Annotated in this window: 56 protein-coding genes, 2 tRNA genes and 1 riboswitch (2 of these 59 running past the window's edge); of the genes, 26 read left to right on the top strand and 32 right to left on the bottom strand. The window is 55.7% G+C overall.

What is annotated here, in order from left to right:
- Together GQF03_RS18540 and GQF03_RS18535 are read right to left on the bottom strand one after the other, a co-directional pair.
- Window positions 1-296 carry the 5' portion of a DUF5681 domain-containing protein gene (locus GQF03_RS18540; RefSeq protein WP_161340780.1) on the bottom strand. The gene continues 271 nt to the left of window position 1, outside the view, so only the first 296 of its 567 coding nucleotides appear in the window; its start codon is at window positions 294-296; the stop codon falls past the left edge of the window.
- Entirely contained in the window at window positions 293-2137 is a 1845-nt protein-coding gene (locus tag GQF03_RS18535; protein ID WP_161340779.1) for a DNA methyltransferase, read from the bottom strand. The genes GQF03_RS18540 and GQF03_RS18535 overlap by 4 nt, the downstream gene beginning before the upstream one ends.
- A gap of 198 nt (window positions 2138-2335) precedes the next feature.
- Here GQF03_RS18535 and GQF03_RS18530 point away from each other — a divergent pair, with 198 nt between their 5' ends.
- From GQF03_RS18530 to GQF03_RS18515, 4 genes are all read left to right on the top strand, one after another.
- Window positions 2336-2617 carry a DUF3489 domain-containing protein gene (locus tag GQF03_RS18530; RefSeq protein WP_161340778.1) on the top strand — a complete coding sequence of 94 codons (282 nt, stop codon included), beginning with the start codon at window positions 2336-2338 and terminating at the stop codon, window positions 2615-2617.
- On the top strand, window positions 2614-3030 hold the full coding sequence (locus tag GQF03_RS18525; RefSeq protein ID WP_161340777.1) for a DUF2924 domain-containing protein: 417 nt from the start codon (window positions 2614-2616) through the stop codon (window positions 3028-3030). The genes GQF03_RS18530 and GQF03_RS18525 overlap by 4 nt, the downstream gene beginning before the upstream one ends.
- Complete coding sequence (locus GQF03_RS18520; protein ID WP_161340776.1) at window positions 3027-4292, top strand: recombinase family protein; 1266 nt, start codon at window positions 3027-3029, stop codon at window positions 4290-4292. Before GQF03_RS18525 ends, GQF03_RS18520 begins: the two co-directional genes overlap by 4 nt.
- Before the next feature lie 72 nt (window positions 4293-4364).
- The gene (locus GQF03_RS18515) at window positions 4365-4619 is read left to right on the top strand and encodes a hypothetical protein (protein ID WP_161340775.1); all 255 of its coding nucleotides are present in this window, start codon (window positions 4365-4367) and stop codon (window positions 4617-4619) included.
- Window positions 4620-5499: 880 nt separating this feature from the next.
- Here GQF03_RS18515 and GQF03_RS18510 read toward each other — a convergent pair.
- The 3 genes from GQF03_RS18510 to GQF03_RS18500 form a co-directional block, all read right to left on the bottom strand.
- Window positions 5500-7251 (bottom strand): cold-shock protein, encoded by a 1752-nt coding sequence (locus GQF03_RS18510; protein WP_161340774.1) that lies wholly within the window; start codon window positions 7249-7251, stop codon window positions 5500-5502.
- Window positions 7252-7477: 226 nt separating this feature from the next.
- Window positions 7478-8185, bottom strand: coding sequence for an IS6 family transposase (locus tag GQF03_RS18505; RefSeq protein ID WP_161340773.1), 708 nt, complete (start codon window positions 8183-8185; stop codon window positions 7478-7480).
- A gap of 68 nt (window positions 8186-8253) precedes the next feature.
- Window positions 8254-8344: transfer RNA gene (locus tag GQF03_RS18500), tRNA-Ser, on the bottom strand.
- Window positions 8345-8544: 200 nt separating this feature from the next.
- Here GQF03_RS18500 and GQF03_RS18495 point away from each other — a divergent pair.
- The gene (locus GQF03_RS18495; RefSeq protein WP_161340772.1) at window positions 8545-8862 is read left to right on the top strand and encodes a hypothetical protein; all 318 of its coding nucleotides are present in this window, start codon (window positions 8545-8547) and stop codon (window positions 8860-8862) included.
- Here GQF03_RS18495 and lepA read toward each other — a convergent pair.
- From lepA to GQF03_RS18445, 10 genes are all read right to left on the bottom strand, one after another.
- Window positions 8859-10661: a translation elongation factor 4 gene (lepA, locus tag GQF03_RS18490; protein WP_161340771.1), complete on the bottom strand. Its 1803-nt coding sequence runs from the start codon at window positions 10659-10661 to the stop codon at window positions 8859-8861. The genes GQF03_RS18495 and lepA overlap by 4 nt on opposite strands.
- A 62-nt stretch (window positions 10662-10723) precedes the next feature.
- Entirely contained in the window at window positions 10724-11173 is a 450-nt protein-coding gene (locus GQF03_RS18485) for a PaaI family thioesterase (protein ID WP_161340770.1), read from the bottom strand.
- Between the two features lie 69 nt (window positions 11174-11242).
- On the bottom strand, window positions 11243-13645 hold the full coding sequence (pheT, locus tag GQF03_RS18480) for a phenylalanine--tRNA ligase subunit beta (protein WP_161340769.1): 2403 nt from the start codon (window positions 13643-13645) through the stop codon (window positions 11243-11245).
- Window positions 13642-14718: a phenylalanine--tRNA ligase subunit alpha gene (pheS, locus tag GQF03_RS18475; protein ID WP_161340881.1), complete on the bottom strand. Its 1077-nt coding sequence runs from the start codon at window positions 14716-14718 to the stop codon at window positions 13642-13644. The genes pheT and pheS overlap by 4 nt, the downstream gene beginning before the upstream one ends.
- Before the next feature lie 91 nt (window positions 14719-14809).
- Complete coding sequence (gene rplT, locus GQF03_RS18470) at window positions 14810-15172, bottom strand: 50S ribosomal protein L20 (RefSeq protein WP_161340768.1); 363 nt, start codon at window positions 15170-15172, stop codon at window positions 14810-14812.
- A 12-nt stretch (window positions 15173-15184) separates the two neighbouring features.
- Entirely contained in the window at window positions 15185-15382 is a 198-nt protein-coding gene (gene rpmI / locus GQF03_RS18465; RefSeq protein WP_161340767.1) for a 50S ribosomal protein L35, read from the bottom strand.
- A gap of 304 nt (window positions 15383-15686) precedes the next feature.
- Window positions 15687-16115 (bottom strand): Hsp20/alpha crystallin family protein, encoded by a 429-nt coding sequence (locus GQF03_RS18460; RefSeq protein WP_161340766.1) that lies wholly within the window; start codon window positions 16113-16115, stop codon window positions 15687-15689.
- Window positions 16116-16280: 165 nt separating this feature from the next.
- Window positions 16281-16817 (bottom strand): translation initiation factor IF-3, encoded by a 537-nt coding sequence (infC, locus tag GQF03_RS18455; protein ID WP_161340880.1) that lies wholly within the window; start codon window positions 16815-16817, stop codon window positions 16281-16283.
- 115 nt (window positions 16818-16932) lie between these two features.
- The gene (gene thrS / locus GQF03_RS18450) at window positions 16933-18864 is read right to left on the bottom strand and encodes a threonine--tRNA ligase (RefSeq protein ID WP_161340765.1); all 1932 of its coding nucleotides are present in this window, start codon (window positions 18862-18864) and stop codon (window positions 16933-16935) included.
- A 151-nt stretch (window positions 18865-19015) separates the two neighbouring features.
- Window positions 19016-20197 (bottom strand): glycosyltransferase family 4 protein, encoded by a 1182-nt coding sequence (locus tag GQF03_RS18445; protein ID WP_161340764.1) that lies wholly within the window; start codon window positions 20195-20197, stop codon window positions 19016-19018.
- Between the two features lie 22 nt (window positions 20198-20219).
- Here GQF03_RS18445 and GQF03_RS18440 point away from each other — a divergent pair, with 22 nt between their 5' ends.
- The gene (locus tag GQF03_RS18440; RefSeq protein ID WP_161340763.1) at window positions 20220-20978 is read left to right on the top strand and encodes an alpha/beta fold hydrolase; all 759 of its coding nucleotides are present in this window, start codon (window positions 20220-20222) and stop codon (window positions 20976-20978) included.
- A gap of 329 nt (window positions 20979-21307) precedes the next feature.
- On the opposite strand, the gene GQF03_RS18435 is transcribed toward GQF03_RS18440, so the two are convergent.
- Window positions 21308-21511 carry a DUF2842 domain-containing protein gene (locus tag GQF03_RS18435; protein ID WP_161340762.1) on the bottom strand — a complete coding sequence of 68 codons (204 nt, stop codon included), beginning with the start codon at window positions 21509-21511 and terminating at the stop codon, window positions 21308-21310.
- A 197-nt stretch (window positions 21512-21708) separates the two neighbouring features.
- Here GQF03_RS18435 and GQF03_RS18430 point away from each other — a divergent pair, with 197 nt between their 5' ends.
- The 5 genes from GQF03_RS18430 to GQF03_RS18410 all read left to right on the top strand — a co-directional run bounded on the left by GQF03_RS18430 (window position 21709) and on the right by GQF03_RS18410 (window position 24514).
- The gene (locus GQF03_RS18430; protein ID WP_161340761.1) at window positions 21709-22281 is read left to right on the top strand and encodes a bactofilin family protein; all 573 of its coding nucleotides are present in this window, start codon (window positions 21709-21711) and stop codon (window positions 22279-22281) included.
- Window positions 22282-22370: 89 nt separating this feature from the next.
- Window positions 22371-22982, top strand: a complete 612-nt coding sequence (locus GQF03_RS18425) for an RNA polymerase sigma factor (RefSeq protein WP_161340760.1) — start codon at window positions 22371-22373, stop codon at window positions 22980-22982.
- A complete protein-coding gene (locus GQF03_RS18420) occupies window positions 22979-23431 on the top strand; it encodes a hypothetical protein (RefSeq protein ID WP_161340759.1) in 453 nt (150 codons plus the stop codon). The genes GQF03_RS18425 and GQF03_RS18420 overlap by 4 nt, the downstream gene beginning before the upstream one ends.
- A complete protein-coding gene (locus tag GQF03_RS18415) occupies window positions 23418-23894 on the top strand; it encodes a periplasmic heavy metal sensor (protein ID WP_161340758.1) in 477 nt (158 codons plus the stop codon). The genes GQF03_RS18420 and GQF03_RS18415 overlap by 14 nt, the downstream gene beginning before the upstream one ends.
- Window positions 23891-24514 (top strand): DUF938 domain-containing protein, encoded by a 624-nt coding sequence (locus GQF03_RS18410; RefSeq protein ID WP_161340757.1) that lies wholly within the window; start codon window positions 23891-23893, stop codon window positions 24512-24514. Before GQF03_RS18415 ends, GQF03_RS18410 begins: the two co-directional genes overlap by 4 nt.
- Before the next feature lie 65 nt (window positions 24515-24579).
- Here GQF03_RS18410 and groL read toward each other — a convergent pair whose 3' ends face one another.
- Together groL and groES are read right to left on the bottom strand one after the other, a co-directional pair.
- On the bottom strand, window positions 24580-26226 hold the full coding sequence (groL, locus tag GQF03_RS18405; RefSeq protein ID WP_161340756.1) for a chaperonin GroEL: 1647 nt from the start codon (window positions 26224-26226) through the stop codon (window positions 24580-24582).
- Window positions 26227-26257: 31 nt separating this feature from the next.
- Window positions 26258-26545, bottom strand: coding sequence for a co-chaperone GroES (gene groES / locus GQF03_RS18400; protein WP_161340755.1), 288 nt, complete (start codon window positions 26543-26545; stop codon window positions 26258-26260).
- A 300-nt stretch (window positions 26546-26845) separates the two neighbouring features.
- Between groES and argS the strand changes: the two genes are divergently transcribed.
- The 4 genes from argS (at window position 26846) to GQF03_RS18380 (ending at window position 32039) form a co-directional block, all read left to right on the top strand.
- Window positions 26846-28615 carry an arginine--tRNA ligase gene (gene argS / locus GQF03_RS18395; protein WP_161340754.1) on the top strand — a complete coding sequence of 590 codons (1770 nt, stop codon included), beginning with the start codon at window positions 26846-26848 and terminating at the stop codon, window positions 28613-28615.
- A gap of 81 nt (window positions 28616-28696) precedes the next feature.
- On the top strand, window positions 28697-29767 hold the full coding sequence (gene fbaA, locus GQF03_RS18390; protein ID WP_161340879.1) for a class II fructose-bisphosphate aldolase: 1071 nt from the start codon (window positions 28697-28699) through the stop codon (window positions 29765-29767).
- A gap of 94 nt (window positions 29768-29861) precedes the next feature.
- On the top strand, window positions 29862-30305 hold the full coding sequence (locus GQF03_RS18385) for a MarR family winged helix-turn-helix transcriptional regulator (protein ID WP_161340753.1): 444 nt from the start codon (window positions 29862-29864) through the stop codon (window positions 30303-30305).
- Between the two features lie 9 nt (window positions 30306-30314).
- On the top strand, window positions 30315-32039 hold the full coding sequence (locus tag GQF03_RS18380; protein WP_161340752.1) for a SulP family inorganic anion transporter: 1725 nt from the start codon (window positions 30315-30317) through the stop codon (window positions 32037-32039).
- 20 nt (window positions 32040-32059) lie between these two features.
- On the opposite strand, the gene ggt is transcribed toward GQF03_RS18380, so the two are convergent.
- The 3 genes from ggt to GQF03_RS18365 all read right to left on the bottom strand — a co-directional run bounded on the left by ggt (window position 32060) and on the right by GQF03_RS18365 (window position 34692).
- Window positions 32060-33649: a gamma-glutamyltransferase gene (gene ggt / locus GQF03_RS18375; protein ID WP_161340751.1), complete on the bottom strand. Its 1590-nt coding sequence runs from the start codon at window positions 33647-33649 to the stop codon at window positions 32060-32062.
- Window positions 33650-33763: 114 nt separating this feature from the next.
- Window positions 33764-33979: a DUF4170 domain-containing protein gene (locus tag GQF03_RS18370; protein ID WP_161340750.1), complete on the bottom strand. Its 216-nt coding sequence runs from the start codon at window positions 33977-33979 to the stop codon at window positions 33764-33766.
- A gap of 125 nt (window positions 33980-34104) precedes the next feature.
- Window positions 34105-34692 (bottom strand): hypothetical protein, encoded by a 588-nt coding sequence (locus GQF03_RS18365; protein ID WP_161340749.1) that lies wholly within the window; start codon window positions 34690-34692, stop codon window positions 34105-34107.
- Window positions 34693-34828: 136 nt separating this feature from the next.
- Between GQF03_RS18365 and GQF03_RS18360 the strand changes: the two genes are divergently transcribed.
- Window positions 34829-36607 (top strand): adenylate/guanylate cyclase domain-containing protein, encoded by a 1779-nt coding sequence (locus GQF03_RS18360; protein WP_161340748.1) that lies wholly within the window; start codon window positions 34829-34831, stop codon window positions 36605-36607.
- Between the two features lie 9 nt (window positions 36608-36616).
- Here the strand turns inward: GQF03_RS18360 and GQF03_RS18355 are convergent, their stop codons facing one another.
- The gene (locus GQF03_RS18355) at window positions 36617-37432 is read right to left on the bottom strand and encodes a NifU family protein (protein ID WP_161340747.1); all 816 of its coding nucleotides are present in this window, start codon (window positions 37430-37432) and stop codon (window positions 36617-36619) included.
- 103 nt (window positions 37433-37535) lie between these two features.
- On the opposite strand from GQF03_RS18355, the gene GQF03_RS18350 reads away from it, so the two are divergent.
- The 4 genes from GQF03_RS18350 (at window position 37536) to fumC (ending at window position 41213) form a co-directional block, all read left to right on the top strand.
- The gene (locus GQF03_RS18350; RefSeq protein WP_161340746.1) at window positions 37536-38306 is read left to right on the top strand and encodes an enoyl-CoA hydratase; all 771 of its coding nucleotides are present in this window, start codon (window positions 37536-37538) and stop codon (window positions 38304-38306) included.
- A 101-nt stretch (window positions 38307-38407) separates the two neighbouring features.
- On the top strand, window positions 38408-39610 hold the full coding sequence (locus GQF03_RS18345; protein ID WP_161340745.1) for a diguanylate cyclase: 1203 nt from the start codon (window positions 38408-38410) through the stop codon (window positions 39608-39610).
- Window positions 39607-39780 (top strand): hypothetical protein, encoded by a 174-nt coding sequence (locus GQF03_RS18340; RefSeq protein WP_161340744.1) that lies wholly within the window; start codon window positions 39607-39609, stop codon window positions 39778-39780. Before GQF03_RS18345 ends, GQF03_RS18340 begins: the two co-directional genes overlap by 4 nt.
- A gap of 44 nt (window positions 39781-39824) precedes the next feature.
- Window positions 39825-41213, top strand: a complete 1389-nt coding sequence (fumC, locus tag GQF03_RS18335; RefSeq protein WP_161340743.1) for a class II fumarate hydratase — start codon at window positions 39825-39827, stop codon at window positions 41211-41213.
- 12 nt (window positions 41214-41225) lie between these two features.
- Here the strand turns inward: fumC and GQF03_RS18330 are convergent.
- A tRNA-Gly gene (locus GQF03_RS18330) sits at window positions 41226-41299 on the bottom strand.
- A 75-nt stretch (window positions 41300-41374) separates the two neighbouring features.
- Window positions 41375-41453, top strand: a riboswitch (SAM riboswitch).
- 42 nt (window positions 41454-41495) lie between these two features.
- Between GQF03_RS18330 and metZ the strand changes: the two genes are divergently transcribed.
- From metZ to GQF03_RS18310, 4 genes are all read left to right on the top strand, one after another.
- On the top strand, window positions 41496-42713 hold the full coding sequence (gene metZ, locus GQF03_RS18325; RefSeq protein ID WP_161340742.1) for an O-succinylhomoserine sulfhydrylase: 1218 nt from the start codon (window positions 41496-41498) through the stop codon (window positions 42711-42713).
- 130 nt (window positions 42714-42843) lie between these two features.
- Window positions 42844-43251, top strand: a complete 408-nt coding sequence (apaG, locus tag GQF03_RS18320; protein ID WP_161340741.1) for a Co2+/Mg2+ efflux protein ApaG — start codon at window positions 42844-42846, stop codon at window positions 43249-43251.
- Window positions 43252-43289: 38 nt separating this feature from the next.
- On the top strand, window positions 43290-43895 hold the full coding sequence (folE, locus tag GQF03_RS18315; RefSeq protein WP_161340740.1) for a GTP cyclohydrolase I FolE: 606 nt from the start codon (window positions 43290-43292) through the stop codon (window positions 43893-43895).
- A 13-nt stretch (window positions 43896-43908) separates the two neighbouring features.
- Complete coding sequence (locus tag GQF03_RS18310) at window positions 43909-45360, top strand: potassium transporter TrkG (RefSeq protein WP_161340739.1); 1452 nt, start codon at window positions 43909-43911, stop codon at window positions 45358-45360.
- A gap of 6 nt (window positions 45361-45366) precedes the next feature.
- Here GQF03_RS18310 and GQF03_RS18305 read toward each other — a convergent pair whose 3' ends face one another.
- The 8 genes from GQF03_RS18305 to GQF03_RS18270 all read right to left on the bottom strand — a co-directional run bounded on the left by GQF03_RS18305 (window position 45367) and on the right by GQF03_RS18270 (window position 55218).
- Window positions 45367-48498, bottom strand: coding sequence for an efflux RND transporter permease subunit (locus GQF03_RS18305; protein ID WP_161340738.1), 3132 nt, complete (start codon window positions 48496-48498; stop codon window positions 45367-45369).
- Entirely contained in the window at window positions 48498-49739 is a 1242-nt protein-coding gene (locus GQF03_RS18300; protein ID WP_161340737.1) for an efflux RND transporter periplasmic adaptor subunit, read from the bottom strand. Before GQF03_RS18300 ends, GQF03_RS18305 begins: the two co-directional genes overlap by 1 nt.
- Before the next feature lies 1 nt (window position 49740).
- A complete protein-coding gene (locus tag GQF03_RS18295) occupies window positions 49741-50415 on the bottom strand; it encodes a CerR family C-terminal domain-containing protein (protein ID WP_161340736.1) in 675 nt (224 codons plus the stop codon).
- Window positions 50416-50539: 124 nt separating this feature from the next.
- Window positions 50540-51133 carry a hypothetical protein gene (locus tag GQF03_RS18290; protein WP_161340735.1) on the bottom strand — a complete coding sequence of 198 codons (594 nt, stop codon included), beginning with the start codon at window positions 51131-51133 and terminating at the stop codon, window positions 50540-50542.
- A 97-nt stretch (window positions 51134-51230) separates the two neighbouring features.
- Window positions 51231-52136, bottom strand: coding sequence for an Hsp33 family molecular chaperone HslO (gene hslO / locus GQF03_RS18285; RefSeq protein WP_161340734.1), 906 nt, complete (start codon window positions 52134-52136; stop codon window positions 51231-51233).
- Between the two features lie 32 nt (window positions 52137-52168).
- Entirely contained in the window at window positions 52169-53095 is a 927-nt protein-coding gene (gene argF, locus GQF03_RS18280; RefSeq protein ID WP_161340733.1) for an ornithine carbamoyltransferase, read from the bottom strand.
- Complete coding sequence (locus tag GQF03_RS18275; protein ID WP_161340732.1) at window positions 53088-54263, bottom strand: aspartate aminotransferase family protein; 1176 nt, start codon at window positions 54261-54263, stop codon at window positions 53088-53090. The genes argF and GQF03_RS18275 overlap by 8 nt, the downstream gene beginning before the upstream one ends.
- Window positions 54264-54378: 115 nt before the next feature.
- Window positions 54379-55218, bottom strand: coding sequence for an ABC transporter permease (locus GQF03_RS18270; protein ID WP_206375873.1), 840 nt, complete (start codon window positions 55216-55218; stop codon window positions 54379-54381).
- 154 nt (window positions 55219-55372) lie between these two features.
- Between GQF03_RS18270 and arsC the strand changes: the two genes are divergently transcribed.
- The gene (arsC, locus tag GQF03_RS18265; protein WP_161340731.1) at window positions 55373-55720 is read left to right on the top strand and encodes an arsenate reductase (glutaredoxin); all 348 of its coding nucleotides are present in this window, start codon (window positions 55373-55375) and stop codon (window positions 55718-55720) included.
- A gap of 158 nt (window positions 55721-55878) precedes the next feature.
- Window positions 55879-57063, top strand: a complete 1185-nt coding sequence (locus tag GQF03_RS18260) for an acetyl-CoA C-acyltransferase (protein WP_161340730.1) — start codon at window positions 55879-55881, stop codon at window positions 57061-57063.
- A gap of 86 nt (window positions 57064-57149) precedes the next feature.
- On the opposite strand, the gene GQF03_RS18255 is transcribed toward GQF03_RS18260, so the two are convergent.
- Window positions 57150-57388: the final stretch of a 3-hydroxybutyryl-CoA dehydrogenase gene (locus GQF03_RS18255; protein ID WP_161340729.1), read on the bottom strand. It continues 634 nt past the right edge of the window; only the last 239 of its 873 coding nucleotides appear in the window; its start codon lies beyond the right edge, outside the window; it ends in the stop codon at window positions 57150-57152.

The raw sequence follows: 57388 nt of genomic DNA, 5'->3' as shown, positions 1-57388 counted from the left end.
CGCAGCGCTTTCCCTTCCGCGATAATAGTCATGGTATACCGGGCAGCCGAGATATCCCCTTCCAGCCCGCGCTTGGTAATCCGCAGTATGAAAGCTTCCTCCGCTGTGACTTTGCGCTCAACGCCTTCCTCCCGGATCGTCACCAGCTGGCCCAGTACCGCCTCATAGGGCGCTTCGCTGTAGCGTCCCCTCGGACGACCCTTTGGATTGCCGCTCTGGCCCTTCTTAAATCGCGTCGCGACAGGCGGCTTTTTATACCCCGCCTCCCTGTCGCCTCCGCTTCCATCATCCATCATACGTCCGTCCCTCTCGGCCAGTTCAGACTATCCGGATCCCGTGTACAGCGACGAATATCCGCGACTTCCGTTTCGATCAGCTTCTGGCCCCCGCGACGCCGGCTCAACGCCGCCTGCACCGCCCAGGGCTCGAGCAACATTTGTGGCCGATCTGCCTTAATGTCCTGACGCCTGGGGTCAAGAGCTGTAATTTCAAGCAGCAACAGGGCGTCATCCGCATTGGCGGGATCTGTCGTTATCCTGGACGTCACCACTTGCGGAGATTTCCGTTGGTTTTCTGCTGCAAAGTATTTGTCTCTTTTTGCAATCCATTTCAGCACCTCACGCTGCGCCGAACGGTTCCCCTCCAAGGCCTGTTGAAGCGTGTGTTGCTGCAAAGCTTCTTCCATGGTGATCTCACGCGGAACTCCACCGCGCATAACCGTGAGGGTCTTGTCCAGGATCACTTCGACGGCAGACGTTTTGGAAGTCTCAACTTTCGATTTCGGGCGACCCTTGAGGTTTCCGCTCTGGCCCTTCTTGAACCGCCCCGAGACGGGAGGATTGCCTCGTGTTGGTTTGTCCGTCATTTCCTCTCTCTCCTCAAGGCGTGGCTCCTTGCCCGACAGCGCAGACCATCGCTCAAGGGCGACATCGACATAGGCCGGATCAATCTCCACACCGCGGAAGCGGCGCCCTGCCCGTTCGGCCGCAATCAGGGTCGTGCCCGAGCCCAGAAAGATATCGAGGACGAGGTCCCCATGCCGGGTTATATCCTTGATCGCATCCGTCACCAGTCCCGTCGGCTTGACCGTGGGATGCAGCACAAGATCCTCGCGGCGGCTCCCACGGAAGGAATTGACCGACGCATAATCCCAGACATTGGTCCGGTTGCGGCCATGCTTGCCAAGTTCCACCATATTGAGATGCGCCGCCTCCCCGACCCGATAGACAAATATCAGTTCATGCTTCGAGCGATAGAGCGAACCCATGCCGGCATTGGACTTGTTCCAGATGCAAAGATTAAGAAAGGCCCCATAGATATCATGGGCAACAGCGGTTACATCCTCCATATGCCGCCAGTCCATACAGACAAAGTGAACGGCGCCATCGCGGGAGACAGTGGCGCAGGCGCCGAGTGTCTCTTTGAGGAAGGTGCGGAACTCTGTCTCACTCATCTCGCCCGAGGCCATGGCGAACTCCCGATGCCGGTCGCCGGTATTGGCATGACCACTGATCCGGACATTATAGGGTGGATCGAGGAAGGCCGCATCGACCTGTGCATCTGTACCAACCACTCTTTTTAAGAAGGCAGGTTCCCGGCCATCGCCGCAACCGATACGGTGATCGCCCAGTATCCAGATATCCCGCGCTTTGGTTCTGGGCGTTTCCGGAACGGCGGGAATAACCTCATCATCGGGATCATCCTGCCCGTCCAGGATTACATCGATCTCTCCTGTCGAGAACCCGGTGAGCGTCACATCCATATCGACATCAAGCGTGGCGAGTTCAGAAAGCTCCAGCTTCAGCACCTCGAGATCCCAGCCGGCATTAAGCGCTATCTTGTTATCCGCCAGGCGAAGGGCGCGCTTTTGCGTTTCTGTGAGTCCCGTGAGGGTAATAACCGGCACTTCATTCAGGCCCATCGCCTTAGCTGCAAGCAAGCGTCCGTGTCCGGCAATCAGATTGCCTTGAGGATCAGCCAGGATCGGGTTGGTAAAACCGAACTCCTCGATCGACGCTCTGATCTGCTCGATCTGCTTTTTCGAATGGGTGCGCGCATTTCTCGGATCCGGCACCAGATCGCTTAACCGAAGATAGGTCACGCTCAACTGGTTTTTAATGTCTGGCCCTTCATTCATCTCGTATATCCAATGACATAATTACACCATATGTAGTATTTTATAGAAGAATCCAATAGCCGCCAACCTTTATAGCCCTCAACGGGGGAGAAAGACTGGACTTCGGCGCACAAAGGAGCGTCACTGTTGCTATGCCCGTCTGCCGGGCTGTTGTCGGTAGGGACGGAAGGGTTCCGCCCGATAACAGGAGGACAAACTATGGCATCCCAAACTCCCAAATCATCCAACCACAAGAAGAGCAAAGCAAACACTGCAGCGGTTAGCAAAGCCGCAACAGCCAAACCTTCCAAACTCGACCGGGTGGTCACTCTTCTTCGTCAGAAGAAGGGCGCGTCTCTTGAGGAGCTTTGCACTATTACCGGATGGCAGATCCATTCGGTGCGGGGCGCGATTGCCGGCTCATTAAAGAAGAAAGGCCATGTGATAACATCAGAGAAGATCGACGGCATCCGTCGATACCGGATCGGAGAGACGGAATGACGGGTGGTTCAGATCTTGAGAAAGAGATCAAATCACTGGAGGTGCTTGGACTGGGTGATCTGCGATCAATCTGGGCCGTGCACGTCGGGCCACCGCCCAAACTGCGCTCCGAGGAGCTGCTCCGTCTGCTGCTGGCCTGGCGTCTGCAGGCGGAAGCTTTGGGCGGACTCACGCCCGAGACACGCCGTTTGCTGCGCCGGCGCGGGGCCATAGCTCCCGAAGGCCGTGCTCTGGGGGATGGGGCCATCCTGCGGCGCGACTGGCAGGGTCGGCAGATCGAGGTTGTGGTCAGGGCGGATGGCTTTCTCTGGGAGGGAGAGACTTACCCCAGCCTCTCGGCCATTGCACGCGCCGCGACCGGCACCCGCTGGAACGGACCGCGCTTCTTCGGACTGCGGGAGGATGCTCCATGAAGCCCCCTCCCCGACGCTGCGCCCTCTATACCCGCAAGAGCTCCGAGGAAGGGCTCGATCAAAGCTTCAACAGCCTTGATGCCCAGCATGAAGCCTGTGAGGCTTACATTAAGAGCCAGGCCAGCGAAGGCTGGCGGGCCCTCCCCGCCCGCTATGACGATGGCGACTATTCCGGTGGCAGTATGGAGCGGCCCGGCCTAAAACAACTGCTTGCCGATATCTCATTGGGAAAGATCGACATTGTCGTCGTCTACAAGATAGACCGGTTGACGCGTTCACTTGCGGATTTTGCCCGCATGGTGGAGTTGTTCGAGCAGCACGACGTTAGTTTCGTAAGTGTCACGCAATCCTTCAACACCACCTCCAGCATGGGACGGCTGACCCTCAATGTACTGCTCTCCTTTGCCCAGTTCGAACGGGAAGTCACCGGAGAGCGGATCCGCGACAAGATCGCTGCCTCCAAGAAGAAGGGCATGTGGATGGGCGGCAGTCCGCCGCTCGGCTATGATCTGCCGGAGGCCGGTTCTTATGCTTTGCGGATAAATAAAGCGGAGGCGGAGACAGTCCGCAGGATCTTTGAGAGATATCTTGAACTCAAATCCGTTCATGCTCTGGTAAGAGACCTAAAAGAAAAGGGTATTCGATCAAAGGTCCGGACAACGCTGAAAGGAAGAACCATCGGAGGCCAGCCCTTCAGCCGCGGGGCGCTGTATCATCTGCTGCGCAGCCGTGTCTATCTCGGCGAGGTTCCCCACAAGGATCAGTCTCATCCCGGCCTGCACGAGGCCATTATCGACGAGGAACTCTTTGTCGCGGTGCAGGCACAGCTGGACGAGAACAGCCGGCGTCGCAAGGCGACCGGAAAGAGTGTTGCAGGGTCGCCGCTCGCGGGGCGCCTCTTCGATACGGACGGGCAACCGATGTCCCCAACCTTCGCCCATGGGCGCAGCGGTAAGCTGTATCGCTATTATGTGTCCGCCTCTTTGCAGTGGGGGGCAAAACGGGACCAGCAGGACAACGCACCACGACGTGTCTCTGCGGCAACGCTTGAAAGTCGGATGATCAAGACACTGACCCGTCTTCTGCCCAAACAGCAGGAGGACCCGCTCAAATTTATAAGTCGCATCGAGATTCATGCAAGGTATGTCGAGCTTCTTCTGCCGAACAAGTTTATCGGAAAGATCAGGGAAAAGCTTCATACTGGAGAACAGGTTGTGCCCGATCTGATGCACCCGGATCAGCTACGGTTGACCCTGCCCTGACGGATGCAGACGCGGGGCGGAAAGACCGACATCCTTGCCGGCGACAGAAACACGCCGCAGCCGGACGCATCTTTGATCAGAGCCCTGCGCAGTGCGCATTCGATGCTGGATCGGGATTCAGGAAAAGGGCCCGTCCTGCAGGCAGCCCCCACCTCCCCCTGGAAACGCAATCTGGTGCGTCTTGCGTTTCTCGCACCCGATATCCAGAAAATCATTCTCGACGGGCGGCAGCCCGACCATCTGACACTGGCCCTTCTGATGAAGGAAAATATCCCGCTCCTCTGGTCCGATCAGCGGCGCAAGTTCGGGATTGAAAGCACGGATTGAGGGCAGATCAAGCGCCTGACGGAAAATTCCTTAATTCACCTGTTAACAGGCTTAAAACGCCCTGTTAATCGCAATAACAGGGCCTGTTATGGCCTAAAATCACCCTGTTATGGCCAATAACAGGAAAGTGGCGGAAATGATCTCTAAACTACTGTTTTTACGCCATAAAATATTTTCTTTTACGCGAAGGAACTCTGATTTTACCCTGTTAACGGCCGTTTTTATCAAAAATTCCCTGTTAACGGCCTGTTCTTATAAAACTCACCCTACCATCAGGCGGCCAGAGACCAGCGGGCAGATGGGCACCACAAAACCGGTATCTGACGGTTCGGAGACGATGCCTGGAAAGGGAATGGCGGCGAAATATCGCCCTGTTATGGGCGGTTACGACGCCAGGCAAGAACAGAGACGAATTATCAGGGGTGGGTGGCGGAGGGAGGGGGAGAAACCGCCGCGTTTTTCCGATGTAATTATATCAAGGGGTTAGAGCTACACTGCCTCCTTGCATCACTTGATCCTGTACCAGTTTTCTGTACCAGTCCCGTGAAATTGCAATTGATTGCAAATGGCTATGGTTTACCTATACTACTTACTTAAACACTAGGTTTATCCCCGCACTTGTCACTTCATTATCTTTGAAGCCGGTTTCCCGCCACAGCTCTGGCAGCGCATTTCGTGGAAAGGGAAGTTCAGGAGTAAGAGCGTTCGTGGCACCGTTTAGTTTAACAACTGACCTATCCTTAACAAACCAGATAAACCGTCGTTGGACCCCACCTTATCGGGTGTTTGGGGCGTAAACAAAAAAGCCTTTTCCTCTTGGGTTCTCGTTTTAATTAGGTGGGGGGGGGATCTTCATATTTTTTTACTATCTGCAATAGCATCATATTATTTGAAGTGATTTCATCAGCCCTCTATGTATCACAATATTCTCATGGAAATTCAGTACAGCTTCTGAATGTTCGTGCCGGAATATATGATAATTTCGCTGTCTCGATACGTTTCCAATGACTGAAAAATAGAACAGAGTTTGTAAAACAAAATCTGGATCCTTAGTTTCTATTATTTGCCGGTCCACATAGTCCCTATATATTCTTCGAAATTCATCAATCGTAAGAATCCATTTCCGTATTTGAGTGAATATTCTTAGTATTGTGTTGATATCTGGAATTACTCCATGGATTTCATCAATCAATTCACTTTTTAGATAGTTCGAATAAGCTTTGTCCGCGCTCAATATAGTTTTTGCGCTAATTTTACCGCCGCCGTTCTCAAGTTGGCTTTCCGCACAAACTTGGAGGTAGTGAATGAAGTCTCTAGGTCTACCTTGAGTGCTCCGTGTAATGTAGTCAAAAGAATGCAGGCTTTTTTTCCTATTTGCGTAGGGTACAGATTTAACATCAAAGATAGAATGCCATACTGGATTGAAACCTAAGCCTTGCGTATTCGCTGCTTTTTCTATTCTGTATTTTAATAGTTTCTGTATTTCTGGAATTGTCCAATCCAAACGAGTTGTTAAATCCAGCCATTTGGTTTTATCAGCGTCCGTTATTAAGTCATAAATATCGTCTCTAAGAAAAATTACTGGGTAAATATTTTTTGAGTATTTTCCCATAACACTTCTGATGTCTTGAACAGCCTTGAATAAACTTGTTAGTAGATGAATATATCCACCGTTAATAAATTGAGTCATCATTTCCTTATAATCTTCATCTAGTTCGTCAAAGAGAACTAAATAAGTGGCTTCGTCACAGTTTTCTGCGACAAACCCTTCCAAACGATCAACTCTTTCCATCCAAGAACTTTCAACTTTTTTGGAAAACCAATTCGCGAATGAAAAACCATGCCCCAAAACACTTATCGAAAAATCTCCGGATGTCCATTTTCTCAATAAACCTTTCAGATCAGACACGTCTCGTTCCGGATATACCTTGTGTATTTTTTTTCTAATTTTTTTGTCAATTCCCTTCGAAGTGCCCATCATCTGAACAATTGAAGAATAAATTATATATTTCCATAGAGTGATGTACTGATTAGGTTTCGTAAAATGGGAGTCGTTTAAATCATATAAATCGTTGAAAGGAAAATTCTTGAAGCTAAGCTTTTCTGTATAAATTTCCTTATCAGAGATATCATACAAATGAGAAACAATTGCAGATTTTCCAGTCCCCTTCCGTCCGATTACATAGGAACGTCTGCCTCGCAGTATTTCCCCAACTTCTGGCATTGGAAGAAAATATCTTATTGTATCCTCTAATTTAGCTTCCAACTTCCAGTTCGATATTTCTATGAGGGTTTGGTCAATTTCATTACTTGATAACACTAAGAATTCGCCCGCGTAATCTGCTGTTTTAAAAAATTTCTTTGAGCCATCAGTTGAGCTTCGTTGTTTAGAAGTAGAGGGTAGAATCTTTACTCGGGTTGCTCTTTTTCTTCCCGAAAAAATTCTCTCATCAAATTCGACTAAAGAACCAACCGCAATCTTCTCTTCATTATTTTCCACAGATTCAATATGAAAATAGCAATCTTGCTCATGGTTTGTTTTAATAAACCCAAAACCTCTTTCGTCATTGTAAAAGCATATTTGACCCTGCATAATACCCCCACCAATCAATTTTAGATTTTCATTATACAACCATCCCTTCACCAAGTTGTAAACTACTAAGCAACTTTAAAGAGCGTAGAGCCACATATATGAATGCAATCGAGCTAGAAAAAAATGCGTGCGATCCACAAGCTGTAAACATTAAGCACTTCAACCCACACGCAAAGATTCCACATGGAGTAACAATCGAACAGGTGCTGTCAGACGAATGCGACGTCGTCTCCGTTTGGCGTAAATTGACGATAAGGTGCCACTACTATGCCGCACTAAGTTGCTGCCACTCGACCAGTGCGGCATTTCGTTGAAGCTTGAACGTTTCTCTGTTGTTTAGGTGGCGCTCATGGTTGAAGTGGTTGTGGACGGATGCATGGATTGAGACGAATTTCTGCAAACTTCGCCGGCGCCTGAATTTCAGCATCGCCTGCTCTCGTCGTCGAAATGGGAGGTGGGAATTTTCGCAGCGATTGTTCTTCCATCGGCCAGCCTCTTGAACCTCAGCATTTCCGATGGTCTTCATTGCGGCACGATATGACCGTAATCTATCCGTTACTATTTCATTTGGTTTTCCATGCCGCTTCATAAGTTTTTTAAGGAACACCAAGGCTGCCTTGCGATCGCGGCGTTTAGAAACATAGACTTCCAGGACTTCTCCTTCATGATCAACCGCACGCCACAGGTAATGTGTTTCACCATTGATCTTCACAAATATTTCGTCCAAATGCCATCGCCAGTTGGAATAATACTGGGAAGGAAAATTACGTTTCTTCCGGATCTCGCGCGCAAACAGTGGACCAAACCGGTTCCACCAATAGCGTACAGTCTCATGGCAAATGTCGATACCGCGCTCATGAAGAAGGTCTTCAACATTGCGAAGTGAAAGCGGAAATCGGACATACATCATCACCGCCAGCCGGATGATCTCAGGTGACGTCTTGAAATAACGAAATGAGTTCTGTTTTGTCATGCTCGGAAGCTAGTCGACGAGCAAATGACCATCAAGCAATTTTCTTCTGACAGTGCCTCAGGGGTGGGTGGCGGAGGGAGGGGGATTCGAACCCCCGATACGGTTTCGCCGTATACACACTTTCCAGGCGTGCGCCTTCAGCCACTCGGCCACCCCTCCGCAGGGTGCGTCCCCCGCATTTCCGGGGGGACGCGCGGGGAATATACTTGAGGGGCGCGAGAATGCAAGGGTTCAAAGCCAACTTCGGTAAATTTAGTCACCTGGCAATGACAATGCGGTGAGATGCCGACAGAAACTTTGAACTCGATGCTGTTTCAACGTACCATGCGCCGGTTCTTCAACAAGCGGGAAGCAAGAATGTGATTATCGGCCGTCTCATTTCCTGGGCCCTGATTGGCGCCGCCTTTGTGGTGCTGGGACATGACCTTTTGCAGTATCTGAACAGTGAAACCTGGCATTCGATCCTTGCCGGAGAATTGTGGTTCCGCCTGAACCCGGAGGGGCTCAATCTTGTGCAGGCCGTAATCCAGCGCTACGTCTGGCCGGCACTCTGGGATCCCGTAATCGTTACCCTGTTGCTGTGGCCGGCCTGGCTGGTCTTTCTGGTGCCGGGAATTGTCCTGCTTCTTCTCTTTCGAAAAAGACGAAAAGCCGAGAGACGCGGCTACTCCGCCTAGTCATCCCCCATCTTGAGAGCCGCAAGGAAGGCCTCCTGCGGGATGTCGACATTGCCGACGGAGCGCATCCGCTTCTTGCCTTTCTTCTGTTTCTCGAGAAGCTTTTTCTTGCGGGTAATGTCGCCGCCATAACATTTCGCCGTCACGTCCTTGCGAAGGGCCGAGATCGTCTCGCGCGCCACCACCTTGCCGCCGATCGCCGCCTGCAGCGCGATCTTGAACAGCTGGCGGGGGATGAGATCCTTGAGCCGTTCGCAGAGCTGGCGCCCGCGCGCTTCGGCCTGGTCCCTGTGGACGATCATGGCAAGCGCATCGACGGGATCGCCGTTTACAAGAATGGAAAGTTTGACCAGATCGCTTTCCTGATAGCTGTCGAGTTCATAGTCGAAGCTTGCATATCCGCGGGTTACCGATTTCAGACGGTCATAGAAATCGAACACGACCTCGTTGAGCGGCAATCGGTAGACGACCATCGCGCGATTGCCGGCATAGGTGAGGTCCGCCTGTACACCGCGCTTGTCCTCGCAAAGCTTCAGAACCTGACCGAGATATTCGTCCGGCACCATGATCGTTGCCTTGATCCAGGGCTCCTCAATCCGGTCGATCTGCATGACATCGGGCATATCGGCCGGATTATGCATCTCTATCATCGTGCCGTTGCGCATGAAAAGATGATAGACGACCGATGGCGCGGTGGTGATCAGATCAAGATCGAATTCCCGCTCCAGCCGCTCCTGAATGATCTCAAGATGCAGCAGGCCAAGAAATCCGCAGCGAAAACCGAAGCCGAGCGCGGCGGAGGTTTCTGCCTCGAACGAAAAGCTCGCGTCGTTGAGGCGAAGCTTGCCGAGGCTCGATTTCAACTCCGTAAAATCCGCGCTATCAACAGGGAAAAGACCGCAAAAAACCACCGGCTGGTTGGGCTTGAAGCCAGGCAGCGGGGTGGCCGCTGGTCTTCTGTCATCAGTAATGGTGTCGCCGACCTTGGTATCCGCAACCTGCTTGATGGCCGCCGTCATGAACCCGATTTCGCCAGGGCCCAGTTCGTCGACCACCAGTCCCTTCGGCGTGAAAACGCCAACGCGATCGACAAGATAGCTGGCCCCTGTTTCCATCATCCTGATTTTCTGGCCCTTCTTGATGACGCCCTGCCGCACGCGGAACAGGACGACCACCCCGAGATAGGCGTCATACCAACTGTCAATCAGCAGGGCCTGAAGCGGCGCAGTGCGATCGCCTTTTGGCGGCGGAATATGGGCGACGATCGCTTCGAGCACCTCATCCACGCCTTTCCCCGTTTTTGCCGAAATGGGAATGGCACCGCTTGCGTCGATACCGATCACTTCCTCGATCTGCTCGACCACGCGGTCAACATCGGCGGCGGGCAAGTCAACCTTGTTCAGAACCGGCAGGATTTCATGATTGACCTCAATGGCCTGATAGACATTGGCGAGGGTCTGCGCCTCCACTCCCTGACTGGCATCGACGACAAGGACCGACCCTTCGCAAGCGGAAAGGGAGCGGTTCACCTCATAGGCGAAATCCACATGGCCGGGCGTATCAATCAGGTTCAGCGTATAGGTTTCCCCGTCCTTGGCCGTATAGAGCAGCCGAACGGTCTGCGCCTTGATCGTGATGCCGCGCTCACGCTCGATGTCCATGCTGTCCAGAACCTGCTGCTGCATCTCGCGCTCGTCAAGGCCGCCGCACATCTGGATAAGACGGTCGGCCAGCGTCGACTTGCCGTGATCGATATGGGCAATGATCGAGAAGTTCCTGATTTTACTGAGGTCTGTCATCTAACGCTTTTCAAATGGTTTTCTGCACATCCAAGTAACAGCTTTATGGACAAATTCAATTGCTATTTTTTCGACGGCAAGGCGACATCGGAGAAGCTGCCGTTGTCGGACGGAATTTTCATGATCCCTGAACAGCTAAAGACGGTTTTTTCGTCCGCCGTCAGGATGCAGGTCGCAAAAATCAATGACCGGGTCCGTTTGATAAGCTGTGTCCGCCCCTCAAGCCAGGCCCCGTTCGGTGCCGGCGCGACAAAATCGCAGGACATCTGGACCGTCGGCAGAAATTTTTGCACACCGGTCAAGGCCTGCGCGCCAATTCCCAGCTGCATATCCGCAAAGGTCATCAGCATGCCACCATGGCAGATATTCGCGGGATTGCAATGTTTTGCCTCGATCCGGAGGCCGAGATAGGCATCATTGTCCAGCTGTTTGATCATCAGCTGTCCCGTTGTCTCGATAAATCCCATCGTGCCGGGAAATTCTATGAAACCTTCTGGTACGTCGTTGGTCATTTCTTTTTTCTCCAGAAACAGAACAAGGGGAGCAATTGCTGCTCCCCTCCTATTCACTTTGGCAGGATATCAGTGGCGCAAGCTGCCGCCGGTTGCCTTCTCGACACTGCCAATCACCTTGGTCGCCACCGCCTCGATCTCATCCTCGGTGAGGGTCCGGTCCATCGGCTGCAATCGGATCGACAGGGCCACCGATTTTTTGCCCGCTGCGATGCGATCCCCTTGATAGACATCGAAAATCGATACGTCCGTAATCATTTTCTTGTCGCTGCCCCGTACCGCCCGAATGATGGCTTCGGCAGGAATATCAACATCAACTTCGAAGGCGAAATCCCGTTCCACCGCCTGATAATCCGAGATCGTCAAGGGTGGACGCGCCGTATCCCGTGATTTCGGCAGGGGAACGTTGTCGAGATAAATCTCGAAACCGACAATCGGTCCCTTCACTTTCATGGCCTCCAGCACCCGCGGGTGAATCTCACCGAACGCGGCAAGCCGGTTTTTCGGGCCCAGCTGCATCACACCGGAACGCCCCGGATGATACCAGTCGGGAGCGCCGGTCACGACCTGAACCGACTCGGCGGGACCGCCAACTGCCTCGAGCATGGCGAGGGCATCGGCTTTTACATCATAGGCATCGAACTTGCGCCCGTTGCCGGCCCAATGGCGCGATGATGTTTGCCCGGTGCGAATTCCGCCTGCAACCATAATCTGTCCGTCCGGCTGATCGGAATGATATTCCGAACCCACTTCAAACAAAGAGAGATCGGAAAATCCTCGGGCATGGTTTCGTCCCGCCGCTGCAATCAGGTTCGGCAGCAGCGATGGCCGCATGGCGTCCAAATCCGCGCTGATCGGATTGACGAGCACAATTTCGTCCGGCACGCCGCCAAACAGGTCCGCATGGGCCCGCGGCAGGAACGACCAGGTCACAGCCTCCATCATGCCACGGGCGGCAAGCGCCCGTTTCGCAATACGTACCCGGCGCTGCCTTGCGTTCACCGCCGGCTTGGCGACAACAGTCTCCGTCGGAAGCGGGACCGGGTCGATATTATCATATCCATGGATGCGAAGAATTTCCTCCACGAGATCCGCCTCGCCATCCACATCCATACGCCAGGAAGGAACCTCGGTCTCGATAACGTCGCCCGTCTCTTTTGGCGCAAAACCGAGCCGGTCGAGAATTGTGATCATGTCGGCGACAGGCACATTCACCCCGCCAAGCTCCTTCACGCGGGATTTACGAAGGCTGACAGATTTCTGCCATTTCGGTCCCTCTCCGGCGACAACCACGTCGCTCGGTTCACCGCCGCACAGCTCAAGAACAAGCCGCGTTGCGACTTCCATGGCCGGTTCCACGAAGGCCGGATCAACGCCCCGCTCGAAGCGATACCGCGCATCGGATTCAATGCCGAGCTTACGGCCCGTTGTGGCGATGCTGATCGGATCAAACAGCGCCGCCTCGATAAAGACATTGCGTGTGGTTTCGGAACAGCCTGAGGTTTCTCCGCCCATGATGCCGCCAAGACCGAGCGCCGCTTTGTCATCGGCAATTACGCAGGCATCACTTTCGAGGTCATACTCCTCCCCATCGAGCGCCAGGAGCTTTTCACCCGCCGTCGCGAGGCGCGCCTGAATATCACCACTCACTTTATCCGCGTCAAACACATGAAGCGGGCGGGCGAGATCGTAGGTCACGAAGTTGGTGATATCAACCAGGGCCGAGATCGGCCGAAGACCAATCGCACGGAGCTTGTCCTGCAGCCATTTCGGGCTCGGACCATTCTTGACGCCGCGCACATAGCGCCCGACGAACTTCGAGCAGGGAAGCGGGCTTACCTTCTCGAAATTAAGCTTAACCCCGATCGGGCTCTTGAATTTTCCGGCAATCGGACTGGTATCGAGCGGTTTCAACGTGCCAAAGCCGCTCGCTGCGAGATCCCGCGCAATTCCGTAAACGCCGAGGGCATCCTGATGGTTGGGCGTAATGGCGATTTCAATGACCGGATCATCCAGACCGGCGAGCGCCGCGAACGACGCGCCGATTTCCGTATCCTCCGGCATTTCGATAATGCCGTCATGTTCGTCTGATATGCCCATCTCGCGCTCCGAGACCAGCATGCCGTTGCTTTCGACACCGCGGATTTTTGACGGTTTCAACCAGAGATCCGTCCCCGGCACGTAGGAGCCGGACGGCGCGAAGACACCCTTCATCCCCGTTCGCGCGTTGGGCGCCCCGCACACCACCTGGACGACTTCGCTGCCCGTATCAACCTTGCAGACCCGCAAACGGTCCGCATCGGGATGCTGGACGGCCTCAACCACATGGGCAACTCGAAACGCGGCCAGTTCCTTTGCGCGATCCGTAATCCCCTCAACCTCGAGCCCGATGGATGTCAGGCGGTCGGACAGCGCCTCCAAGGGCGCATCATAGTCAAGATGCTCTTTCAGCCAGGATATCGTGAATTTCATCGTGACAACCCTCCCCCCAGCGTCGGGACATCCAGCGGGACAAATCCGTAATGTTTAAGCCAGCGCAGATCTGAATCGAAGAAGGCACGAAGATCCGGAATGCCGTATTTCAGCATGGCGATCCGGTCGATGCCCATACCCCAGGCAAAGCCCTGATATTCCGCCGGGTCAAGGCCGCAATGCTCCAAAACCCGCGGATTGACCATGCCGCAACCAAGAATCTCGAGCCAGTCCTCACCCTCGCCGACCTTGATATGATCGCCGGCGAACGTGCAGCGGATATCCATCTCCGCCGACGGTTCGGTGAAGGGGAAATAGGACGGGCGAAACCGCATGGTGACCTCATCAAGCTCGAAAAAGGCCTTGCAGAATTCCGCGAGCACGCCTTTCAGATGACCCATATGGCTGGTCTTGTCGATAACAAGCCCCTCGATCTGGTGGAACATCGGGGTATGCGTCTGGTCGGAATCGCATCGGAAGGTACGCCCCGGCACGATAATGCGATGCGGCGGCTTCTTCGACTGCATGGTCCGGATCTGAACCGTCGATGTATGCGTGCGCAGAAGCTGGCGCGAGCCGTCTTCCTTTTCCGGCAGGTAGAAGGTGTCATGCATCTGCCGCGCCGGATGTTCCGGCGGGATATTGAGCGCGGTGAAATTGTGGAAATCGTCATCGATGTCCGGGCCTTCGGCAACATCGAAACCCATGCCGGCAAAGATCTCCGTGATCTCATCCATGACCTGGCTGATCGGGTGAATGCGACCCATCGCCTCCGGTCGGACCGGCAGGGTAATGTCGATCCGTTCCTCAGCCAGCTTCGCATCGAGCGCCGCCGCATGAAGCGCCGCCTTGGCATTGTCAATCGCGTCACCGACGATGGTTTTCAACTTGTTAAGCTTCGGCGCAACGATCTGGCGTTCCGCCGGGTCCATCTGGCCGAGGCCGCGCATCATCAGACTGACGCTGCCCTTTTTGCCCAGCGCCGAAATTCGCAAAGATTCGAGCGCCTCCAGATCGGTTACGTTCCCGATCTGCTCCAGCAATTCCTGTTCAAGCTTTTCAATATCCTGCATCATAACTCGCAATAAAAAAGGGGCCACAAACTGGGCCCCCTTTTAATAAAGTGGTCTACGAAAATGTCTAGGTTTTCGAGGGCCCGGATTATCAGGCTTTGGCGGCAGCCTGCTGTGCTGCATCAACCAATGCCTTGAAGGCCTCAGGCTCGCGTACGGCAATATCGGCAAGAACCTTGCGGTCTACTTCAATGCCAGCCAGCTTGAGGCCGTGCATAAAGTTTCCATAGGTCATGCCCAGCTCGCGCGAGGCTGCGTTGATGCGCTGGATCCACAGGCTGCGGAAATTCCGCTTCTTGGCCCGGCGGTCCCGGTAAGCATACTGGCCGGCTTTTTCAACTGCCTGTACTGCCGTGCGGAAGGTGTTCTTGCGGCGGCCATAGTAACCTTTGGCTGCCTTGATGACTTTTCTGTGGCGGGCGTGCGTGGTGACGCCGCGTTTTACACGTGCCATGGATCTCTCTCCTTAGCCGTAAGGCATAAATTTTTTGACGATGCGGGCATCCTGATCAGCGAGAATAGTCGTCCCGCGCTGATTACGGATCTGTTTCTGGGTCCGCTTGATCATGCCATGCTGCTTGCCAGCCTGGTTGGCACGGACTTTCCCCGATGCGGTGAGAGAGAAACGCTTTTTCACGCTGCTCTTGGTCTTTAACTTGGGCATTTCTGGCTTCCTCTAAAATAACCATTGAAGCAATTGAGCAGACTCGGCAGCCCCAATTGGCCGGAATGCTCAGCGAAGCGAGGGTTATACTCTTGCCTTCCGCCAAATTCAAGCCTTTTTAGGGTCTTTTTGAAGCGGATTTGACAATAGCCATTCCCCGCCGCCATGAAGGCGCGACGGTTCCAGGTTCGGCTGTCAGCGCGCGTGAATTCTACAAGGACTCTAGCTTTGGTTTCTTCGGCTCATCAAATTGAAAGGGCCGCCCCGAGATAAAATCTGAGAGCGGCCCTTAAATCAAATTACATCAGCCTTTCTTGCCAATCGCAATTTTCTTGGTCGACGTTGAAATCTCTTTTGATTTTGGCATTTTTATACGCAGCACGCCATCTTCAAAATCGGCCTCTATCTTATTCGAATCAACATTGGCCGGCAGCCGGAAAGTCCGTTCAAAGGAGCCGTATGCCCGCTCGGAAAAATAAAAGGTCTTTCCCTTTTTTTCCTTTTCCGAATGCTTCTCTCCCTTAATCGTCAGCACGTTATCATCAAGGGAAATTTCAATATCCTTCTCCTTGACGCCTGGAAGTTCCATGGAAATATCATAATCATTCTCTGTCGAGCCAGCTTCCGCGGTAGGTGAGAAAAAATCTTGAACGCGATATCCGAAAGAACGAAATGGCTCGAAAACATCCGGCCACCAGTCAGTATTGCGATGAACAGAAATTTTTCTAGACATGATTACACCTCTTTTATGAAACTCAATGGGTTGAGGCTTCATAAAATAGCTTCTCGCCGGGACAAAACATTGACTCGGGTCAATAGATGACGCGTTCTGAACAATAAAAGGCCTGCATTGTCCGGGAACAGATGCAGGCCTTATAATTACAAACTCAGAGTAGCTCTATTTGGTCGGCGCGATGACCATCGTCATCTGACGGCCTTCCATTTTCGGATGCTGCTCGACCTTCGCAAGCTCCTCCGTCTCGTCGCGAACTTTGTTCAGAAGCTTCATGCCGAGTTCCTGATGAGCCATTTCGCGGCCACGAAAGCGCATTGTCACCTTGACCTTGTCACCGGCGTTCAGAAATTTGTTCACCGCCCGCATTTTGACTTCATAGTCATGCTGGTCGATGTTCGGGCGCATCTTTATTTCCTTGATTTCGAAGGTTTTCTGTTTCTTGCGGGCCTTGGCAGCCTTTTTCTGGGCCTCGAACCGGGCACGCCCGAAATCCATCAGTTTGCAGACCGGTGTTTCGCCGGGAGACACTTCCACAAGATCAAGTCCGGCCTCGTCGGCCAGTCCCATGGCGGCCTGTATGGAAACCAGGCCAATATTGTCGCCTTCCTCGTTAATCAACCGAACGCTGACGACATTGATATCTTCATTGGTGCGCGGCCCCTCTTTTGTGGGAACCGTATTTCTCTGTGGGCGAGCTATTTACTTTCTCCTTGAATAATTGATCCACGTCCTCTTTCACGGAAAGAGTTTAACCTTGTTACTCTATATTTTTTAATGATTTATTGCCACAGCTTCTTTAGGTGCCCGGAACAATTCATTGCCCGGGCACCTTTGCTTCCGCGACGAGGGCGGCAATCGCCTCGTCAAGTGGTAAAACTTTCTGGTGTTTTTCACCCAGCCGTCGGATCGAGATTGTCTTTTCTTCCGATTCACGCTTGCCGGCAACCAGCAATGCCGGAACCTTGGCGAGAGAATGCTCGCGAACCTTGTAGTTAATCTTCTCATTGCGAAGATCCAGGCTCGCGCGTATCCCATTTGCCTTCAGCGCCGCCAGCACTTCCCGGGCATAATCATCCGCCTCGTCGGTGATGGTGGCGACGACCACCTGCTCCGGCGCCAGCCAGAGCGGGAAGCGCCCCGCATATTCCTCGATCAGAATGCCGATAAACCGCTCCATCGAACCGAAAATGGCCCGATGCAGCATGACCGGACGATGTTTCGCTCCGTCCTCACCGATATAATTGGCATTCAGACGTTCCGGCAGCACGAAATCGACCTGCAGCGTCCCGCATTGCCAGTCACGGCCAATCGCGTCGGTCAGCACGAATTCCAGCTTCGGGCCATAGAAGGCGCCTTCGCCCGGATTCATGGTGTAGGCGATATTTGTCGCCTCGATTGCATCCCGAAGGGCGCCTTCGGCTTTATCCCAGATCGCGTCCTCGCCCGCCCGCACCGCGGGTCGGTCCGAGAATTTCACCTTCACTTCGGTGAAGCCGAAATCCTTGTAGACATCGAGCAGGAGCTCGCAGAAGATTTCGGTCTCGGACATGATCTGGTCTTCAGTGCAGAAGATATGCGCATCGTCCTGCGTAAAGCCGCGAACCCGCATGATGCCATGCAAGGCGCCCGATGGTTCGTACCTGTGACAGGACCCGAACTCAGCCATCCGGAGCGGCAGATCCCGGTAACTGGTGATGCCCTGATTGAAGATCTGCACATGGCAGGGGCAGTTCATGGGCTTGAGCGCGAAGGTCCGTTCCTCGGATTCGGTGGTGTACATATGCTCACCGAACTTCTCCCAATGGCCCGACGCCTCCCAGAGCTTGCGATCGACAAGCTGCGGGGTTTTCACTTCCTTATAGTTGGCCTCTTCCAGCTTGTGGCGGAGGTACCGTTCAAGGGTGCGGTAAAGGGTCCAGCCCTTCTCATGCCAGAAGACCATGCCGACGGCCTCTTCCTGCAAATGGAAGAGATCCATCTCACGGCCGAGTTTCCGGTGGTCGCGGCGTTCCGCTTCCTCCAGCCGATGGAGATAGGCCTTCAGTTCCTTCTCATTCCGCCAGGCGGTGCCGTAAATCCGCTGCAGCATCTCATTGCGGGAATCGCCACGCCAATAGGCGCCCGCCAGCTTCATCAGCTTGAAGGCATGACCAAGCTTCTTGGTTGAGGGAAGATGCGGCCCCCGGCACAAATCCTGAAAATCACCCTGGCGATAGATGCCGATCGGCTGATCTTCCGGAATCGCATGGATAATCTCCGCCTTGTAATGCTCGCCGGAGTTCTTGAAAAACTCGACGGCATCGTTGCGGGACCATTCCTCGCGGGTAATTTCCTCATCCCGGTCGACAATTTCATGCATCCGCTTTTCGATCTTTTCAAGATCGTCGGGAGTAAAGGGCTCCTTGCGGGCGAAATCATAGTAAAAGCCATTCTCAATGGCCGGACCGATCGTCACCTGGGTTTCCGGATATAACTCTTTCACGGCTTCCGCCATCACATGCGCGGCGTCATGACGCAGAAGTTCAAGAACACCTTCATCCTCATCGCGCGACGTGACAATTTCTATCGCAGTGTCCTGATCCAGAACCGTTTTCAGATCCTTCATCTCGCCATCAATGCGCAGCGCAAGCGCCGCTTTCGCAAGGCCCGGTCCGATATCCTGCGCCAACTCCGCGCCTGAAACCGGATTATCGAAAACCCGCTTGCTCCCGTCGGGGAGCGTAATCTCTACTTGTCCGTTTGCCATTGGGTACCATCCATTCCATGACCGGTCCCGAACAACACCCTGTCCTGGATCCGCGATCATGCGGGGGACTTTAGAAAACTGGCGGGGCATGTCAAGCGATAGCCGCCCGGGAAACCCAATTAACGTGGAAAAGGTTGCATCCCGGAAGAGACTAGTTTCCGAGCACGTCCTCATAAAGTGCAATTGTAGAAGCGCACATATGCTCAATCGCGAAATGCGCGAGGACATGCTGGCGCGCCCGCGAGGCCACAGCTTCACGCGCATCCGATGACAGGTCAATCGCCGCGGCCAGCGCATCCGCCATCGCCTCGACGTCGCCAACCGGCACCAGCCATCCAGTTTCCCCGTCGAGGATCGTCTCCATCGACCCGCCATGCGCCGTCGCGATCACGGGCCGCCCCATTGCCTGCGCCTCGACTGCAATCCTGCCAAAGCCTTCGGGTACCGAGGTTGCCGAGACAACAACGTCGGAAAGCATCAGCGCCACCGCCATGTCATCGCAATGCCCTTTTATCTGGACCCGGCCTTCAAGACCAAAGGAGACCACCAGTTTGTTGAGCTCCGCGCAATAGGCCTCCCGCCCTTCCGTGCTGCCGACAAGCAGCGCCAGAAATTCCTTGTCCCTGATCCTCGCCAGCGCCTCGATAAAGGTGGTATGGCCTTTCAACCGCGTAAGACGGCCGGGCAACATGATCACGGGAACTCCGTCCGGCAAACCCCAGCTTCGCGACATATCCATGATCCGTTCGGCATGGATAGCGGCGGGATTGAACTTACGGCAATCGACGCCGCGCGGAATGGTCACTATCCTCTCCGGCGCCACATCATAATGCGCACGGATATGGTCGGCGATGAAATCGGAAATTGCAATGACACGCTCGCCCTTCGCCATGATCGCGTTATAGGCGTTCTTGAAATAACCGCCGCGGTTATAGGCGGCATGGAAGGTGGTTACGAAATGCACGCCGGTCCTTTTCGCGGCGAAATAGGCGCTCCAGGCGGGCGCGCGGCTTCGCGCATGAACGATATCAACATCATATTCCTCAATGATCGCCGCGATCCGGCTAATATTGCGGCGCATGACAAACGGGTTCTTCGACGCAACCGGAAGCGTGATATGGCGAACGCCGATCCTTTTCAGCTCATGAGTCATGATCCCGCCAGACGAAGCGACGATAGGTGTCCAGCCCCTTTCCTTCAGCGCCGACGCCATCTCGATGGTGCCGCGCTCAACGCCGCCGCCATTTAAACTTGGCAGAATTTGCAAAACAGTCGGATGACGCCTTTCACCCTCAGGTGAAGGAGTGCTATGCTCGGGATCGGTTTCGTTCATCAACGGTTACTATTGCTCAAAAATGACTTCGACTGACACACCTAGTATGCTGCCCCGGCCGGATGGTCAATCCCTCGCCTATCATCATACCGCCGGCTTCTCGCCCGGAGTAATATTCTGCTCGGGCTTCATGTCGGATATGGAAGGGACAAAAGCCACCGCCCTTGAAAAGGCGATGAAAGCCCTTCACCGCAGCTATACACGATTTGATTATCTGGGGCACGGGCAATCGACCGGTAATTTTACCGACGGCACGATCAGCCGCTGGACAGATGATGCGCTTGCGATCCTCGACGATTGCACGGCGGGCCCGCAAATTATCGTCGGCTCTTCCATGGGCGGCTGGATCGGCCTGCGCATGGCGTTGCTGCGTCCGGAGCGCATTGCCGGATTCGTCGGTATTGCCGCCGCGCCGGATTTTACCGCGCGCATGTGGGAGGATATGCCGCCAGACGGGAAAGAGGCGATCAAAAGCAAGGGATTCTGGGAACAGCCATCGGAATATTCGGACGAACCCTATATCATTACCAAAAAGCTTCTGGATGACGGGCCGCGCAACTTTTTGCTGGACGGGCCGATCGATGTGACCTGCCCCGTTCATCTGCTTCAGGGCATGAAGGACGATAGCGTACCCTGGCAAACCGCCCTCAAGATACAGGAAGCGCTGGTCAGCGAAGATGTGACCGTGTCCCTGATAAAAAACGGCGACCATCGCCTCTCCGAGCCGGATGACATTACGCGTCTGATCCTGGCAACGGAGCGTATCGGCAATATGCGCTAGCTTAGGAAAATTTATACTAAACTGCCGTAAATCGGTCATATTTTTCGCCTAGTTTTTACTTGCAGTCGAGTAGGCGATTGTTCGCTAAGCCATTAAAATAAAAACCTATTTGGCGGCGACATTGATTTGGCGTCCTGATCCGGCTACGCACCTGAAAAAAGAGTGATATCGATCACTGGACATTAATAAAAAAAGCACCAAATAGGGTGTATAGCTTAGTACAGACGCTATCAAACCTTTGCTGATCCTTGGGAAAGTCCCCCTCTCCCATCGAAAGGCAATATAAAGCCGGATCGATCCCCCCTCTCGGTCCGGCTTTTTTTATGCCGTTACTTGGAACCGGGCGGTGATTGCATCCACTTTACTATTCTCATTGCCGGGAATATCCAGATGACGCCCGCGAGTGGATAAAAAATCAGTTCCGCGAGCTTGTTGGCGGGCAGAAACTGCACGGCGATGAACAGGCATATTGCGCAATAGGCGGTCAGAAGAACGAGCAGTCCTGCCAGCCCAATTATTTTTCGAGAGTTCATCGTCATCCAGCGAATTTTGCGGTATTAATTACAGTCGTCATGTTAACCATAGTGGCGCGCCACATAAAGGAAAACACGCGGCGATTGCCATATTTTTGACAAAAAGCCAACGCATGCCGGACATTATTGTATGGCCAAATCCGGCATATTTAGAAAGAGTACTATTGAGGATTAATATGTTTCACAAGAAACCGAAATTGACGGATGCTCCCGAGGAAAAGCAGGAAACATCATCTACACCGGAACAGAAACTGGAAAGCAGAGTAAAACCGATGACTACAACTGGCGGAACAAGAAGCTTTGGCATTGATAATGGTTTGCGTCCGAAACCCGCCCCCTACGGCATGGGGGCAGAGGAAAAAAAGGAAGGCAGCAAGCTTCATGTCGGCGCGGATATTCATCTGAAAGGTGAAATTACCTCCTGCGATCGCCTGATCGTCGAAGGCAAGGTCGAGGCCTCGATGACCAGCAAGGAAATCGAGATCAGCAAGAGCGGCATCTTCAATGGCACCGTCGATATCGATACGGCCGATATTTCCGGCCAGTTTGATGGCACCATGAAGGCCCGCAAGCGCCTCGTCATCCGCAAGACCGGCAAGGTCACCGGTAACATCAGCTACGGCGAGATCGAGATTGAACCGGGCGGAGAAATCGGCGGGACAATGAAAAAAATCGCCGGGGAGCAGGGAAGCCTCCTCGCGGAAATGGAAAACAGCAAGGACAAGTCGAAAGAAGCGGCTGACGCTGACGAAGAAAAGGAATCTGCCTAAGCTTCCCCGTTTTTTCCGTCCTTGCGTCGCATTGAAGCCTTTTTCGCGACGGAATTCTGCCTGCCGCCCGTTCAATGGATAATCGTGACGTGCGGCAGACCGCCCTTCCATGGAACCGTCAGGTGATGATGCATAGTCTAAGCGAGATTGATAAAGATGCTGCGCTTATGCAGGAAGTCGCCGACGGCAACGCTTCCGCGAGCCGGATCATTGCCGATCTGTATCTTAACGGATCCTACCGCTTGGCGATGCGTATTCTGGGAGATAACGGCCTCGCTGAAGATATGGCGCAGGAGGCCTTTATCCGGCTGTGGAAACAGGCACCGAAATGGCAGGCGAAAGCCCAGATAAAAACCTGGCTGCATCGCGTCACCCATAATTTATGTGTTGATTATTTGCGCAAGCAAAAGCGGTATAGTGATGATGAAATTCCGGATGTGGAAGATCCCAGGCCAGGTGTGCTAGAGATTAAGGCACAGCAGCAGCTCGGCGACAAAGTCACCGAAGCCCTGCAAAAGCTTCCGGCCCGGCAGCGTATCGCGATTTCGCTGGTGCATTTTGAGGAATGTGGAAATATAGAGGCAGCGGCCATTATGGATATTTCGGTTGACGCTCTGGAATCCCTGCTTGCGCGGGGCCGGCGTAAATTGAAGGAACTGCTGCTGCCCGCCCGGCGCTTGATGGATGGAGAGGACAGATGAAGGATATCCTGTCGACAGATCTTGAACGGTTCAAGGCGGTCGTAGAGACATACGGCGCGCGTGAGGAAGCCTGGCCGGCGGCCGATCACGAGATGATGCAAAGGCTGCTGGAGACCTCCGATGTTGCCCGGAGCCTGCTGCGCCAGGAAAAGAAATTCGACCTGCTTCTTCAGGAACAGTCGCGGCCTATCGTCGCGTCGTCGGATTTGCTGGGTCGCGTGCTGGTCAATGCCGAGGACATCAACCAGGGTTCTCTCTTCCGGAGCCTCTGGCCCTTCGGCTCCCTCTGGCAGCCTGCGGCGGGAATGGCAGTGGCGGCCTGTATCGGTATCCTGCTGGGTTTTTCGAGCCCCAATATTCTCAACAATGGTGATGAATATACGCTGAATGATACCGTGTTCAGCGGCGGAACCATGATCGATTTGGAAACTGAATATGAGAATCTCTAGGCAAAAAATACTCTCCGCCGCGCTGATCTTGTCGCTTGCCGTTAATGTCGTCATCGGCGGTTTCGTCATCACTCAATGGGTTGATCACGGCGACAAGCGGCGTCACGACAGGTTTCATTTCGACAGACGGGCCGCCGCGACCGTTCTCGGCGATGAGCAGCAGGAAAAATTCGAGCAGCTCTGGAAGGAAAGACGGAGCAGCCTCCGTCCCTATTTCAAGGAGTTCCGTCAATATCGTGAGAAACTCGCGGAATTGTTCAGTGCCGAAACTCTCGATCTTCCGGCCATCAACCAGACCTATGCGGACATGATCGCCAAGCAGATCCAGATCGAAAGCTATTTACAGGCGACGATGCTGGAGCTCGCGAAATCTCTGCCGGAGGACAAACGCGCGGCTTTTTTCATGAAGGGCTTCCACCCGCCGAAAAAAGCGCCAAAGCCGAAAAAAGACGCCGCTGAATGACGGACCGCAGACAATTCGCTCCCGCAACGGAGCGAAACCGGACCCCGATTCTGAATGTCCTTAAAGCCTGGCTGCCGGAGACGGGTACGGTGCTGGAAATCGCCAGCGGCACCGGCGAGCATGCCGTATTTTTCGCGCCCCGCATCACGCCAGTCAAGTGGCAACCCAGCAACCGCGAGATAGACCAGATGGAGAGCGTTACCGACTGGATCGCCCACAGCCCCTCTGAGAACTTGTTGCCGCCAGTGACGCTTGACGTGACGGATCCGCTCTGGCCCGTTGAAGAGGCTCACTACAATGGCGCGCCCATTACCGCGATCTTTAATGCCAATATGATCCATATCTCGCCCTGGCAAACCTGCGAAGGATTGATGGCGGGTGCCGGTCGCATCCTGCCGAAGGGTGGACGGCTTATTCTCTACGGTCCCTTCAAATACGATGGCGAGCACACATCCCGGTCCAATGAGGAATTCGATGGCTGGTTGAAGGCGCGTGACGGCGAATTTGGCGTGCGGGACATCCGGGATGTAATGGACGAAGCGTCAAAGAACGGCATTCGGCATTTGATCGCAAGACCGATGCCCGCGAATAATTTTTTGCATCTCTTCGAAAAAACCTGAAAGCCGGGCCATGAAAAAGGGCCGCCCCGAGGGGCGGCCCGATTATCTTCGATATGGCGAAGAGCTTAGAAGCCCATGCCGCCCATACCGCCCATGCCACCCATGTCGGGCATAGCCGGCGCGCCGGAGTCTTTCGCCGGAAGATCGGCGATCATGGCTTCGGTCGTAATCAGCAGGCCAGCGATCGAGGCCGCATCTTCCAATGCAGCGCGGACAACCTTGGCCGGATCGATAACACCATCGGCAGGCATATCGCCATAATTGCCGGTCTGGGCGTTGAAGCCATAGCTGTTGCTCTTCTGCTCAAGCAGCTTGCCGACAACAACGGCGCCATCGGAGCCAGCGTTTTCGGCAATCTGGCGGCAGGGAGCCTGAAGAGCGCGACGAACAATTTTGATACCAACGTTCTGATCTTCATTCTCGCCTTTAAGGCCGTCAAGCGCACGGGATGCGTACAGCAGCGCAACACCGCCACCGGCAACAATGCCTTCTTCAACAGCCGCGCGGGTTGCATGAAGCGCATCATCGACGCGGTCTTTGCGTTCCTTCACTTCGGTTTCCGTCGCACCGCCAACCTTGATCACGGCAACACCGCCGGCAAGTTTAGCCAGACGTTCCTGCAGTTTTTCGCGGTCATAATCAGAGGAGGTTTCCTCGATCTGGCTGCGGATCTGGTTGCAACGGCCTTCGATATCCGCCTTCTCACCAGCACCATCAATGATGGTGGTTTCTTCCTTGGAGATCGAAACGGATTTCGCCGTACCCAGCATATCAAGACCGACATTTTCGAGCTTGATACCGAGTTCTTCGGAGATCACCTGGCCACCGGTCAGGATCGCGATATCTTCGAGCATCGCCTTGCGACGATCGCCGAAGCCCGGAGCCTTCACCGCAGCGATTTTCAGGCCGCCACGGAGCTTGTTGACCACGAGCGTGGCAAGAGCCTCACCTTCAATATCTTCTGCGATAATGAGAAGCGGCTTGCCAGCCTGAACAACGGCTTCAAGAAGCGGCAGCATCGGCTGCAGGTTGGTGAGTTTCTTTTCGTGAAGCAGGATGTAGGGGCTGTCCATGTCGGCAACCATTTTCTCTGCATTGGTCACGAAGTAAGGTGAGAGGTAACCGCGGTCAAACTGCATGCCTTCAACAACGTCCAGTTCGGTCGCGAGACCTTTTGCTTCCTCAACCGTGATAACGCCTTCGTTGCCGACGCGCTGCATGGCTTCGGAAATAATGTTGCCAATTTCAGATTCGCCATTCGCGGAGATCGTGCCGACCTGGGCGATTTCGTCCTGGCTGGAAACCGGCTTGGACATGTCCTTAATGGATGCAACAGCCTTGGCAACGGCAAGGTCGATACCGCGTTTCAGATCCATCGGGTTCATGGCCGCGGCAACCGCCTTCAGGCCTTCCTGGATGATGGACTGGGCCAGCACCGTCGCCGTCGTCGTGCCGTCACCGGCAATGTCGTTGGTCTTGGATGCAACTTCCTTGACCATCTGCGCGCCCATATTTTCAAACTTGTCTTCAAGTTCGATTTCCTTGGCAACGGTCACACCGTCTTTGGTGATGCGCGGAGAGCCGAAAGATTTGTCGATAACGACGTTGCGGCCTTTCGGGCCGAGGGTCACTTTCACAGCGTCCGCAAGGGTGTTTACGCCCTTCAGCATGCGCCGGCGAGCGTCTGTGTTAAATTTGACTTCTTTTGCCATGTCTAATTTCCTCAATCACAAATGTGCTGATTTAGGCCAAAATGCCCATGATGTCTGATTCTTTCATGATCAAGACGTCTTCACCGTCGACCTTGATCTCGGTTCCGGACCATTTTCCGAAAACAACCTTGTCGCCGACTTTCACGTCGAGCGGTCGGACGGTTCCATCTTCCGCAATCGCGCCGTTACCCACGGCAAGAACATCGCCTTGAGATGGTTTTTCCTGCGCACTATCCACAAGGATAATGCCGCCGGCTGTTTTTTCTTCAGCCTCAACGCGCTTCACCAATACGCGATCGTGCAATGGACGAAATTTCATTAAAGTCTCCCTCATCCTAGAATAAGTAGTCGTTAAATTGATTGTTAGCACTCTCCAGGTAAGAGTGCTAACAAATTCGCTAGGGATGTAATAAAAAGCTAAGCGGCTGTCAAGGGATGAGAAAAAATTCCTTTGTAAACCGTCGTTCCGTGAATTATTCGACGATTTGCCGTCAATGAGCGCCAAATTTCTTGGCGTGATCCGGATTTTCCAGTAGATAAAGCCCCAACGCCTGCCCCGCACATAAGTTATGGGCGGTGTCCATACAAGTGAAGAATCGTTAAAAGGCGCAAAATTTCCGTGACGACATCCCTCCTTACGCAACTCAGTCACATCGTCGGTCAGGCCTTCGGGGCGGTTGGAATCGATCCCTCTTTCGGCACGACCTTTCCCTCGCAGCGGCGCGATCTGGGCCAGTTCCAGTGCAACGGTGCCCTTGCGGCGGCGAAGCAGGCCGGGCGGAACCCGCGGGATATCGGCGCGGAGGTCATGGCTGAACTCGAGAAGTCAGGCCTATTTTCCGAGATTACGCTCGCCGGGCCGGGCTTTATCAATATGCGGCTTACCGATGATTTCCTTCTCGGCCATATCAGCGATCTTGCCGAAGACCCTCATTTCGGATGCCGGAGCTTCCATACACCGCAGAAAGTCATTCTCGATTACGGCGGACCGAATGTCGCCAAGGCGATGCATGTCGGGCATTTGCGCGCGACCATCATCGGCGAAAGCCTCCGTCGCCTGCGGGTCTTTCTCGGGGATGAGGTGATCAGCGATGTGCATTTCGGTGACTGGGGCCTGCCCATGGGCCTGCTGATCAAGGAAATCGAGCGGCGAAACCCCGACCTGCCCTATTTCGATGAGAAATTCGCAGGGCCCTATCCCGACACGTCGCCCGTGACGGTCGAGGAGCTTCAGGAGATTTATCCCGCCGCCTCCGCCCGCAGCAAAGAGGATCCGGCCTTTCTTGAAGCGGCGCGCCTTGCCACCTTCGACCTGCAAAAGGGCCGTCCCGGCTATCGCGCACTGTGGCAGCATATGCGCGATATCTCCATCGCCGAAACGCGCACGGATTTTGATCTGCTGGGCGCGCAGTTCACCGAATGGAAGGGCGAGGCGGATACGAACGACCATATTCCGGTGATGCTGGCCCGCCTGAAAGCGGAGGGTTATTCGGAAATGTCCGAAGGCGCCATCGTGGTCAATGTGGCGGAAGAGGGCGATAAAAAGGAAATGCCGCCGCTTATTCTCGAAAAGTCGGATGGCGCGGTGATGTATGGCACCACCGATCTGGCCACCATCGAGATACGAAGCGAACTCCATGATCCCGATAGCATCCTCTATGTGGTCGATGCGCGGCAGAGCCTGCACTTCGAGCAGGTGTTCCGCGCGGCGAGAAAATGCCACAGCCTGAAACCGGCATGCCATCTGGAACATATCGGCTTCGGCACCGTCAATGGCCGCGACGGAAAGCCGCTTAAAACCCGCGATGGCGGCGTCGTTCGCCTGCGCAGTCTCATAGAGGACGCAGTCGACGAAGCGCGGAAGGTGGTCCGCGATACCGGCATGGCCGAACGTTTTGAGCCGGCGGAACTTGACGATATCGCGACAAAGGTTGGCATTGCGGCGATCAAATTTGCCGACCTATCGAACCAGCGAATGTCGAATTACATCTTCGATCTGGAGAGATTTACGAAATTCGAGGGCCGGACGGGTCCTTATCAGATGTATGCTGCCGTCCGTATCAAGTCGATGCTGCGAAAGGCGGCGGAACAAAAACTCGTTGACGGGCGCCTGATGGCAACGCATGACGCGGAGCGGAACCTGATGCTGGCGCTTGCGGCACTTCCGGAAGCCGTGGCGGGAGCCAGTGAGAAAAACGCGCCTAACATTCTCTGCGATCACGTCTATTCCTTAAGTCAGGAATTCAACGCCTTCTATCATGAATGCCCGGTGCTGGGTGAAGCGAATGCTGACATCCGCGCGTCCCGCCTCCGTCTCTGCGCCATTACGCTTCGGCAGATGGAGCAGATACTTTTCGTTCTCGGAATTGACGTTCCTGAAAGAATGTAAAGAATTTTAAATACTTGTCTCATATCTTTTCGCGCAAACTGCGTAACCCGTAATCAAGAGGAATACATCGTGCAAGAGGAAATGAAGAAACTTAAACCAGGTGTCGTTACAGGTAGCGACTATCTGACTCTCGTTCGAAACTGCAAGGCGCAGGGCTTTGCACTGCCCGCGATCAACGTCACCAGCACCAATACGCTGAATGCGGCACTGGAAGGGGCAATGCTCAGCAAGTCTGACATTATCATTCAGCTGTCCAACGGCGGCGCGCAGTTCTTTGCGGGCAAGGGCATCAAGGATGTCGACAAGGCCCGCGTTGTCGGCGCAATCTCGGCCGCCCGTCACGCGCATACCGTGGCCAAAGAATATGGCATCTGCGTCGTCCTGCATACCGACCATGCGAACAAGGGACTTGTTCCCTGGGTGGAAAGCATGATTGATGCGAGCGAAGCCGAATTTGCTGCGACCGGAAAACCGCTTTTCAGTTCCCATATGCTGGATCTTTCCGAAGAGCCGATTGAGGAAAATCTCGCGGAATGCGAACGCATACTGAAACGCCTCGCAAAAATCGACATGAGCCTCGAAATCGAGCTTGGCGTGACCGGCGGCGAGGAGGATGGCGTCGGCAGTGATGTCGATGCCATGGACAACAGCAAGCTCTATACCCAGCCTGAAGAAGTATTGCAGGCCTATGAACGCCTCTCGCCAATCGGGCATTTCTCTGTCGCCGCGGCCTTTGGCAACGTACATGGCGTTTACAAGCCGGGAAATGTCCAACTTCGCCCCGAAATCCTCCAGGCGTCGCAACAGCACGTGCAAAGTATTTACGACACGAAGGAAAAGCCACTCGACTTCGTTTTCCATGGCGGCTCCGGCTCCAGCCCCGAAGAAATTGCAGAGGCCGTAAGCTATGGCGTGTTCAAGATGAATGTCGACACCGACACGCAGTTCGCCTTCTCCAAACCGGTCGGCGATTATGTGGAGGCGCATCCGAAAGCCTTCAAATACCAGATCGACCCGGTTGACGGCACGCCATTCAAGAAACACTACGATCCGCGCGCCTGGTTGCGGGAATGCGAAAAGTCGATGGCCGATCGCGTGCAGCAGGCCTGCCAGGAGCTGGGCGCCACCGGCAAGTCGATCGCCGACGTGTAAACACCTCCGGATTACCAGGAAAGGGCCGCGCAGATTGCGCGGCCTTTTTTGTTGCCTTGCCAATAGTAGGTATAGCAACTATATTGCCGGGATTATGCTGAGCAAGGATGAAAATACCCTGGGCACGCTGGTTCACGAGGTCGCGCATTTACTGCGCACACTCATTGACCGGCGGGTTGACCCCTATAATCTGACACGGGCGAAATGGCTCGCCCTTGGCGTTCTTGACCGCCGCGAAGGGATCACCCAGACGGAACTGGCCGAGTATCTGGAGCTGGATAAATCGACGGTCGGCCGACTGATCGACCGACTGGTGCAGCGGGGCTTCGTTGTCCGCCGGAAAGATCCGAAGGACCGGCGCGTCTTCCGGATATTTTTCGCCGAATCGGCCCAGCCAATTCTCTCCGAACTTGAACAGGTTGGTGCCGGCGTTCGCGCCGATGCCCTTGCCGGCATCTCCAAGCAGGATCAGGAGAAACTGTTGTCACTGCTGGATCAGGTCAAGACCAACCTCCTCAACGCGCAAGAGCGGACATAACGCAAAAACATGTACCAAAATGATAAGGCAAAAACAGCCAAGAGTGCGCCGACATGGCATCTCTTCGTACCCAAGCTCTATACTCTCCTCCGTCTTGGATATTCATGGACGGATTTGCGCCATGACGCCATCGCCGGGCTGACCGTTGCGATTGTCGCCCTGCCGCTCGCCATGGCACTGGCGATCGCATCCGGTGCGACGCCCGACAAGGGTCTGATAACGGCGATCATCGCGGGTTTTCTCATCTCCGCCCTCGGCGGGAGCCGGTTTCAAATCGGCGGACCGACGGGCGCCTTTGTCGTCGTTGTCTTCGACGTCATCAATCGGCACGGCTACGACGGCTTGATCGTTTCGACCATCATGGCGGGCTTCATGTTGGTCATCGCGGGCCTGATGCGCCTTGGCACCTTCATCAAATATATCCCGCAGCCGGTCGTCACAGGTTTCACGAGCGGAATCGCCGTTATCATCTTCTCAAGTCAGCTAAATGCCTTCTTTGGTTTTGGCATAGACGGGCTGTCCGCCAATGTGATCGGCGAATGGACGACCTATCTTTCCAGCCTGTCCCGCATTGACCCCATCACATCCGGTCTTGCGGCCGCTACGCTCGCGCTGATTATCCTGATGCGCGTTTATATGCCCAAAGCGCCCGGATTCCTGGTCGCCCTGATGCTCGGCGCAGTCATCGCGGTGCTTTTCAGCCTGCCGGTGGCAACCATCGGCTCACAGTTTGGCGACCTTCCGAAATTTCTACCGGCACCGTCGCTGCCCCAATTCAGCCTGCAGGAGATACCGGCACTTTTGCCAAGCGCCTTCACCATTGCCTTTCTCGCCGGCGTGGAATCGCTGCTCTCCGCCGTCGTCGCCGATGGCATGACCGGTCGCCGTCACCGGTCCAATTGTGAGCTGGTGGCGCAAGGAGTAGCAAATATGGCGTCCGGCTTTTTTGGCGGCATGCCCGCCACCGGCGCCATCGCGCGAACCGCCACCAATATCAAGTCGGGCGGGCGCACGCCGGTCGCCGGTATGCTGCATGCGGTTTTCCTGTTGCTGATCATGTTGCTCTTCGCGCCGCTCGCCGTCTATGTGCCCCTCGCCTGCCTTGCGGCCGTTCTGGTGATCGTCGCCTGGAATATGAGCGAATTTGACCGCTTCGTTAATCTCCTGAAAGCGCCCATGGGCGACCGGCTTGTGCTTGTCACAACCTTCCTTCTCACCGTGCTTGTCGATCTCACGGTCGCTATTGAAGTCGGCGTTGTCTTTGCGGCGCTTGTCTTTATGCACAGGATGGCCGGGGCTGTGGAAATCGCGACCCATGTGACCCTCCTCGAAGGCGACCGGGATGATCTCGCAGATTCGTCCCAAAGCGCCTATGTTCCGGGCCACGGACTGCCCAAAGGGATAGAGACCTATGAGATTACCGGCCCGTTTTTCTTCGGCACCGTTTCGCTTCTCGCCGACGTGCTGGACAGGATTGACGTCACGACCGAGGTTATCATCCTCCGTCTCGCCAAGGTCCCGATGATTGACGCAACCGGCGCAACGGCGCTTTCGGATTTTGTCGACCGCAGCCTCAGCAAAGGTCAGGTGATCATACTTTCCGAAGCGCAGCCGACGCCGCTCAAATTGCTCACGCGGATGCAGGAGGAGAAGAATGGCGGCAATCTATTGCTGGCCGCCAGCTTCGAGGACGCGAAACGCTTCGCCCTCGCCCGTCAGTCGGAAAAACCGTAACCCTTTAGCCTCGACCGCCATCAATAGGCGATGGCGCAGCCGTCTTTGCGGCTTTCCGAGCCGGCGGAGAGAACGCCCGTTTCCGGATCGATGGCGATCATCTGGCCACCGCCAAGCGGCATCGTCGTGTCGGCAAGCTCATATCCCATGCCGACAAGCTCCGCGCGGACAGAGGCGGGGATGCCCTCCTCGACTTCCAGAATACCCGCATCGTAAAAGGCGCGCGGACTGTCGATCGCTTCCTGCACGTCCATGCCGAAATTCCAGATATTCGTGAGCACATGCGCATGGCCCACGGGCTGATAGCCGCCGCCCATGACGCCATAGCTGATCGCCGCCTTTCCGCCTTTGGTCACCATTCCCGGAATAATCGTGTGCATCGGGCGTTTTCCGGGCGCGATGCAGTTCGGATGGTCGGGATCAACCACGAATCCATATCCCCTGTTCTGAAAGATCACACCGGTCTTCGCGCAGGCGATGCCGGAGCCGAATCCCTGGAAGAGCGAATTGATGAAGGAAACCGCGTTACGGTCCTTGTCGACGACCGAGATATAAACAGTATCGCGATGCCGCTCGAGCGCGTTGGCGCCGGTCGGATCGCCGGCTTTTCCAACTTCTATATAGCCGCAGAGATGTTCGGCAAATTCATCGGAGAGCAGCATATCGATGGGGACGTCCGCCTTGGTCGGGTCCGCGACATACTTGTTCCGCGCAAGATAGGCGAGCCGCGCCGCCTCCGCTTCCAGATGCAGGCGCATCGCGCCGTTGGGATCCAGTCCGTCGTGATCATATCTTTTCAGGATATTCAACATGATAAGCGCCGTAATACCCTGACCGTTCGGCGGAATCTGGTGGACGTGGTGACCCTCATATTCCGAATGAATTGGCGTGACGAAATCCGCATGGGTAGCCGCGAAATCCGCCGCCTCATGCACACCGCCGACGGCCCGGAGAGTTTCCGCCATCTGTTCGGCGATCTCGCCTTCATAGAAGGCGCTACGACCCTTCTTCGCCACGGCTTTGAGCGTGGCGGCCAACTTCGGCAATCGCCAGATGGAGCCTGCCGCTGGCGCCTTGCCGCCTTTCAGATACAGGTCACTCGCTGCCTTGTTCTTCAAAAGCCGCTTGACGCCCATTTCCCAATCAAGAGACGTACGCTGCGTAACCGGAAATCCGTTTTCCGCATAGTCAATGGCGGGAGCAAGAAGGTCGGCGAAATCCATACTGCCGTATTTTTCATGGAGCCGCGTCCAGGCAACAATCGCGCCGGGAATAGTGACGGAATGAGCGCTCTCGGGGTCGAGTTTGTTGATGCCCTTTGACATCAGATAATCCGCACTCAACGCCGCCGGCGCCTTGCCGGACCCATTCAGCCCCTCGATGTCGCCGCCGCCGCCCACGGCAACAAGGGCAAAGCAATCCCCGCCGATGCCGGTCTGCATCGGATCGACAACGCATTGAATGGCGCAGGCCGCAATGGCGGCATCCATCGCGTTACCGCCCGATTTAAGAATGCTGAGGGCGGCCTGACTGGAATGCGTACTCGACGTGGCGACAGCGCCATTCACACCATAGGTCACGGAACGGCCGGCTTGATAGAAATTGCGCAAGGGACACCTTTTTTCTTTATTGTTGGGGACGACGTAGATTACGCCATGTCAGGACGATGTGCAAAAGCGCAAAGACTGTTTTGGAAGTTTTTCCGCGGTACGGAACAAGTTCGACTACCAGAGACGGACAATCACATATTTTGTGAAGGCGTCATCCACCTGCAACTGACTTGCCGCCCGCCAGGCTGCGAGGGCGTCATCGTAGTTGTCGAAAAAACCCCGGACATCCATTTCCTTCAGATCAATGAAATCCTTGCCCCGCGTGTCCGCCACTTTGCCGCCAAATACAACGAACAATCCGTTTTCAGACTTTGAAGCCGTCTCCGTCATGACACCTCTTTACATTAAAGTTTGATCCCCCGTCGATCAGACGACGGGTTTCCTAAATAATATGCGCCGGTTATAGCGGGAATATTCAAAGAAGCAATGCGCGGCATGCAATATGACGAAAATCTTTACTCCCAGTTATCGCGCGATGCCGACAGGCCGAACGAGACCACGGCGAGCGATATCAGGACGTGATAGATATTGACCTCTTCCATTCCGCTATTCAGTGCAAGCCATTTGACGGCAATATCGGAAAGCAGCAGGCAGCCGACGGCCAGAAGAAGATATACCGCCAACATTCCCGACGATATCAGCCGGACCAGCCCGACGAGCAATATGACGCCCACCAGCCCCATCTGGATATTTGAGGACAGCCGCCACTGCCCCAGTAGCATCGCCACGCACAGGACGACAATCAAAAGCAGCAATATCCACCAGTAAAATCGGATGAAGAAATTCGCGAACAGGCCCGCGACGGCGCCAAGGGTCAAGGCAGCGATTCCGATCGATCCGGAAAAATATTTGGCTGTCGTGTGATATGTCTCGACACCACTGTAACCGGCGAACTTGAAGCCGCCCAGGGTCGCCGTAATGCCAATGGTTATAATACCGAAAGCCCAGAAAAGACTGGCTGGAAAAAAGGCCTGGCGCGCCAGATTCAGGGAAATCAGGCAACAAACCACCAAAATTGCTTCGAACGCAACGACCAGATTCATGGCGCGAGTATACCGACTTACGGAATTTTGTCTACTAAAGGGCGCAGGTTAGGCTTTGAACGCCGTCACGTCTCATGCTAAGGCAGAATATTCGCTTTTCAGGAGTATGCCGATTTCGACCTCACCGGATAAACCGATGAAATCCTTGCCGATCGCGACGGTCCTCGCCGTCAGCTTCGGTACGCTGGTTGTCATCACGGTCGTTATTGTCCTCGGTATAAGCCTTGTATCAGGCCTTCGCAATACGCGCGACCTCCTGACGGACAAGGCCGAAGCGGCGATGAAGACAACGGAATACGACCTTCGTGACCTTCTGGATCCGGCGGCTTTTCAGACAACCTATATCTCGCGGTTGATCACATCGGGCCAGCTGAAAATCGACGACAGGGATCAGCTCTCCGACTTTCTTCTGGGCGCCCTCGCCGGAACGCCGCAGATTTCCTCTCTCACTTTCGTTGCCCCCAATTTTCAGGTGACCGCCGCCAACCGCACAAGCCGCCGGGTGATTACCCTTGATGAAAGCAACGATCCGGTTGCAAGGCGGGGCCTTGCCGATATTTCCGGCCGCAAGGACGGGAGCTGGGGCCCGCTTGTCTATGTTTCGACGCTGGCGGAGACAGTCCTCAATTATAGAGAGCCGGTTATCCGGGATGGTGAATTTATCGGCGCGCTGATTGCGACTGTCCCGGCAACAATCGTCAATGCCAGGATGAATGCGGGTCCCCTGCTGACCAACGGCAAACGCTTTATTCTCTATGGAACAGGCCGCGTTCTGACGCAGGAGGGCATCGACAAACCGGATACGGGCCTCAGCATGGATAATGTCATTCCGAAGCTCGAAGAAATAGACGATCCCGTATTGCGGAACATCTGGTCGAAGAACGGGGAAAAGCTCGAATTGCTGGGCGATGACGCGACTTTCAACAGCCATTACCTGGAGGTGGGTGGAAAGGGATATATCTTCGTCTATAAGGACCTGGAGGGATATGCCGATCGGCCCTTCACGATTGGCTATTACATTCTCAATGACGATGTCGCGGTCGAGCTGCGCCGGCTGATGATCGCCGGATTTGCGGGACTCGGTATCATGCTGCTCAGCGCTGTCGTCGCAATTGTGATCGGGCGGCGCATTTCCCGCCCCGTGCTTGCCTTATCCGCCGCATCCCGGCAGATCTCACAGCTCGATTTCAGCACCGTCAAATCTCTCCCCCGCAGCCGGTTTACCGAGGTCGATGAAGCGAATAACGCCTATAATCGCATGCTGCGCGGACTCACCTGGTTCGAGACCTACGTGCCAAAGTCCCTTGTCCGCAAGCTGATGGAAAGCGGGGAGGCGAGGTCAGAAGAGCGCGTCGTGACGGTGATGTTCACGGATATCGCCGGATTTACGCCGCAGGCCGAGAGCATGTCGTCGGAAGACGTCGCCGACTTCCTCAATCACCATTTCGAACTCGTGACAAGCTGCATAGAGGCGGAGGGCGGCACTGTCGACAAATTCATCGGCGATGCCGTAATGGCGTTCTGGGGCGCGCCGGATCATCAGCCGGACCACGCCGCCCGCGCCTGCCGCGCCGGTCTCGCCATCAAAAAAGCCATTATCGCGGACAATGAAGAGCGCAGAAAACAGGGCCTTGGCGATGTGCATATGCGCATCGGAATTCATACCGGACCGCTGGTCGTCGGCAATATCGGATCGGCGGGCCGGCTCAACTACACCGTTGTCGGCGACACGGTGAATATCGCCCAGCGGATGGAGCAGTATGGCAAAACACTCTCCCCCGATCAGACCGATGACGTCCTGATACTCGTGACCGATGCCACCTTCGAGGCCACCACCGATGTAAAGGCGGAAAGGATCGGGGATTACCGGCTGAAGGGCCGGCATGATCCCGTCACGATCTACCGTCTGGATTGATCCGCTTTATCACGCCGGCTGATAATAGGGGTTGGTGCCGTCGGCATGGTCGGTCACGTCCAGAACCTCGGTGATTGAGGGAACGAGGTTCTGAATTTCGACGGCAACCCCCTGCTTCAACGTCACATCGGCCATGCCGCAACCCTGGCATCCGCCGTCCAGCCGGACATAGGCGCGATCCTTCTGCAGGTCGACCAGCGTGATGCGCCCGCCATGCGCGGCAATGGACGGATTGATCTTTTCCTCCAGCAGCTTGCGGATGGCGACTCCTTCCGGCGTTTTAAGCCCCGGCTTCGGCAGCGCTTCGCGGTAGTCAAGAACGGCGGTGATTTCCGGAATATAATGGCGCAGCATATTCTGAATGCCGGTCAGCATGGAGAAGGCCGGACCCTGGAACTTCAGGTAAAGCTTGCCGTTCTTGTAGCTGTGAAAAGCGACATCGCCGCCCGATTGCGTGACCGCCGGAACGATCCGGGTCGACAGCAAATCCTTGATCTGGTCGATTATCTCGGCATCGAACTCACCGGGGGCATCGCCGGCATCGGTCATCGTATCATCGCCACTTTGGAAATGCGCGACGATGGCGCCGAAGATTTCCGTCCGAAGCGACGCCCAGTCTCGCGTATCCGCCTTGGCGACAATAATGCTGTCGGCCGTCAGCGTCACGGCCGATACGCCCTCGATCCCGTAAAGGCGCGCCGCCAGCGGCGACTTTTTGTCGGCCTCCTCACGCGCAATCGCGAGCGGTCCATTTTCATAGACCTTCTCGGCGGGAAAAAATTCGAGCTCGGTAGCATTTTCGCCTGGCTTCGTCTGAATAAACATCTTTTTGTCTCTGTTGCCACTTAAGGGATGACGGAACATCGTGTTGCTGCCATAAAGGCGGCATCCATATAGCTGTAAATTAATAATAATAACGGAGAAAACAATGGCCAATTTTGTCAGGACGGTACTGGAAGAAAGGCCGGAAGGCAAGGTAGCACGTGTCGCAATCGATAATCAGCGCAAGCTCAACACCCTGAATTCCAGGGTTATTGGGGAACTCAACGATACGCTCGCGAGCCTCGATGACGACAAGGATATTGCCGTTCTGGTGCTAACCGGGGCCGGCGAGAAAAGCTTTGTGGGCGGCGCCGACATCTCCGAAATGGTCGGCCTTGACCCGGCGACGGCGCGTACCTTCATCACCAATATGCATCACGCCTGCCGCCGGGCGCGGTTTTTTCATGCGCCGGTCATCGCGCGGGTGAACGGATTCTCCCTCGGTGCCGGAATGGAGCTTGCGGCGGCCTGCGATCTGGTTATCGCCTGCAAATCCGCGCAATTTTCCATGCCGGAAGTGCGTGTCGGCATCCCCTCGGTTATCGACGCCGCCCTCCTGCCACGGATCCTCGGTTTCAATCTTGCGCGCGATCTGGTGCTGACCGGTCGGAGCCTCAGCGCGCAGGAAGCATTTGATGCCGGTCTTGTCCAGCGCCTTGCCGAGGATGACGCGCTTGATGCGGAGGTCGAGAAGGCGGTGGATGAAATTCTCGAGGGCGGGCGCACCGCAATGGCCATCCAGAAACAGCTTTGCAATGACTGGGAAAACAATTCACTACGCGATGGTATCCAGCTCGGTATCGATGCCTTCTCCCGCTCCTACGAGAGTGACGAGCCGCAGCGGATGATGGAAAAGTTCCTGAACCGCCCGCGGTAATCTGTATCGCACCCCTTCAGGCGGCCGAAAAAATTACCTATCCCCGCGTTTATTTGTTATGAAAGGGGCATCGGATCTGCCGCGTCGGGGGAAGGCATCCAGTGCTGGTTTATTTGTATGACGTTTTTTCGGGGGGCGGCCGCCAGTCACTGTCGGTCGAGGGGCTGGAGCGTCTTTTTTCAAACCAGAGCCATTCTCCCCTTCTCCGCCGCCGCCGCGCGCGCGTCATCATCTCGCGGGTCCGTTTCCTAAGCCTTATATGCGTCTTCGCCTTTCCCCTCGGGATCCTGCTCGACATGGCGACATTCGATGTCGAAAGCTATGTCACCCTCGGCATTACGCGCATCCTGATGGCGGCCCTCTTTCTCGCCCTGTTCTTCGGGATCAGCGGCGGGGAAACGCTGCGGGACGCCTATCGGGCGCTCGGCATCTTTTTTGCCATTCTGTTGACATTCCAGACCATGTATCAGCCCCTGCTGGATGTTTCGGATGTCTTTGAGGTGACCAGCCTCGCCGCCGCCGGGTATGTGCTGTTTCCCTTCCTGATCATTGCCTGCATCGCGGTTTTCCCGCTTACGGTCAAGGAATCCGTGCTTACCCTCGTCCTGCTCTTCGTGATCCAGATGCTGGTCCTCATCCTGATGCCGGAGAATGCCGATCCGCATCAAAGGCTGGGCCTTCTCCTGACGCTGACGGTTACCGGTGGGCTTTGCACCTTTGCGGCGATCAGCCAGCTGCTTTATATGTCGCTTCTCATCGATCAGGCGTCCATCGACGCCCTCACCCATTGCTATAGCCGTAACAGTGGCGAGGAAATCATCGATGTTCAGTTTAAAATTTCCAAGCGGCAGAATACGCCCTTCTCCATCGTCTTCGTCGATCTCGACAGGTTTAAATCGATCAACGACAAATATGGCCACGAGGCGGGGGATCGGGTGCTTGCCGGGGCGGCGTCGAATATCCGCCGCAACGCCCGCGGATCCGATGTGTTGATCCGCTGGGGCGGGGAGGAGTTTGTCATTCTTCTGCCCAATACAGATGCCGAAGGCGCGCTGAAATCCGTTCGCCGGCTGCGCAACATCGGTCTCGGCACCCGGCCCGACGGCAAGATGGTCACGGCAAGTTTCGGCATCGTCGACCGGCAAAGCGCCAATGTCGGCGACTGGACGGCGCTGGTCGATATTGCCGACAATCAGATGTATGAGGTAAAATCCCGCGGCGGCAACGATATTTCCGTCTATATCCCGGCGGAGGAAACCGATGCGGACGCAAACAGTGGCGATGATCTGGCGGCCGCGGAATGATCCTGAAAATACTTTCCGTCGCTTTCGTCATCCTGTTCATCGCGCGTATTCTTTTTGCGAAAAAGCTGAAGGAAATGGGCAAGGTGGCCGACCGCACGCTTAATCTGTTCCTGATCGCTATTGCCATCTATCTCGGTTTGCAGGCATTGCTTGTATATGCGATGGTGTAATACCACATAGCTGGACATTCTGAAGTTTCAAAAGGAGATTACACATGCCCGCAATGCGCACGGAAACCGACACCATGGGAGATGTCTCTGTTCCTGCAGATCGTTACTGGGGGGCGCAAACGGAACGGTCATTTGAAAATTTCAGGATCGGCACCGAGCATCTGCCCGTGCCGCTCATCCGGGCTCTCGGGACTCAGAAAAAGGCGGCGGCGCTCAGTAATCAGAGCCTCGGCCGGCTCGAGTCCCGCCTCGCCGATGCCATCGTTCTGGCGGCGGACGAGGTGATCAATGGCGACCTTCTCGACCATTTCCCGCTGGTGATCTGGCAGACGGGCTCGGGCACCCAGAGCAACATGAACACCAACGAGGTCATCGCCAACCGCGCCAATGAAATCCTCGGCTCGCCGCTCGGCAGCAAGAGCCCGGTTCACCCCAACGATCATGTCAATATGGGCCAAAGCTCCAATGACAGTTTTCCGACCGCCATGTCCATTGCCGCCGCCGAGCAGGTGACCCACCATCTTCTCCCGGCGCTCAATCACCTTTATCAGGCACTGTCGGAGAAATCGGCGACGTTCAAGGATATCGTCAAGATCGGCCGGACGCATACGCAGGATGCCGTGCCAATCACGCTCGGCCAGGAATTTTCAGGCTATATGCGTCAGGTCGAACTTGCGATGGAGCGGCTAAGGGACGTCCTTCCGCGCGTCATGGAACTCGCGCAGGGGGGCACGGCGGTCGGGACCGGCCTCAACGCCGCGCCCGGATTTGCAGACCTTTTCGTTACCACTGTCTCCGACCTTACCGGGCTGCCGTTTTCCAGCGCGGCAAACAAGTTCGAGGCAATTGCGGCTCATGACGCGCTGGTCGAGCTTTCCGGCGTTCTAAATGTCATCGCGACAAGTTCGATGAAAATCGCCAACGACATCCGCTTCCTCGCGAGTGGCCCGAGAAGCGGCCTTGGCGAGCTGATCCTGCCGGCGAACGAGCCCGGCTCCTCCATCATGCCGGGCAAGGTCAATCCGACCCAGTGCGAGGCGGTGACGCAAGTCTGCGCCCAGGTCATGGGGAATCACGTCACGGTCACCATCGCCGGTTCAACCGGTCATTTCGAGCTGAACGCTTTCAAGCCGGTGATCATTTATAACGTCCTGCAATCGATACGGCTGCTGGGGGATGCGCTTCGCAGCTTCACCGACAACTGTGTCGTCGGGATTGAAGCCAATGAAGGGCGGATCAGGGAATTGATGGCGCAATCGCTGATGCTGGTGACCGCGCTCAATCCGCATATCGGCTATGACAAGGCGGCAAAAATCGCCAAGAAAGCCTATGCGGACAACAGCAGCCTGAAAGAGGCCGCCCTTGCGCTGAACCTCCTCACCGAAGACCAATTCGACGACTGGGTCCGGCCCGAGGATATGGTAGGGGAGTAAGCGGAAGAAAGCTGGAGCGGGCGAAGGGAATCGAACCCTCGTCGTAAGCTTGGGAAGCTTCTGCTCTGCCATTGAGCTACGCCCGCGATGTCTCTTGTAACTACAGAAAGACGCGTTTTTCCGCAATAGAAATTCTTGACAGCCGAGAACCGTCTCGCTAAAGATTTTTCCGTGGTGATTTGTGCCGACCGGCTTGCGGCCACGTTAAAAGAAACGCTAAAAGGTCGGGGCTCGCAGGAACCCTGATCGATGGTCGGGGTTTTTTTATGCCTCGAGGAAGACATGACAGACAAAAAAGAGATAGCGCCCACGCGCATCAGTGATTGCAGAACCGCGACAAAACTAGTGCGCGGTGGCACCAAACGCTCCCAGTTTAAAGAAACCAGCGAAGCCATTTTTATGAATTCCGGCTTCGTTTACGACAGCGCCGAACAGGCGGCGGGACGCTTCAAGGGCGAGAACGAGGGATTTATCTACTCCCGTTACGCCAATCCGACCCTTTCCATGTTCGAGGACCGGATGATCCTGCTGGAAGAGGGAGCGGAGGCCGCGCGCGCCACCGCGAGCGGCATGGCGGCGGTGAACGGTGCGCTCATGTCTCTGGTCAAGGCCGAGGATCATGTGGTGGCGCCGAAGGCCCTTTTTGGCTCCTGCCTCTATATTATCCAGACGATTTTGCCGCGATTCGGCGTCAATATTTCGCTGATAGACGGAACGGATATTGATCAATGGAAGAACGCGATTAATGAAAAGACGACCTGCGTCTTTTTTGAAACGCCCTCCAATCCGGCGCTTGAGGTCATGGACATTGCCGCCATTTCCGAGCTTGCCCATAAAGTCGGCGCCAAGGTCATTGTCGACAATGTTTTCGCAACGCCTATCCTGCAGCAACCCATCATGCTCGGGGCGGATATCGTCGTCTATTCCGCGACCAAACATATCGACGGGCAGGGCCGCTGTCTTGGCGGGATCGTCCTTGGCTCCGAAGAATATGTCGAGGATACCCTCGCGCCCTATCTCAAGCATACCGGTCCGGCGCTCAGCCCGTTCAATGCATGGAACCTTCTGAAAGGTCTTGAAACGCTGAAGCTTCGCGTCGAGAAGCAATGCGACAACGCGGAGAAGATCGCCGCGTTTCTTGATGGCCATCCGGCGGTAAAACGGGTCATTTATCCGGGGCAGGAAAATCATCCGCAGCATGCCCTCGCCAAGCGGCAAATGTCGCACGGCGGCACGCTTGTGACCTTCGAGGTCGCCGACAATCAAGGTGACGCCTTTGCGTTCCTCAACCGCCTGTCGCTGATCGACATCAGCAACAATCTCGGCGATGCCAAGTCGTTGATTACCCATCCGACGACAACGACCCATTCAAGCGTCGATGACGCAACCAAGCAGGAACTCGGCATTACCGAGAGCATGGTTCGGATGTCGGTCGGGCTCGAGGATGTCGATGACCTGATCGAGGATCTGGGTTACGCGCTGAGCCGTCAGAACGCCTAAATCGGGATACGGCGGTGACCACAAGGCGCCGCCCCCGGCAGGGCCGGTTTACCGATTTACTGGACAAAGCGTCCCTATGGCGCAATATTCAAGGGAACGGAGCCAATCGGGCATAAGGACGGAGTTTCACATGGGGATCGCTGGCGCCTACAGCAAGATCACGGAGAATATCCGGGTTTCAGTGACGCCTGTTTATCTTCAGGACCGCTCACGCCCGGATGACGGCCTGTATGTCTGGGCCTATCAGGTCCGGATCGAAAATCAGGGCACGGGCACGGTAACGCTCCGAAACCGGCATTGGCGAATTACGGATGCGGAAGGACGGACGGAAACCGTCGATGGCGAGGGCGTCGTTGGCGAACAGCCGGTCCTCGCGCCGGGCGAAGTCTACGAATATGCCAGCGGGACACCCCTTTCAACGCCGTCCGGGATAATGGTCGGATCCTATGACATGGAATCGGAAGAGGGTATTCTGTTCGCAGTCGATATCCCAGCCTTCTCACTCGATAGCCCTGACGCTATCTCGGCCCTTCACTGATCGGCGGCGCAAACCACGTTTTGGGAAATAATTTTAAAATGAACAAGCATTGTCATCCGAACGATCCGACGACCGACAGGCCAACCAAAGAAGAAGCCGAGGAAGCCGTGCGGACACTTATCCGCTGGGCGGGGGATGATCCCGCACGCGAGGGTCTCGTCGGCACGCCCGACAGGGTGACCCGCTCCTATCTCGAATTCTTCGCCGGATACAAGGAAGACCCGGACGCCTATCTTTCCCGCACCTTCGAAGAGGTGAACGGCTATGACGAAATGGTTGTTCTGAAGGATATTCGTGTCGAAAGCTATTGCGAGCACCATATGGTGCCGATTATCGGCGTCGCCCATGTCGCCTATATGCCGAGCAGCCGGGTCGTCGGCATCTCGAAGCTCGCCCGCGTCGTCGATGCCTATTCGAAACGGCTCCAGATACAGGAAAAACTGACCCGCCAGATTGCCGAGACGATCGAACGGACACTGCAGCCGAAGGGCGTGGCAGTCATCATCGAAAGCGCCCATCAATGCATGACGACGCGCGGCGTTCACAAGGACGGGGTGACCATGATCACCAGCACCATGCTCGGTATCTTCCGACGATCCGATATCACCCGGCGGGAGTTACTCGCGTTCATCGACAAAGGCTGAGTGCGGCAAGTCCGTGATTAATTTTCGCCTGATTTTCGCCATTCTCGGGATTATGCTCGTTGTTACCGGGCTGGCGATGCTTATTCCGGCGGCCGTCGATCTGTTCGCCGGACACAGGGACTGGCAGGTGTTTCTCGTGTCTGCGGCGGTTTCGCTGTTTATCGGCGGCGGACTGTTCCTCACCAGCCGCGGCGGCAGCCTCGTTCTTGGCCGCCAGCAAGCCTTCATTTTAACGACCGCCGTATGGGTCCTGATGCCGGCGGCCGCGGCGATGCCCTTTACCTTCAGCGAGATGAATATTCCCTATACGGATGCCTATTTCGAGGCAATGTCGGGCCTGACCACCACGGGCTCGACGGTGCTGACGGGCCTTGACAACGCACCGCCCGGCATTCTCATGTGGCGGGCGCTTTTGCAATGGTTCGGCGGCATCGGCATCATCGTCATGGCCATTGCAATCATGCCGCTGCTGCGCGTCGGCGGCATGCAGCTGTTCCGGATGGAAGCTTCCGAGGCGACCTCCGAGAAGGCCCTGCCCCGCGTCGCCGATATCGTCAAGGCCATTGGCTATATCTACCTGGTTCTCAGCCTCGTCTGCACGATGGCCCTGTGGATGACGGGAATGAGTCTGTTCGACGCCGTCACCCATGCCATGACGACCATTTCTACGGGCGGTTTCTCGACGTCGGATAGATCGGCCGGTGATTTTGAAAGTCCGCTGGTCGAAAGCATCATGGTCGTCTTCATGATCATGGGGGCGCTGCCCTTCCTGATGTATCTGCATATCGTCAAGGGCAAGCCGGGAAGCTTCCTGATGGATAGTCAGGTCCGCTGGTTCCTGTCGCTGGTTCTGGTCGGCATTGCCGCCATGGTCTGGTGGCAGATCCTGAGCGAAAACGTGCCCTTCTGGATCGCCCTGCGTCACGCGACCTTTAATGTCACATCGATTATCACAGGCACGGGATACGCCACGGTCGATTACAGCGACTGGGGCGGATTCGGCACCGCATCCTTCTTCTTCTTCATGTTTATCGGCGGCTGCGCCGGATCGGCGTCCTGCAGCATCAAGGTTTTTCGTATCCAGATTCTCGTGGAGACCGTTCGATGCCAGTTGATGCAGCTCCTCCGGCCAAGCGCAATTTTCAAGCCACGCTATAACGGACAGGCGCTTGCAGATGAAACCATCTCCTCGGTCGCGAGCTTTGTCTTTCTCTTCCTGACCATCTTTGCCCTGATAACGATCGGGCTCAGCCTGACCGGTCTCGACTTTCTGACCGCGATTTCAAGCGCCGCCACCTCCATCACCAATGTTGGCCCGGGGCTTGGTGAAGTTGTCGGTCCCTCCGGAACCTTTCAGTCCCTCTCTGATACGGCGAAATGGCTGATGTCACTGGCCATGCTGCTGGGGCGCCTCGAACTTTTCACGGTGCTGGTGCTTTTTTCGCGCCGGTTCTGGCAACTGTGAGCCCGTTCAGCTTCTCGCCTTTGGACGGTAAAGCGATTTTATCCACTCTGAGATAAAGCCAATGTCCTGCTGGATCAGGAGAAGCGCGGGCACCAGAAATAGCACGAGGAAAGTCGCGGCCATCAGGCCGAAGACGAGGGTAATCGCCATCGGGATCAGGAACTGGGCCTGCAGGCTCGTCTCGAAAAGAAGGGGTGTCAATCCGCCGATGGTCGTCAGGGAGGTCAGCAGGACAGCCCTGAGCCGGTCACATGTCCCGCCGATAACCGCGGAAGAATATTCTTCCCCCTTGGTGAGCCGCTCGTTAATCACACTGACAAGAATGATCGAATTATTGACCAGAATGCCCGACAGCCCCAGCAAGGCAATCAGCGAAAGGATCGTCAGGTTAAAGCCAAGCAGGTAATGACCAAGAATAGCGCCGACCAGACCGAAGGGAATAATCGACATCACAACAACAGGACGCCAGTAGGAGGAAAACACCCAGGCGAGGACAAGGTAAATTGCCGACAGTCCCACAATGGCGCCGAATTTCATGTCGGCTATGGTATCCGCCTGTTCTTCCGACTTTCCGGCGAAACGGTACCGGAGATCGTATTTCGCGGCGATCGCCTCCAGCCCACTTTCGGGCAATGCGCTCAGCACCTGATCCGAGGATGTCAGGTTCTCGTCTATTTCAGCCGTAATCGCGACTTCCCGCACGCCGTCTTCGCGCTTGATGCGGGCGAAGCCGACCTGGGTGCGTTCCGTCACCACCGCCGACAACGGTACTTCGACACCGGAGCTGCTTTTCAGATAGAAATCCTGCAGGGCTTCGGCGGCGACCTGGTCACGTGGAAGCTGGACCCGGATGGTCACTTCCTCATCGCCACGGGCAAATTTCCGCGCGATGACGCCTTCGAACCCGGCCCGTACCTGCGACGCAATATCTTCCGTCGTGAATCCGAGCGCGCGACCGCGCGGGGTCAATTCGAGAATGATTTCCTGCTTGCCGATGGGCAGGTCGTCCTCAATATCGGATACGCCGCGGAATTTCGTGAGGAGTGCCTTTACCTCCTCCGCCGCGTTCTTCAGCCCTTCGACATTGTTCCCCTTGAGACGGATATCGAGCTCCCGACCCGGCGGCCCGCCAATTCTTTCCGTCAGCGCGATGCGCTGCAGCCCCGGCATTTCCCTGATTTCCTGTCGCCAGGCGGCGATGAAATCCGCCGTGCGGACATCGCGAAGGTCCGCCGAGATGAGCTCCACCATCATGCCGCCGCGATTATCGCCAGAAACAGCGCTGAACTGGTCTCCCGTGCTGACGCCAACCTTGCCAAGCGCCATGACAATCAATCCGCCCTCGCCGTCCGTCAGGTCATTTTCCGCCTTGTACAACGCCCTCTCAAGTTCCTTGACCATGGCTTCCGTCCCGCTTCGCGCACTGCCCGGCGCGAAGACGACATTTGCATTCACGACATTGGCCTCCGGGGACGGAAAGAAGGTAAATCCAACCCGTCCGCCAAGCATGAATCCGACCGAAATGATCAGCATGGCGAAAGCCGCGGCAAGGGTCGCATACCGCCAGTTCACCGTCGCTTCAACGACGCGGCGGAAGAGATGCGTCTGGAAATAGAAGAATTTCGCATCGAACCATTCGCGCAGCCGGCTGGTTCGGGCGCCCTGGGCGCGGAGCGCCTGGCGCATATGGCCGGGCAGGATCAGAAAACATTCGATCAGGCTTGCGATCAGGACCGAGACGACGACCGCCGGAATGGCGCGGATTATCTGGCCGATGACGTCTCCGATCAGAAAGATCGGAAGGAAGGCCGCAATGGTGGTCAGGCTGGACGCGAACACCGGCGCCAGCATCCGAAGCGCGCCCCGCTCCGCCGCTTCCGCCGCGGACAATCCTGTCGATCGCAGATGGGAGGCATGCTCCCCGACGACGATGGCGTCATCGACGATAATCCCGAGCGACATGATGATAGCGAACAGGCTGATCATATTGATCGATTGTCCGGTTACCAGCATGACGCCCGCCGTTGCAAGGATCGCCACGGGAATACCGGCGGCCACCCAGAAGGCCACGCGGACATTGAGAAAGATGAAGAGGACGATCAGCACCAACACCAGTCCGCTTGCCCCGTTCGTCAGGAGCAGACGGATGCGGTCCTCGATCAGACTGGCCTGTACGTCATATTGCTTGATTTCCAGCTCTGGCGGCCACCGGGCCTTCTCGCGTTCAAAATAATCGGAGACAATCTTCGCCGCCTTGAGGGCATCGGTCGACTGGGCGCGCTGAATGCTGATCTCAATGGCTTTGTCGCCCTTATGCCACCCGGTCTGCCCCTTCTCCGCGAACTGGTCGCGGACATTGGCGATGTCACGGAGGTATATTTTCTGGCCATCATCAAAGGATTTAATCTCGAGCGCCCCAAGCGATTTCGCGTTTGCTTTCTGCTCAAGCGAGCGGAGCTGCCGCTCGAAACTGCCGGACACGGTGCCGAGCGGGACATCCTGAGAATTATTGCGGATGATCGTCGCGATATCGGTAAGACTGAGATTAAGCCGGCGAAGGTCGCGTTTTTCAACATCGACCCAGATTTCCTCATCGCGAGCGCCGAAGAGGGTGATTTTGTCGATGCCGAGATCAAGCAGGTCATCACGGATGGTTTTTGCGTATTTTTTGAGCGCCTCTTCCGAATATGGCCCCGAGACAGACAGACGGGCGATCGGATCATATAAGACGATTCGATTTATAATGGGTGTTTCGGTGGTATCGGGAAAGGTGGTGATCTGCGCGATACCCTGCTCGACTTCGGAGAGGGCCGCCTGCATGTCCGTACCAGGCTCGAATTCGACGACGACAATGCTGCTCCCTTCAACGGAGTAGGAGGTCACGCGTTTTACCCCGTTCAGGAAGCGGACCTCCGGGAGGATTGCCGTCGTGATGTTGCTGTCGACATCCTCGGCGCTTGCCCCGGGCCAGACAATCGTCGTCGTGATGACCTCGGTGCCGAAGTCAGGGAAGAATTGGGTATTCAGGCGGAAAATCGAGGCGACGCCGATGACGATCATCATGATCATCATGATCATCAGAAGATTGGCCGCATTCTCATGACGGACGAACATTTTGACGAAGCGCGTCAAGTCCATCAACGCACCTCGACTTTAAGGTTCGGACCGATTTCAGGAAGCCGGGTCGTCACAACGAGATCGCCGTCGGAAATATCGCCACGAAGTAATATTTCATCACCATTCCGGGCGACGATCTCCACCTTCCGCGGCTGCAACCTTCCCTCTTCGACAACGTAAACGGTGTCGCCATTAAAAAGGCTGCTGTCCGAAAGCCTCGCGGCGTTCGGATATCGATTGCCGGACAGTACCACTTCGACAAACGCGCCCGGGCGCAAAAAGGGGGTATATTCGCTGGGCTCCAGCACCGCAAATACTTCAACGCCCCCGGTATCGGAACTAATCTCGGGGCTGAGTCGCGCGACCCGGCCGCTGAAGGCCAGCTCGGCATCACCGGACTGCCAGGTGACGGTAATCGGCCGTCCGATAATGCCGGCATTACTGCCAAGCAACAGGCCATACTGGCTGTCGGAAAGTAAGAACCGTGCCTCCATCTGCGTGGCGTCAATCAGGCGGGCGACCTTGTCGCTTGCGCCGATATTCTTTCCGAACTCGGCATTGACGTCCGTGACATATCCCCGGAACGGCGCGCGGAGGCTGGTGTTTTTCAGATTCCTCTCCGCCCGGAGAACACCAACCTCGAGACGGTCGATAACCGCGCGCTGCTGACCGATCCGCGCTTTCAGAATTTCGAGCTGCGCCTCGCGAAGTTCGACAGTCTGCCGTTGCCGGCTGAGCGCGGAGCGCGCATCGTCCAGGGATTTCACCGAAATATTGCCGCGCTTGGCGAGACTTTCCGCTCGCTCGACGTTGCGGACTTCCCGTTCCAGCACTTCACGCTCCCGGTTGAGCGCCGCTATCTCCGAGTCCTGGGTCGCAACCAGTTCGTTGAGCCGGGATCTCGCCTCCAGAAGCGATGCCTTGTTCTCGTTGAGGCTTGCCTCGAACTCGAAGGGATCGACGCGCACAAGAAGATCGCCTTTTTCAAGAAGCCCGCCTTCGCGGAAATTTTCGCCAACCTCGATCACCTCTCCGCCGACAAGCGAGCGTAACTCGACATCGCGAACGGCTTTGAGCGATCCGAAGAGATTGAGGTCAACCGATTGATCTTTTATTTCGACCGGCACCGCGGCGACGGTCCAGACCCTTTCTTCGACAACCTCGGGCTCGACTACCGGCTTGGTCGCAATGAGATAGGCGGCTAGCCCGGCGCCGGCCCCCAGAATGAGGAGCGGCGACAGTATTTTCAGGACGAGCCTCACGCTACGACCCCTTTCTGACAAAATCGATATATTCCCCGAGATCGAGGGAGCAGAGAATCATGTCTGTCATCGAATTCTTTATTTTCCTGATTTCTTCGGGGCCGATTGTCTGCCATCCAAGCCGGACCTTCACAATTTCCTCGTTGAGCGCATATTGCAAACAAAGGGCAAGGACCGATGTCGCCTCCAGCCTGACACGTTCGCTTGTGGGCGACTCCCCGGAAATCCGCGCGATCAGAATGCCAAGAAGGTCATGAATGATATTGATATGCCCGTCCATGATAATCTGAAAACACTCGGTCGGCATCTCGATTTCCCGCTTGATCAGGCGCATGCGCCAGCGCGTGACCGGCGAAATTGCACTGTCGATCAGCCGGGAAATAAAAAGTGCCAGGATATCCGCATAAGCCTTGCGGTCATCCCCCGCGTCGGCAAGCTGGTGCTCAAGTACCAGCGCCAGATTCACGCGCACCGGCTTCATGTCCCGCACGATCTTCTCGAATATTGCGCGGTAGAGACCCTCCTTGCTCTCGAAATGATAGGAGATCGCAGAAAGATTTACGTCGGCGGCGGCGGCGATTTCGCGGGTCGAGACAGAATCAAAGGGCCGGTCGGCGAACAGCCGCCCCGCTGCTTCTATCATCCGGTCGGAAGCGGATAGCTTTGTCTCTGACATCTTATTAGGTCAATCGTTTGAACTTTGACAAACTACGGCAAAGTCTCATCCTCGGCAAGCGCCAAAACCAGACCTTTGACCTCCGCCCGAAAAGCCCCGGACGGATGGGCCGCGGGTAGTGGCCCTAGCGCAAATAGGCGCCCATAAAGGTCCGGATATTCTTCTCCATTTCCGGATCGAACGCCCGCATCAGGGCTTCGACCTGTGTGAAATACATCTTTTCGCGCTGATTGAGCGTTATTCCTTCCGGCACCGATTTGCTGCGCGTCGCTTCGGCGGTGACAAAGGCGGAGGAGCCGGAAATCTCGGTGATCTTTAACTCGACCAAAAGATGGAATTCATATAGCTCCGACTGGTCCTTCGTGATGATGCCCTTTAGGCCGGTTTCCTTTTGCAGGCCCTTTTCGACTGCGCTGGCATCCTTGATGGTGACGGTCGCGACGGCACTGCTGTTTCCGGTCGTGCGAAGACGGTCCCTGACCCAGTTACGCACCGACTGATCGATCGACACCGGCAGTTCATGTTCGACATGCGGCAGCTTCAACGGCGGCTTGAATTCATCAATGATCTTGATTTCGCCGACATTCAGATACAGCGGGTTGAGATGCTGAAAGGTAATTTCCGGATAAACCGGATTGGGCGGAGCCTTCGCACAACCGAAGAGAGCCGTGGTCATCAATAGGGTAACGATTGCCAGAAAACGCGGGATGCCTGCCATTTTACTCTCGCCTTTACAAAGGATGAAACCGGCTTCACTCTATTACGGTCTGTGGGCGGAATTCAACCCTCTGTTTAGCGGCAGGCCAGCGGCGCTGTTAGAGAATATCGTCGATCGGGATCTCGTATTTGCTTGAGCAGAACTGGCAATCGGCCACGATAACGCCGTCCTTCGCCATATCCCGCAAATCCTCGCCGCCAAAGGTTTTCAGGGTATTCACAAGTCGCTCCGCGCTGCAACTGCAGTTATCAAGGAGTTCCTGCGGATCGTAGAGCCACACGCCCTCTTCATGGAAAATCTTGTATAAAAGCTCCGGTGACTTGAGGATCGGGCTGGTGAGTTCTTCCGGCGTCACTGTTGCCGCGAGGGCTTTGGCATTGCGCCAATTTTCCTCTTCGAGCTCCTGCGTAAACTCCTTCGCGTTTTCATCCGGGAGCCGCTGGATCATAAATCCACCGGCGCGCCATTTTCCATCGATCTTGTCGACGGCAACACGCAGGAGAGTGTCGATCTGTTCTGACTTGTCGAAATAATTCTCCATGCAGTCGGCCAGGCTGTCCCCTTCCAGATCGACGATGCCCTGATACCGCTTGCGCTCCGATCCGGCGTCAATTGTAAACGCGATGTAGCCGGTGCCGAGATAGGATTTGACCGCCGACTGGCCCGCAGCCGCGACAACCTCGCCCAGCTTGTTTTCATCGAAGGACGCGTAGCCACGCATGTTGCCCGGCGTCGTCATGTCGGCGGCAATCATACTGATGGCGCCGTCGCCTTTGGTCTGTACGGTGAAGATGCCGTCAAATTTAAGCGCGCCGCCCAGCATCGCGGCGAGCACCAGGCCTTCGCCAAGAAACCGTGCAACCGCATCCGGATAACCGTGGCGGCCGAGAATATCGTCAATGACACTGCCCAACCGCACGGTTCGGCCACGGACACCCGCCTTCGCCATTTGAAAAGGCTGGATCAGATTATCGACAATAATTTTTTGACCCGTATCGGCCATCGTATGTCTTTCGTTCGGTTACTAAAGGAGTCTCAGGCGCCAAGGCACCAGCGCAGCACCGCTTTTTGCGCATGCAGGCGGTTTTCGGCCTCGTCGAAGATGACGGACTGGGGGCCGTCCATTACCTCGGCCGTCGCCTCCTCCCCGCGATGGGCGGGAAGGCAATGCATAAAGATCGCATCGGACGCCGCGCGCGCCATCAATGCATCATCAACCTGATAGGGGGACAGGAGATTATGCCGGTTCGCTGCGTCATCCCCCATCGAAACCCAGGTATCGGCAACAATGCAATTTGCGTCGGCCGCCGCTTCCGCCGCGCTTTGCGTGACATGAACGTTGGCGCCCGCCTCCTTCGCCCAGGCGAGAGCAGCTGGGTCCGGCGAGAGTTCCTCCGGGCAGGCAACGCGGAATTCGAAACCGAACTGACCCGCCGCATGGATCCAGGACGTCACCATGTTATTGCCATCCCCGCACCAGGCAACCACCTTATCCTTGATGGGGCCGCGGTGCTCTTCAAACGTCATCACATCCGCCATCAGCTGGCAAGGGTGGCTGTTGTTGGTAAGCCCGTTGATCACCGGCACTGTCGCATTTTCCGCCAGTTCGAGCAGTTTCGCATGCTCATCGGTCCGGATCATGATCGCATCGACATAGCGCGAGAGAACCCGCGCCGTATCGGCGATCGTCTCGCCACGGCCAAGCTGCATGTCGTTGCTGTTGAGAACGATGGTATGCCCGCCGAGCTGGCGCATCGCCATATCGAAGGACACGCGCGTCCGGGTCGAGGGAAACTCGAAGATCGCCGCAAGCGTCAGTCCGGCAAGCGGCGCTTGCTTGTCCGTTGTCCCTTTCGGCAGGCCCGTGCGCGCCTTTTTCAGCGCGATGCCGTCGTCGATGATGGCACGCAGGTCGGATTTCGACAGCTGGTTCAGGTCCAGGAAATGGTGCGGCCTAGCCATTTTCAAGCTCCGTGCAAACGTCATCCAGAACAGCGATGAATTCCGAGATTTGCGCATCCTCGACAATCAGCGGCGGCAGCAGGCGAACAACGTTATCACCGCCTTTCGCCGTCAGAACCCCATGTTCCAGAAGCTTGGTGGCGACCAACGTGTTTTCCACCTTGCATTTCAGTCCGAGATGCAGCCCGATGCCACGGATCTCCTCCAGGATATCCGGGTGACGGTCGACGACACCGGTAAGACCCTGCTTGAGATGATTTCCCATCTCGACCACATGATCCAGGAACCCCTCTTCCGTCATCACATCGACCACCGCGCCCGCAACCGCCATGGCGAGAGGGTTGCCGCCATAGGTGGACCCGTGGCTGCCGACCGTCATCGTCTTCGCGACTTTCTCGACGGCAAGGCAGGCGCCCACAGGGAACCCGCCGCCGAGCGCCTTGGCGGAGGTCAGGATATCCGGCGTAATCCCCGCATGTTCATGCGCAAACAGTTTGCCCGTCCGTCCCATGCCGGTCTGGATCTCATCCAGCATCAGCAGCAGGCCATGCTCGTCGCAGAGCTTGCGAAGGGCCCGCAGGAATGCCGGCTCGACGACCTGTATGCCGCCTTCACCCAGCACCGGCTCGATCAGGACGGCTGCCGTTTCCTCGGTAATCGCCGCCTTGACCTTTTCAATATCCCCGACCGGAACATGATCGAATCCCTCAACGACGGGACCGAAGCCCGCCAGAAGTTTCTCCTGCCCGGCGGCGGCGATGGTCGCAAGCGTCCGCCCATGGAAGGAGTTTTCGAAGGCGATAATCCGGTATTTTTCCGGATGTCCGTTGGTGCTGAAATATTTCCGCACCATCTTGATCCCGCATTCGTTGGCCTCCGCGCCGGAGTTGCAGAAATAGACGGCATCGGCGAATGTCGCGGCAACCAGCTTTTTCGCAAGCTCTTCCTGCCCGGGAATCCGGAACAGGTTGGAGACATGCCAGACTTTTTTCGCCTGTTCGGTCAGCGCGCCCACCAGTTTCGGATGCGCATGGCCAAGGGCGCTCACCGCGATGCCGGCCGCGAAATCGAGGTATCGTCGGCCGTCATTCCCGTAGAGGTACATGCCCTCCCCTTTTTCAAAGGAAAGGTCTGCAGGAGCATAATTTGATAACAACGCAGGAATCATATGCTTTCTCCACGAAACAAAAGGACAACCGGCCAGTTTCCGCTGCCAGAAAGCGCGGAAGTATTGACAGGAGAGCGGTTCCTGTCAATCAATCTCTTGACCCTGATACAATATTTTAGGCTTTCAGGCGATATCCGCTTTTTATCAACGCCCAAACGCCGATGTAGAGGAGAATATCCAGCGCCGCAATCACACCGGCCCCCACCCAGATATTACTGTCCGACGTTCCGATAAAGCCGTAGCGGAAGCCGTCGATCATGAAGAAAAACGGGTTGAGATGGCTGATCTGGTACCAGACGCCGGTCAGCCGTTCAATGGAATAGAAGGTGCCGGAAAGAAAGGACAGCGGCATGATGATAAAGTTCGTCACTGCCGCCATGTGATCGAACTTCTCCGATATGATGCCGGCGATCATCCCGAGAAGGGAGAGCATCAGTCCGGCGCCGGTGACAAAGTACAGGATGGCAAGCCAGGAATGGACGGTGAAATCAATGAGTATCCACATGGACAGTCCGACCACCAGGGCGACCGCCGCGCCGCGCGCAAGGCCGGAGAGGACATAGGCGAGGGTGAGCTCCGCCGCGGATAGCGGCGGCATCAGGATGTCGACAATATTTCCCTGAATTTTGGATATCAGGATCGAAGACGAGGTATTGGCGAAGGCATTCTGGATGACGGCCATCATGATAAGGCCGGGCGCCAGGAAGTTCGCGTAGGAAACCTCACCCACATACCGCCCGCTGCCGCCAAAAGCCAGGGTGAATATGGCCAGGAAAAGGATCGTCGTCATCATCGGCGCCAGCACTGTTTGCAGCGGCACCTTCAGAAAACGGCGCACCTCCTTCCACAGGAGGGTCGTCATCCCCCGCCAGTTTACGAGGCCAATCATTGAGGCAAGATGTAACAACGCGCTCTGCCCGCGAACGCCACTTGAGGTTTCGGTTTGTATGGTCATGGGGCTTAAATATGCAATCGCTGACAGTCAGGCAAGCACTCAATTTGTTTCCCGCCGGTCCGCCGCGCCAAAGACTGGCGTTGTCCGTCGGACTACGCTAATAAAGAAGCGCAAGAAAGATCAGTTAAAAAACACCAATGGAGACACGCAAATAATGTCGGTTGAAATCTTTCATAATCCGCGGTGCAGCAAATCCCGCCAGACACTTGCCCTGTTGCAGGAAAACGGGGTCGACCCGGTGATCACGGAATATCTTGTTTCGCCCCCCAGCAAGGAACGGCTGACGGAAATCCTTGATCTTCTGAACATGAAACCGCGCGACCTGATGCGAAAAGGCGAAGCGGAATACAAGGAAAATAATCTTGGTGATCCGGCGCTTGGCGATGCCAAACTTATCCAGGCAATGGTCGATCATCCGAAACTGATTGAACGGCCCATTGTTTTCGCGAACGGCAAGGCACGCGTGGGACGCCCGCCGGAGTCCGTCCTGGACATTCTTTAAACGCAAGAACCGCCTATTCGCCGGATTTGTCGCCACTTCGCACGGATATGCAGATTCGGCCTTTTCATCGGCAACCACTATATATAGAATTGCCGACAATTCCCGCCTGCGTTTACCGGGCACGGGCGCATAAATAATAACAAACGAGGAGAATTCTTATGGCAGACGCCGTTATCGTATCCACCGCCAGAACCCCAATCGGTAAAGCCTATCGCGGGGCGTTCAATAATACCCATGGCGCCGATCTTGGCGGCCATGTCATCAAGCACGCCGTCGAACGGGCGGGCGTGGACCCTGCGGAAGTTGAGGACGTGATCTTCGGCGTCGCCAACCCGGAAGGCGCGACAGGCGGCAATATTGCCCGTCAGGCATTGTTGAGGGCCGGCCTGCCGATCACGACGTCCGGCACGACGGTCAACCGTTTCTGCTCCTCGGGTCTACAGACCATTTCCATGGCCGCACAGCGCGTGCTGGTCGACAAGGTTCCGGTCATGGTGGCGGGCGGCATGGACAGCATCAGCCTTGTCCAGAACGAGCATATGAACCGTTACCGGGCGCAGAATGAATGGCTTCTGGAAAATAAGCCGTCCATTTATGATCCGATGCTGAAAACCGCGGAGACGGTGGCAACGCGCTACGGCATCACGCGCGAGGCAATGGACGAATATAGCTACCAGAGCCAGATGCGCACCGCCGCCGGGCAGGAAGCCGGCCGGTTCGACAAGGAAATTGTTCCGATGACCACGATCAAGGTGATGGAGAACAAGGAAACTGGGGAAACCCTGCATGAGGAAGTGACCCTCACCCAGGACGAGGGCAACCGCCCGAGCACGACACTTGAAGGGCTGTCCAGCCTGAAGCCCGTGCTTGGCGAGGATTGTTTCATTACCGCAGGTAACGCGAGCCAGCTTTCCGACGGGGCGTCCGCCTGCGTCGTCATGGACAGCAAACTTGCCGAGCAGCGCAATATCGAGCCGCTCGGGACCTACCGCGGCCTGGTCGTCGCCGGCTGCGAGCCGGATGAAATGGGCATCGGCCCGGTCTTCGCCGTGCCGAAATTGCTGCAGCGCAACGGCCTCAAGATGGATGACATCGGTCTGTGGGAGCTGAACGAGGCCTTCGCCGTGCAGGTACTTTACTGCCGCGACAAGCTCGGCATCCCGAACGAGCTGCTGAACGTCGATGGTGGGGCAATCTCCATCGGTCATCCCTACGGGATGTCGGGTGCCCGTCTTGCCGGCCATGCCCTGATCGAGGGCAAACGTCGCGGCGCGAAATATGTCGTTGTCACGATGTGTATCGGCGGGGGTATGGGCGCTGCAGGACTGTTTGAAGTCAACTGATCCGCCGACATTCAAAAAGAAAACCCCGGAAATTTTCCGGGGTTTTTTTGTGGCTCAAAGAATTTTGACCGGCTTGTGGAATAGCCTTACCGTGTCGGAATGGGCTCATCCCCCGTGTAATCGTAAAAGCCACGGCCAGATTTCCGGCCAAGCCAGCCCGCCTCGACATATTTAACGAGAAGCGGACAGGGGCGGTATTTGGTATCGGCCAGTCCCTCATAGAGAACCTGCATGATGGCAAGGCAGACATCGAGGCCGATGAAATCCGCGAGTTGGAGCGGCCCCATCGGATGGTTGGCGCCAAGACGCATTGCCGTATCGATCG

Source organism: Sneathiella chungangensis (assembly GCF_009882935.1).
GTDB classification, from domain to species: Bacteria; Pseudomonadota; Alphaproteobacteria; order Sneathiellales; family Sneathiellaceae; genus Sneathiella; species Sneathiella chungangensis.
This window is presented reverse-complemented; position numbering and strand designations above follow the sequence as displayed.

Bases quoted from the DNA above. Each gene is read 5' to 3' on its own strand.
- GQF03_RS18535 (WP_161340779.1), bottom strand. From the start codon at position 2,137: ATGAATGAAGGGCCAGACATTAAAAACCAGTTGAGCGTGACCTATCTT.
- GQF03_RS18530 (WP_161340778.1), top strand. From the start codon at position 2,336: ATGGCATCCCAAACTCCCAAATCATCCAACCACAAGAAGAGCAAAGCA.
- GQF03_RS18525 (WP_161340777.1), top strand. From the start codon at position 2,614: ATGACGGGTGGTTCAGATCTTGAGAAAGAGATCAAATCACTGGAGGTG.
- GQF03_RS18520 (WP_161340776.1), top strand. From the start codon at position 3,027: ATGAAGCCCCCTCCCCGACGCTGCGCCCTCTATACCCGCAAGAGCTCC.
- GQF03_RS18505 (WP_161340773.1), bottom strand. From the start codon at position 8,185: ATGACAAAACAGAACTCATTTCGTTATTTCAAGACGTCACCTGAGATC.
- lepA (WP_161340771.1), bottom strand. From the start codon at position 10,661: ATGACAGACCTCAGTAAAATCAGGAACTTCTCGATCATTGCCCATATC.
- GQF03_RS18485 (WP_161340770.1), bottom strand. From the start codon at position 11,173: ATGACCAACGACGTACCAGAAGGTTTCATAGAATTTCCCGGCACGATG.
- pheT (WP_161340769.1), bottom strand. From the start codon at position 13,645: ATGAAATTCACGATATCCTGGCTGAAAGAGCATCTTGACTATGATGCG.
- pheS (WP_161340881.1), bottom strand. From the start codon at position 14,718: ATGCAGGATATTGAAAAGCTTGAACAGGAATTGCTGGAGCAGATCGGG.
- rplT (WP_161340768.1), bottom strand. From the start codon at position 15,172: ATGGCACGTGTAAAACGCGGCGTCACCACGCACGCCCGCCACAGAAAA.
- rpmI (WP_161340767.1), bottom strand. From the start codon at position 15,382: ATGCCCAAGTTAAAGACCAAGAGCAGCGTGAAAAAGCGTTTCTCTCTC.
- GQF03_RS18460 (WP_161340766.1), bottom strand. From the start codon at position 16,115: ATGTCTAGAAAAATTTCTGTTCATCGCAATACTGACTGGTGGCCGGAT.
- thrS (WP_161340765.1), bottom strand. From the start codon at position 18,864: ATGGCAAACGGACAAGTAGAGATTACGCTCCCCGACGGGAGCAAGCGG.
- GQF03_RS18445 (WP_161340764.1), bottom strand. From the start codon at position 20,197: ATGAACGAAACCGATCCCGAGCATAGCACTCCTTCACCTGAGGGTGAA.
- GQF03_RS18440 (WP_161340763.1), top strand. From the start codon at position 20,220: ATGACTTCGACTGACACACCTAGTATGCTGCCCCGGCCGGATGGTCAA.
- GQF03_RS18435 (WP_161340762.1), bottom strand. From the start codon at position 21,511: ATGAACTCTCGAAAAATAATTGGGCTGGCAGGACTGCTCGTTCTTCTG.
- GQF03_RS18420 (WP_161340759.1), top strand. From the start codon at position 22,979: ATGAAGGATATCCTGTCGACAGATCTTGAACGGTTCAAGGCGGTCGTA.
- GQF03_RS18415 (WP_161340758.1), top strand. From the start codon at position 23,418: ATGAGAATCTCTAGGCAAAAAATACTCTCCGCCGCGCTGATCTTGTCG.
- GQF03_RS18410 (WP_161340757.1), top strand. From the start codon at position 23,891: ATGACGGACCGCAGACAATTCGCTCCCGCAACGGAGCGAAACCGGACC.
- groL (WP_161340756.1), bottom strand. From the start codon at position 26,226: ATGGCAAAAGAAGTCAAATTTAACACAGACGCTCGCCGGCGCATGCTG.
- groES (WP_161340755.1), bottom strand. From the start codon at position 26,545: ATGAAATTTCGTCCATTGCACGATCGCGTATTGGTGAAGCGCGTTGAG.
- fbaA (WP_161340879.1), top strand. From the start codon at position 28,697: ATGAAGAAACTTAAACCAGGTGTCGTTACAGGTAGCGACTATCTGACT.
- GQF03_RS18385 (WP_161340753.1), top strand. From the start codon at position 29,862: ATGCTGAGCAAGGATGAAAATACCCTGGGCACGCTGGTTCACGAGGTC.
- GQF03_RS18380 (WP_161340752.1), top strand. From the start codon at position 30,315: ATGTACCAAAATGATAAGGCAAAAACAGCCAAGAGTGCGCCGACATGG.
- GQF03_RS18370 (WP_161340750.1), bottom strand. From the start codon at position 33,979: ATGACGGAGACGGCTTCAAAGTCTGAAAACGGATTGTTCGTTGTATTT.
- GQF03_RS18365 (WP_161340749.1), bottom strand. From the start codon at position 34,692: ATGAATCTGGTCGTTGCGTTCGAAGCAATTTTGGTGGTTTGTTGCCTG.
- GQF03_RS18360 (WP_161340748.1), top strand. From the start codon at position 34,829: ATGAAATCCTTGCCGATCGCGACGGTCCTCGCCGTCAGCTTCGGTACG.
- GQF03_RS18355 (WP_161340747.1), bottom strand. From the start codon at position 37,432: ATGTTTATTCAGACGAAGCCAGGCGAAAATGCTACCGAGCTCGAATTT.
- GQF03_RS18350 (WP_161340746.1), top strand. From the start codon at position 37,536: ATGGCCAATTTTGTCAGGACGGTACTGGAAGAAAGGCCGGAAGGCAAG.
- GQF03_RS18340 (WP_161340744.1), top strand. From the start codon at position 39,607: ATGATCCTGAAAATACTTTCCGTCGCTTTCGTCATCCTGTTCATCGCG.
- fumC (WP_161340743.1), top strand. From the start codon at position 39,825: ATGCCCGCAATGCGCACGGAAACCGACACCATGGGAGATGTCTCTGTT.
- metZ (WP_161340742.1), top strand. From the start codon at position 41,496: ATGACAGACAAAAAAGAGATAGCGCCCACGCGCATCAGTGATTGCAGA.
- apaG (WP_161340741.1), top strand. From the start codon at position 42,844: ATGGGGATCGCTGGCGCCTACAGCAAGATCACGGAGAATATCCGGGTT.
- folE (WP_161340740.1), top strand. From the start codon at position 43,290: ATGAACAAGCATTGTCATCCGAACGATCCGACGACCGACAGGCCAACC.
- GQF03_RS18305 (WP_161340738.1), bottom strand. From the start codon at position 48,498: ATGGACTTGACGCGCTTCGTCAAAATGTTCGTCCGTCATGAGAATGCG.
- GQF03_RS18295 (WP_161340736.1), bottom strand. From the start codon at position 50,415: ATGTCAGAGACAAAGCTATCCGCTTCCGACCGGATGATAGAAGCAGCG.
- GQF03_RS18290 (WP_161340735.1), bottom strand. From the start codon at position 51,133: ATGGCAGGCATCCCGCGTTTTCTGGCAATCGTTACCCTATTGATGACC.
- hslO (WP_161340734.1), bottom strand. From the start codon at position 52,136: ATGGCCGATACGGGTCAAAAAATTATTGTCGATAATCTGATCCAGCCT.
- argF (WP_161340733.1), bottom strand. From the start codon at position 53,095: ATGGCTAGGCCGCACCATTTCCTGGACCTGAACCAGCTGTCGAAATCC.
- GQF03_RS18275 (WP_161340732.1), bottom strand. From the start codon at position 54,263: ATGATTCCTGCGTTGTTATCAAATTATGCTCCTGCAGACCTTTCCTTT.
- GQF03_RS18270 (WP_206375873.1), bottom strand. From the start codon at position 55,218: ATGACCATACAAACCGAAACCTCAAGTGGCGTTCGCGGGCAGAGCGCG.
- arsC (WP_161340731.1), top strand. From the start codon at position 55,373: ATGTCGGTTGAAATCTTTCATAATCCGCGGTGCAGCAAATCCCGCCAG.
- GQF03_RS18260 (WP_161340730.1), top strand. From the start codon at position 55,879: ATGGCAGACGCCGTTATCGTATCCACCGCCAGAACCCCAATCGGTAAA.